Raw genomic sequence first — 57,671 nt, forward strand, 5'->3', positions numbered from 1 at the left:
AATTCCTGCTGGGGATGCTTACGTCCACCTTGAGGCGGAACGGATGCAACCGTGCCTTCAATCAGTTTCAGCAGCGCCTGCTGAACACCTTCACCTGACACATCACGTGTAATAGAAGGGTTATCAGACTTACGGGAAATCTTGTCGATTTCATCAATGTAGACAATACCGCGCTGGGCTTTCTCTACATCATAATCGCACTTCTGCAACAGCTTCTGAATGATGTTTTCAACGTCCTCACCCACGTAACCGGCTTCGGTCAGGGTGGTGGCATCGGCCATGGTAAACGGCACATCCAGTAAACGGGCCAGGGTTTCCGCCAGTAACGTTTTACCGCTACCAGTAGGGCCAATTAGCAGGATATTACTCTTACCCAGCTCAACACCCTCGTGCACATCACCATTGCGCAGGCGCTTGTAGTGGTTATACACCGCTACCGACAGCACTTTCTTTGCGTGTTCCTGACCAATGACATAATCATCAAGGTGTGTATGAATTTCTTGTGGTTTAGGAAGTGCATCCTGCTTTTGCTTTGGTGCAATTTCCTTAATCTCTTCACGAATAATGTCGTTGCATAATTCAACACACTCATCGCAAATAAAAACGGACGGTCCCGCAATCAGCTTTCTGACTTCATGTTGGCTTTTGCCACAAAAGGAACAGTACAAAAGCTTATTATCACCGTCACCGTTCTGCTTGTCACTCATTACTCTTTGCCTCTGCCTTTCCTGAACAAACGAAAGTCGTGCGGGTACACGAGTTCAGGATTACTATAACTATACTACTTAGTGGCGGCTGCGTCAGATCGATTTGTTAAAATCTGATCGATTAGGCCATAATCCCTGGCTTCTGCTGCACTCAGGAAGTTATCCCGGTCTGTATCCCTTGCAACTTTTTCGTAATCCTGGCCAGTATGTTCGGCCATCAGACGATTCATTTTCTCTTTAATAGAAAGAATTTCTTTCGCGTGAATTTCAAAATCCGACGCCTGTCCCTGGAATCCGCCCAGCGGCTGGTGAATCATTACCCGTGAGTTAGGTAAGCAGAAACGCTTCCCTTTGGTACCGCCTGATAACAGGAAAGCGCCCATGCTGGCCGCCTGACCAATACAAACCGTGCTTACGTCAGGCTTAATGAAATTCATGGTGTCGTAAATCGCCATGCCTGCCGTCACAGAACCACCCGGAGAGTTGATATAAAGATAAATATCTTTTTCCGGATTCTCAGCTTCAAGGAAAAGCATTTGCGCGACGATGAGGTTCGCCATGTGGTCTTCAACCTGACCCACTAAGAAAATCACATTTTCTTTTAGCAGACGGGAATAAATGTCGTAGGAACGTTCACCTTTAGACGTCTGCTCGACGACCATAGGCACCAATGCATCTTGTGGTTCAAATGGGTTTATCATATCTACCTTGATTTCTTAGCGTTAAAAACAAAAATGCCCGGAAGGTTCCGAGCATTTAAGCAGTTGCTGACAGGTTAAGTCAATCAGAGGGTAATAAATTACGCCTGTTTGTTCATAACCTCGTCAAAAGCTTTGGTCACTTCCTGAGTTTTAGCATTTTCTAATACCCAGTCGATGGCCTGCTCTTCCAGTGCAACATTGCGCATCTGGTTCATCAGTTCTTCGTTAGCTTTATAATAGTCCACAACTTCCTGAGGATCTTCATAAGCTGACGCTGATGTTTCAATTAATTGCATTACTTTTTCGTCGTCTGCTTTCAGTTCGTTCTGCTTGATGATTTCACCCAGCAGTAAACCGATGCGTACGCGACGGATTGCATTGTCAGTGAACAGTTCTGCAGGCAGTTCTGGCATGTTCTGGCCACCAGCTTGCTGACTGAAACGTTGTTTTGCCTGTTCACGCAGTGCATTTACTTCCTGATCGATCAGTGCTTTTGGCACGTCGAATTCATTCTTTTCGATCAGCTTAGAAATAACATCTTCTTTTACGGTTGTTTTCAGCGTTTGAGTCAGTTCGCGTTCCATGTTTTTACGCACTTCCGCTTTCAGGGCGTCAACGCCGCCTTCTTCAACACCGAACAGCTTAGCAAATTCGTCGTCAACGTCCGGCAATTGCTTACCTTCTACTTTCTTAACGGTAACGTCAAATACTGCAGCTTTACCTTTCAGGTTCTCTGCATGGTAGTCTTCAGGGAAAGTCACTTCTACAGTCACTTCCTCGTCTTTCTTAGCACCTACCAGCGGCTCTTCGAAGCCCGGGATCATGCGACCCTGGCCAAGCTCAAGGGTAAAGTCTTCTGCTTTACCGCCTTCAAATTCTTCGCCGTCAATTTTACCAACAAAATCGATAACTACACGGTCGTCTTTCTTCGCTTTACGCTTAACTTCTTTCCACGTAGCGTGTTGCTTTTGCAGCGTCTCCATCATGTTATCGAGGTCAGCGTCGGAAATTTCAACCACTGGCTTCTCAATTTCGATGTCTGCAACGCCCTGAACTTCAACTTCAGGATACACTTCAAATGCCGCAACGAACTCTAAATCCTGGCCATTTTCATCTTTAACCAGTTCAAAAGAAGGCATGCCGGCAGGGTTAATTTTTTCCTGAACGATTGCCTGATAGAAGTTCTGTTGCATTACGTCACCAGCAACTTCCTGACGCACAGCAGCACCAAAACGTTTCTGGATTACGCTTACTGGTACTTTACCAGGACGGAAACCGTTGATGCGTTGCGTTTTTGATAATTGTTGAAGACGCGCTTTAACCGCAGAATCAACAGAATCTGCTGGAACGGTAATAGTAAGACGGCGTTCTAAACCCTGGGTCGTCTCGACTGAAACTTGCATTATGTTACCTCAACTGTGCGTCTTAAAGTGACGCTTTGTTTGAATCCCCTTCCCGTCCTTGCCATATATCGGCGCGTTGCACCGGGTTTAGAGGGAGTGTTATTCAACAGTGTTAAACCATTGTTTAAACACATTGGTTAAAAAAAGACGCGGTAGTATACAAGCAGGTTTTTACAGAGTCGAGAGGGATTAGCAACAAATAACAGGAAAAACCGGAGATAACGGGACATTTATCATCAGGTGATGACAATTAGGGATATTATTGGGAATAAATAGTGGTCGGTGAGACAGGATTTGAACCTGCGACCCCTTGGACCCAAACCAAGTGCGCTACCAAACTGCGCCACTCACCGAACTGAGTATTTCGAAGACGTGAGAAATGCTTCAAAAGACACCGGCATAACCGGCTAAAGATATGTTGCACTCACATTCCCTGAGGAAAAAGTGGGGTGGACGATGGGACTTGAACCCACGACAACCGGAATCACAATCCGGGGCTCTACCAACTGAGCTACGCCCACCACAGAGAGTGCAATTACAAACTTCTTAAGTCTACCCGAATACTGACATCTTGTCAGTATTTCCTGCGAACTCACCGATGGCGCGTCCGGCAGGATTCGAACCTGCGACCCACGGCTTAGAAGGCCGTTGCTCTATCCAGCTGAGCTACGGACGCCCGACGAATCGAAGCTTGCAATAGTGGTCGGTGAGACAGGATTTGAACCTGCGACCCCTTGGACCCAAACCAAGTGCGCTACCAAACTGCGCCACTCACCGACTGTGTAAGGCAGTTAATGTTCCCTGCCGTTACGGGGTGCGAATACTATAGCCAACATCCCATCCCGTCAAACACTTTTTTCAATAAAAATTCTGACCGCTCAGATTACGCGCAATCGTCTGTTTTTTTGACCAATCCGCTGATCTTTTAAGCGCATTTTCACTTTGGCAAGGTGTTGTAAGTTGTGAAACAATATAAGGGTTAACGTAATGAAATGAGAAGAACACATTCATGAGTGCCCACCTGATTGATGGCAAAGTCATTGCCAAACAAGTTCGCCAGGACGTAGCAAGCTACGTTGAATCTTTAAAAGAAGCCGGAAAGCGTTGTCCCGGCCTGGCCGTTGTACTGGTAGGCAGTGATGCTGCCTCACAAGTATATGTGTCTAATAAACGTAAAGCCTGTGAAGAAGTCGGGTTTGTTTCCCGTTCTTTTGATTTACCGGCGAGCACCAGTGAAGAAGAATTACTGGCTGTGGTAGATCAACTCAATCAGGATCCTGAAATCGACGGTATTCTTGTGCAATTGCCGCTGCCTGCCGGTCTCAATGCTGAACGTGTACTGGAACGTATTGAGCCGCACAAAGATGTTGACGGCTTCCACCCTTACAATATTGGTCGCCTGGCGCAACGTATCCCTGCTCTGCGTCCTTGTACGCCGAAAGGTATTATGACCATGATTGCTGCCACAAAACGTCCTGTAAAAGGCCTGGACGCGGTTATTGTGGGTGCCAGTAATATCGTTGGACGTCCTATGAGTCTGGAATTACTGCTTGCCGGCTGCACAGTGACAACCTGCCACAAGTTTACACAGGATTTAAAAGCCCACGTCAGCCGTGCAGACTTGCTGGTTGTGGCTGTGGGTAAACCCAACTTCATTCCCGGTGACTGGATTAAACCCGGTGCGATTGTGATTGATGTGGGTATCAACCGGGTGAATGACGGTTCTCTGGTTGGCGATGTTGATTTCGAAAACGCGAAGACCCGTGCGGGTTGGATCACGCCGGTACCGGGCGGCGTAGGCCCTATGACTGTTGCCAGCCTGATTGAAAACACGCTGGAAGCGTACGTTAAGTACCATTCATGACAGACAATCAGAGGGTGGCTGCCGCCACCCGCGACTGGGTAGAAAAAGTAGTGATAGGCTACAACTTTTGCCCTTTCGCCAAACCCGTTTTCACACCGGACCTGATCCGCTACGAAGTGGATGATTCCGGTAATCCTGCAGACATCCTTGAAACCGTTTATCAGGCCTGCCAGACGTTGCGTGAGTCACCGGAAATAGCTACGACACTGGTTATTTTCTATCGCTGTGGCAATGATTTCGACGATTATCTCGACATTCTCGGCATGGCGGAGCGCCTTCTCGACGCATCCGGTTTCAGCGGCGAGTTTCAGCTGGCAAGCTTTCATCCTGATTATCTTTTCGAAGGAGAAGATCCGGATGATGCCAGCCATTACACGAACCGGAGTCCCTGGCCGGTGCTGCACATTATCCGTGAAAAGGATATTGAAGAGGCCATGAAGAACAAGGACGAATCATCCGCAATTTACGAGCGTAATATGCGTAAAGCGGCAAGCCTTGGCAGCCAGCATCTTGCACAGTTGCTGGCATCACTGCGTCAGGGTCAGGACTGAAGCGTCCGGAATTTCAGATAGCGGATGTCAAATTTTCCAGCCCGGGCAGAAAAGCACGGGCCTGATATTCGGAAAGCTCAAATACCCATTCGGATATCCAGCGTGGTGAGTCCGGGGTATCAATCCACAATTGAAAACGTCCGCGCGGGTCCGGTGCTGAAAGATAAGCCATGACTTCACTGCCATCTTCCAGAGAAAAGATAACCTGACTGATCAGTGATACCTCACTCCACTTATGCTGCAGGAAGGGTTTGACTCCATCAAAGTCAAAGCGCAGCATCTTATCAACTGTCTGACCTACTATGGTTGGATATCTCAGTGCGGCAGTAGCCTCATCATAGCCTGCAATCTGCCAGCCGTCAGCGGTCTCTCCTTCACGGTTTAACGTCAGCAGGGGCTGCCCTTCAATTTCAACATCCACAGCACTGATATCTGAACTGTTAAAAGCGAAAATCTCACGGCTTAACCAGTCGCTGCGCTTTTCCGGTAGCGGCAAAGTTTTGTTTACAAGCAGGCTGGTAGACGCTTCAGGCTGCCGCACATATGTACCGCGGTTACCGCTGGCCGACCTTCCCACGAGCAACGAAAAAGCTTCCTTTTCTCCGCCAATCTCAATCAGTAAAGAGCGGGCATCATTATCTCTGACACTTTCAACGCCCAGACGGTGATAGAATTCCGGCTGTGATGTTTTAGGCTCCAGCACTTCCAGACTGTTCAGGGCATTAGCAAATTTCGCCAGCTTTTTCATGTCCACCGGAAAAGTCATAATGGTATCCAGGTGAGTTGCAATCCACCTGTCAGTATCTTTCACGGCGGCAAATACCACCCCTTCGTGAGTTTCAATTTTGATCCGCTGAATATCTTTTGCCGCTGTCGCCAGCTCGCTTTGCAATTCATGTTCTGCGGATGCTTCCCGGGTAGTGCGGTCGGAATGACTTTGTAACCAGCCGGCAACACCGGCACTGACGGCGACTAGCCCCGATAAAATAAGAACGCGTAAATTCATGACTGAGTTTCTGTCCGGTATGCTTTTCCTGCTCTGCGTTTGAAGATAAACGCCAGTAACCATAACAAGCCCGTCAGCACAGCAGGTGCCAGGGCTATATTCACTATTTTCAGTTTATCGCCAAGACGGTCTATCTCGCGGTCAAGCTGATAGCGCACTTCGCGAAGTTCACGGCGAATTTCAACTCTGCGGGCAATGTACTTATCTATTGCCTCCTGCTGCTGACCGGTAAAGACAATGGTACCGCCCTGCCCCTGTTGTCCCTGAAGCTCACGTAATTTCTGCTCCGTCTGGATCAGCTCTTCCTGCAACTGTTCTTCCTGCTCGCGGTATTTACCTTCCGCCGCCGTCTCCAGGGCCTTTACCCTTTCAAAGGGGCGCACATAGGTGCCACGGGAGCGGATACTGATAAGCGCATCGCTGCCGGTGAGGTTTTCAATTGCATTGACAATAAAGTCACCGTTATTCGCAAACGGCGTAAATACCGTATCTCCGAAGAACGCCGTTTGTTGCACCCAGTAACGGTCTGAAAGCATATCTGCGTCTGCCACCAGCACCAGATTCAGATTGTCAGTCTGCCCTTCATAGGTCGCCGCTTTAGCCGGATCTTTCGGTGCACTGAAATATGAGCGGGCTTTACCACGGTAACGGGCGGCAACGGTGTAGGTTTCTGTGTTTCCGCCGAATCCGCGGTGCAACGCCACCGGGTTAAGGGTCTGGGCATAGTTATCTGCATTGGTCAGCCCTGAGTTAACGGAAGAACGTATTAGCGTATGCATAGACAAGCCGGCTTTTTTCACCGTTTCCAGGGCACCGAAGGATGCGCCGTTTACTGAGTCCAGATTGGCAGTGATCACATCATTACGATCAAGCTGAGCTGCAGTGAGCCCGAGAATGCCAAAATGCTTCACTATCGCGCCGTTTTCATTTCGCAGATCAAAAGCCAGCTGAGCATCAAGGACAATATTGGTTAAGTCCGCCTTGATTCCCCAGGCCTTCAGCAACGGAAACGAAGACGAATTGGCACCCACTTGTTGCAACGAAAAAAGCGCATTTCCTTCGTAATGTGGGTCAATAAAGGCCAGGATCCGGCCATTGTGCATGGCAAACTGATCAATGGCATACAGCAGGCCGTCTGACAGCGCTTGCGGATGCGCCAGCAACACCACATCGGTATCTTCCGGTAATCCATCAGCAGTACTGTTCACAATACGAATGTTATACAGCTGCGCCAGTTGCTGATAAAACACCATGGGACCGCTGTATCGCCCGGTCAGAGGATCTTGTCCGCCGGCAACCGGTAAATCAGTGACCAGCGCCAGCGTCAGCGTATCCGGATTACTCAGGCGATAAATCAGTTTACTGATTTCATATTCAAGAAACTGCTCGTTCTTAGGGTCAAAGAACGGGATGGTGAACTGATCATCCAGTAAATTCGTGCCGGCAAGACCAAAGTAAATCTGTTCTCCCACATTACCCAGGGCCGCTCCTGTGAGACCGAACTGACTGGCTTTATCTTCGTTTTCCGAAAAAGGTACAGGGTCAACGATTTGCAGTTGAACTTTACCGCCGGACGCCTGTGCATATTCACGCAACAAACTTTCAACTCTGGCGGCATAGTTACGCATTTTTGTCATACCCGTCGTCGCGGAATCGGAGTAGAAGAAGTACAACGTGACCGGCTCATCCAGACTGGTGAGCACATTACGGGTTCCCTCTGACAACGAGAACACCTTGTCTTCTGTCAAATCAATGCGATATTTGCTTAACAATTGATTGTTAATGAAAACCAGCAATACAAACAGCACTGCCAGCAGGCCAAGACTTAATACAGATAACCATTTTTTCTTCATCATGATCACCCGGCTTTGTTCTGTTCAGTGATCACGGCGTTTGCGGTCAGCCACACAAAGATAACCAGCAGAAAATACACCACATCATTCGCAGCCAACACACCTTTTGACATAGCTTCAAAATGTGTGAGGAAACTGAAAGAAGCAACGGTATCCACCACGAAATTAGGTGCCCAGTTTTTAAAAACATCGACCACGATTTCCGAACCGCTGACCAGAAAGAGAAAACACACCAGCACAGACATAACAAAGGCGATAACCTGATTATGGGTTAACGCAGACATACACTGACTGATGGCAAGAAAAGCGCCGGCCATCAACCAGCTGCCGGTATAAGCGGCAACGATGATTCCGTTATCCGGTGAGCCGAGATAATTAACGGTTAACCACAAGGGCGTGGTCATCAGCAGAGCCAGTCCGAGAATTCCCCAGCAGGCCAGAAATTTACCGGCTACAGCCTGCGTTTCTGACACCGGCAATGTCATTAATAATTCAATGGTGCCGGATTTCCTTTCTTCAGCCCAGCTACGCATGGCAATGGCTGGTACAAGGAACAAATAAAGCCAGGGATGAAAATTAAAAAATGGCAGTAAATCAGCCTGTCCTCTGGCGTAAAAATCTCCCATAAAGAAGGTGAATACGCTGCTCAGCACCAGGAACATTACCAGATAAACATACGCCACCGGTGTAGCAAAAAAGCTGCCGAACTCCCGTCGTGCAATGGTTAAACTTCTCATTACTGCACACGCTCCCCGGTAGTAATTTCACGGAATACATCGTCAAGGCGACCGGTTTCAATGGTAAATTTGTCCACCGGCAACCGGTAATGACTGACATGTTCGGTCACCGGCGTCATCAGCAACTTGCCATCTTCAGGGAACAGCGTGACATCGCCGGTTTCGCGGTTAACCACCATTTCATCTACACCATCAATTTCCGCCAGCCCGGAAATATCGGCTGCATAACTAAAATGCAGTGTGATGGCCTGGTGATAGCGGGAACGGTACTGCAGTTCCGGCGGTGTTCCGTCGAACAACAGTTTGCCCTGAGAAATGATCATAGCGCGGTTACACACAGCGCTGACTTCTTCCAGGATGTGGGTGGAAATGATAACAATTTTGTCTTTCGACAACGCCTTGATAAGTTCCCTTACCTGATGTTTCTGATTCGGATCCAGTCCGTCTGTGGGTTCATCCAGAATAAGAATGTCCGGATCATGCATGATAGCCTGGGCCAGGCCAATGCGATGACGGAATCCTTTTGACAATTTATCAATCTGCCTGTTCAGCACGTCTCCCAGCTCCACCTGCTCTATGACATGTTTGAGACGCTTCTGACGATGCTTACCTTTCAGTCCCCGTACACCGGCCACAAAATGTAAAAACTGAAATACTGTCATCTCACCATAAAGCGGTGCACCTTCAGGCAGATAGCCAATACGCTCCTGCAATGCTTTCGCTTTGCCGGGCATATCCGCACCGTCTATTTTTATTTTACCTGACGAAGGGTCCAGAAAACCGGTAAGCATTTTCATGGTAGTGGACTTACCGGCGCCATTTGGCCCCAGAAATCCCACAATCTCTCCGGCCTTTATGGCGAAGGACAGGTTATCGACAGCGACAAGCTGATTGAACCGTCGGGTCAGATTTTCTACAACTATCATAGCGTTCCGTCTGCTACTGCTGGTAATAAAGGAAAAAGCGGTGGTAAATCGTATCCGGCACCCGCGAAGGGAAACACTTTGCTGTGTCTTCATCTCAGGTCGCCGTTCCGGTGCCGTAGTTTGACATATTCAGCAACACCATTCACTGCCTGATTGCTAAACCCGGGAAAAAAGAAACCCCGTTGCTCGCAACGGGGTTAAAGGAACTGGGATCCAGGGAGACCGCAAGCTGCCCAGTCAGGCTTGTGGTGGTAAACAACGGAGCATACCTTAGCGGTAATTTATGAGATAATTATGACAATCAACCATTTATTTCAGGTAACCAGGTCGTGAGCTTTCCTGAATCTGCCACTATTGAACCTGTTGGCATTATTCACACACCGTTCAGGCAAAAATTTGCTATTCCCCGCCAGCCGAACTTAGCCGGTGCTAAAGGTCAGATTGTCATGCAGACTGACTATGCCAACCCGCAGGCCTTTAAAGGCATAGAGGCGTTCAGTCATGTCTGGTTATTGTTCTATTTCCATGAAACCGCTGCCAGAGGCTGGAAACCCGCCGTCAAAGCGCCACGGCTGGGCGGTAATGCCACACTGGGCGTATTTGCCAGTCGCAGTACGCACCGGCCAAACAGCATTGGCATGTCAGTGGTTAAAAATGAAGGTCTTTCAGTGGATGGCGACCGTGTTGTGCTGAATGTGTCCGGCGTTGATTTACTTGATGGCACACCGGTCATTGATATTAAGCCGTATATTCCTTACGCCGACGCCGTGAATAAGGCAGACGATACGCTCACCTCAAGCTCCCCCATTCCCCGCCGCAATGTCATTTTTACTGCAGAAGCAGACAGACAATGCCACGCGCTTTCTGCCAGGTGGCCGGATATCATCCCGCTGACGCAGGATATACTCAGCCAGGATCCCCGCCCCGCTTACCGGCACAAACTGGATGATGATGACAAAGTCTATAAAGTGAGTCTGTACGACGTGGATATCAGCTGGCAAATTATCAATGGTGACGTGGTGGTTTTATCACTCACGCCACTACCTGCCGGATAACAGAAAACTTAACCGGAAAAACGACTTTTGCGGCCTTTTCTATACTGCTAGAATGGCGCCGTTTTTATTTTTCTCTATAGGATGAACCACCGTAATGCGCACGAGCCAATATTTGTTGTCCACGCAAAAAGAAACACCTGCCGATGCTGAAGTTATCAGTCATCAGCTCATGCTGCGGGCAGGCATGATCCGCAAACTGGCTGCCGGTTTGTATACCTGGTTGCCGAGTGGTCTGCGTGTGCTGAACAAAATCGCAGATGTGGTGCGTGATGAAATGAATAAGGCCGGTGCAGTGGAAGTGTTGATGCCGGTGGTTCAGCCTGCTGACTTGTGGGAAGAATCCGGTCGCTGGGAAGAATATGGTCCCGAGCTGCTGCGCATCAAAGATCGCCATCAGCGCGACTTTGTTTTAGGCCCGACTCACGAAGAAGTGATTACCGCACTGGTGCGTAACGAAATCAGCAGTTACAAACAATTACCGCTGAACCTTTATCAAATCCAGACAAAATTCCGGGACGAAGTTCGTCCCCGTTTCGGCATTATGCGCGGCCGTGAATTCACCATGAAGGATGCATACAGCTTCCATATGGATGAAGCGTCGCTGCAGGAAACTTACGATAAAATGTATCAGGCTTACAGCAATATCTTTACCCGCCTGGGTCTGGATTTCCGTGCTGTTATTGCCGACTCAGGTTCAATTGGTGGCGCGGTCTCTCACGAGTTCCACGTGCTGGCAGAGTCCGGTGAAGATGATATCGCGTTTTCGACAGAATCTGACTATGCAGCCAATGTGGAAATGGCACAGGCTGTTGCACCCGCAACGAAAGCCGTGCCGTCAGGTGCTGAGGCAGAAGTTATCGACAAGCCAAAGGGGATCAGTGCAGAAAACTTCCTGAAAGAACAAAATACCGCATTAAAAGTCGTGCTGGTTAAAGGGCAGACTGAAGAAGATGCTCCGGAAAAGTGGGTGGCGCTGGTCTTACGTGACGAACACACTTTAAACGATATCAAAGCAGAGAAACTGCCACAGATTGCATCACCGCTGGTCATTGCCACTGAAGAACAGGCTAAAGACATTTTTGGTTGCTTCCCGTTGTACGCGAATCCGCTGGCATCAGGTTTAGACGTTATTGTTGACCACAGCGCAGCGGCAGCAGCAGACTTTGTTTGCGGCGCAGGTGAAAATGGCAAATTCATCATTAATGGAAACTGGACCGGTGATATTGAAAGCGCTGATATCCGTGATGTGGTTGCCGGCGATCCTTCACCCTGCGGAAAAGGCACAATCGAAATCAAACGTGGTATCGAAGTCGGTCACATTTTCCAGTTAGGCGATAAATATTCTAATGCCATGAACTGTGGTGTACTGGGTGAAACCGGTAAGCATCAAATTCTGACTATGGGTTGCTATGGCATTGGTGTGTCACGCATTGTGGCAGCAGCCATTGAGCAGAACCATGACGAAAACGGTATCATCTGGCCTGACCCGGTTGCACCGTTTAAAGTGGCGCTTATCCCGATGAATATGCATAAGTCTCAGCGCATCAAAGACGTTGCAGAGTCGTTGTACGAAACATTGACTGCTGCCGGCATTGAAGTGTTATTTGACGACCGCAAAGAACGCCCGGGCGTCATGTTTAACGATATGGAACTGGTAGGTATTCCCCACAGCATCGTTGTGGGCGAGCGCAATCTGGATAACCGGCAGGTAGAATATAAAAATCGCCGCACCGGCGAAAAAACCTTACTCTCTATAGATAACGCCGGTGAATTTATTGCCGGTCTGTAAAACAGACAGAGATTAACACGGAAATTGCCGGGCTGCTGACGGCCCGGCGGCAATGCTGCAGGAGAAGGCATGCGAGTTACCTTTTATGGTGTCAGAGGGTCTATTCCCACGCCGGGCGCAGATTTCGTGCGTTATGGTGGTAATACGGCCTGTGTTCATGTTCAGTTGTCAGACGGCACAGATATCATTCTGGATGCCGGCACTGGGATCAGGGCGCTGGGAAACGAGCTCATAAAGAAAACAACGCCTGTTCATATCCTGCTTACTCATAATCACTGGGACCATATTCAAGGCTTCCCCTTCTTCGCCCCGATTTACCAGAAAGATCGCGAAATTAAAATCATTCCCGGCATGACTACTCTGCCCGAGCACGACCGGATCCTTACCCAGATGCAAGGCTCCGTGTTTCCCGTACCGGCCAGTGCGCTGGCTTCTGATGTGACGGTAACCCCCGTTCCGGAAGAGATTGACAGCTGGCGGTTAGGCAATGCGACAATTTCCCGGCTGCCTATGAACCACCCGGGAAAAGGCAGTGCTTATACAATTACTGAAAACGGTAAAAAGTTAACCTATCTCACTGATAACGAACTCTACCCTCCCTATAAAAAAGAAACGGATTTTCTCAGTTTCGTGGACTTTGCCCGCGATGCTGACCTGGTTATCCACGATGCACAGTATATGCTGTCAGATATGCCGGCAAAATCTGGCTGGGGACACTCTGTCGCTGAGGAAGCGGTGAAACTGGCTATGGCATCTAACGTTAAACAACTGGCATTGTACAGCCACGACCCGGACCGTACTGACGATGACATTGATAAGGTGGTTGCTCACTGTCAGGAATACATTGAAATTGCGGAGTCGCCATTAGGTTTATTTGCGGCGGCAGAAGGCCAGACCCTCGATCTGTAAAGGATTATGCGATGAAAATTTGCCGTTACTCAGCTGTGCCCGCTCTGTTACTGACAGCAGTGTTATGCAAAGTTGCGTATGCGCAGGAGGAAGCGGATAAATCATCCACCGATGCGCAGAAAGATGCCCCAAGTATGCTCAGTTCACGTTTTGAGGCCGATCACCGGGCACTGGATAATTACTTTGCCATCACACAGTACCAGACCAACTATCTGTTACCTGTTACCTATGTGACCAACCCGAACTCCGCCGGTAATCAGGATCTCACTCCTGAAAATGTTGATAACAGCGAAGCCAAGTTTCAGTTAAGTGTAAAACTGCCCCTGTATCTGCGGGGCGACACGGCCGATGGTATGTATTTCGGTTTCACCCTGACGTCCTTCTGGCAACTGTATAACAGCGAGGTATCAAAACCCTTCCGGGAAACCAATTATCAGCCTGAAGTGTTTTATCAGCAGGAAGCCGACATTACCCTGCTGGGATACGACTTTAACGCCTTTCAGGTAGGTTTTAATCATATGTCGAACGGACAGAGTGGCGAGCGCTCCCGCAGCTGGAACAGAATTTTTGCCTCGGTACTGTTCAGTGATTTTGATGACGTGTATTACCTGAAAACCTGGTATCGCATCCCCGAAGACACCAAAGTGGACGAAAACGATCCTGCCGGCGACGATAACCCGGATATCAATGATTATTACGGCCGCATGGAATTGGGTTACGGCACCCGTCTTGGCAACTTCAAGGTGCTGGCCCTGTTACGCAATAACCTGAATTTAGGACATAACAGAGGCAGTATTCAGCTGAACCTGACTTATCCCCTTTCAGACCGGTACGAATTGCTGCTGCAATACTTTAACGGTTACGGCGACTCCCTGATTGACTACAACCGTAGCCAGGAACGCATAGGTCTGGGCTTCCAGTTAACTTTCCTGTAGGTGATTTTACCGGATGACACCTGCCGCTCTGAACAGTTGCAGGTGTACATCTACCAGCGCAGCGATATCACGCTGATAGCCACCACCAATCACACAAGCTACCGGCAGCCCTTTTTGCTTACACATATCCAGCACCATTTTGTCTCTGGCCAGAACACCCGGTGTGGTGATATGCAGGTGCCCTAAATCATCATTGATGTGTACGTCGACGCCGGCATCGTAAATAATGAAGTCCGGTGAACACTGTCGAAACGCTAAGTGCAGCGTTTCATCAAGCGTCGTCAGGTACTCATCGTCCCCGGTGCCTTTCGCCAGCCCGATATCAATGTCTGAAGTTTGTTTGCGGTGAGGAAAGTTCTTCTCACCGTGCACTGATACGGTAAACACCGAGTCGTCATGCTCAGCCAGTTTGGCTGTACCGTCCCCCTGATGTACATCAAGATCGATGATCATCACCGTATCGCAATCATCACGGACCTGTACCCTCTTCGCTGCCAGATACAAATCGTTAAATAAGCAAAATCCCGAACCGAAATCTGCAAAAGCGTGGTGGTAACCACCGGTAAGATTAAGTGCCAGTCCGTGTTCCTGTGCCAGTGCGGCTGTCAGACAGGTCCCGCTGACAGCGGTGAGGGAACGGCGGATTAATTGCTCTGACCAGGGGAAACCTATTCTGCGCATGGCCTGGTGATCAAGGGTGCCCCCGCAAAGTGCGCTGACATAGTCTTGCTGGTAAATTGCCGTCAGATCAGCGGCTGTCAGCGCTTCAGGGGTTGTGAAATGGCCGGGGGGCACGCCGCAGGCTACCAGCGCATCATGGATCCCCTGATATTTTTCGATGGGAAAGCGGTGTCTGACCGGCAGGTCAAGCTGACTGTAAACAGGATGAAAAACTAACGGAGGATAGGGCAAATTCATAAGCGGCTGACTGCGTTTTCTTATACGTTAACATGAGCCGGCCGCTTTGTTGTAGTCCGGTTAATGGGTCAGTGACATCACCACCTGCTTCACATTTCCTTCCATTTCTCTCACGGCATCGGAAATGTCGTTTCTGCGTGACAGGGCATGATACTTTTCTGACGATGTCACAGAGTTATTGATAACCTGTTCAACCTGTTTAAGCACCGCTTCCTGTTCATCGGCGGCTTCATTCAGTACAACGACAACGCTGGCGGTTTCCTGTATATCTTTCACCACCAGATTCAGAGTTTCCAGCGCCGCGGCCGCTTCTCTTGCATTCACATCTGCCAGTGATTTTCCGGATTGCATAGCCACTACCGCACCCTGCGCTTCAGACTCAAAGCTTGAAAGAATGCCGTTGATTTCCCGCGTTGACTGCTGGGTTTTGGCTGCCAGAGCCCGCACTTCGTCGGCAACCACGGCAAATCCTCTGCCATGCTCCCCTGCTCTGGCGGCTTCAATAGCCGCATTCAGAGCCAGCAAGTTGGTCTGGTCGGCAATTTCATTGATGACATTAACGACTTTGAGGATGTTATTGCTGCGGGATTGCAGGGCATCAACAATGTCACTGGACTGATTTACTGTCTCGGCAAGTTGCCTGAAGCCGTCATTAGCTTTTGAAAAGGTGGCGTAACAGGCAGCAACATTGGTTTCAGAGCTGTTAGTGGCGACGGCCACCTGGTCGGTGATGGCAACCAGACTCTGTACAATTTCTTTTAGTTTATCGGTGCTGCTGTCCAGCGACTGACTGGTCTGGTGCTGTTCTTCTGCGCCGGCCAGAATAGCCTGACTCACATCACTCAGCGTAATAACAGCGTGAGCAACCTGAGACTCAGCCTGTTTGAGTTGTTCAACAGAGCCCCGCAACTTGTCCTGTAACGAGCGTGCAGAATCCGCCAGCGAGCCCAGTTCGTGCCCGCTGCGGTAATCAAGCTTGTAGTCATACCGGCTTTTTGCCAGAGCAGCAATGCAGGCCGCGATTTGCTTAACCGGTTTAATGACCTGTTTACGTAAACGTTGAACTACATACCAGGTAGTCAGTGCCGATAACACCAGTGCAGCGATCAGGATCATCCACAATGTGCGGCGGGTATCCGTTCTCAGGTTTTCAAAAGCATTGAAAGACTGCTCAGCGATGTTTGCTGCCACCGCTTCAAGTAATTCAGCAGGTTTGCGGTCAATGCCTTTCACGTAGGCGTCTGCCACTTTAGCATCGTAACCCGCTGCCACAAACGCGTCGAAACCTTCACGGTACTTTTCTGCCATATGATTATGGGCATCCAGAAATTCACCGATAGTGCTTCTGGCTTCCGCGCTTATCGCCTGATTCGTTAATAACTTGCGGAACCCCTCCTGTACGTCAGCTTCCCGTTGCTGAAACCGCTGCCAGTACTTTTCCCTGTTGTCATCGTCATAACCACGCAGCAAGGTGTTTTTCCATTCCTGTACCTGCGTTTTAAAGGTATTCAGGATAGCTGTTACATCACGCTCTGACTGAACCAGACTGTTTTCCAGTTCATCAAAATGGTTGAGTAAGGCAAAAGATTTGTACAATGATGCAGAGTTAAGCATCACTAAGATAATAAGAGCTGCCATCACGGGAGTCATGACAAGCCGGCTGATACTGGAATATTTCAACATGGGAACCTGGTAAAACGCTTTTCGGGTAAATGCAATACTGAATCATTTAGACGAAAGTATTAGATGATGTTTTTATGACAGCAACATGACAGCAGGTTGCGAATGTCAGTTGAGGGAGTATGAAAAAGGGAAAGTCAGTATGTGCATTTATACGGAAGGTAGCGGCGAACCGGAACAATTCGCCGCCGGAAGTAATTGAATCTCAGGTTTATTCGGTTTCGAACGGTGCCAGTGCCAGTTTGCCGATGGCTGAACCACTTTCAAGGATCTGGTGGGCTCTGAACAGATTAGCGGCATTGACGGGGCCCAAATGCTGGCCGAGTGTGGTTTGAAGCTCCCCCGCAGTAAGCATTTTGCTCACATCGCTGAGGATTTCATGTTGGTTAAGAATGTCACTGGTATTGAACAGAGAGCGGGTGTACATGAACTCCCAGTGAAGCGAAATACTCTTGCGCTTTAACAGACCGATATCCAGAGGACCCGGATCGTCAATCAGACCGAACTTGCTTTGCGGCTTCATTAAATCAGCCAGCGCGGCAATATGTGTCTGCGTATGCGTGAGGCTGGCGACATAGTCAACACCCTCTAATGACAATGCCTCGTACTGCGGAGCCAGAGGTTGTGAATGGTCGAGTACATGATGTGCGCCCATTTTACTCACCCATTCCTTCGTTTCCGGTCTGGATGCCGTGGCAACAACAGTCAGACCGGTAAGTTTACGGGCAAGCTGAATTAGAATGGAACCCACACCGCCGGCAGCACCGGTGACAAGCAGCACTTTATCTTTACTTTCTTCACCCGGGGCAACTTCAAGACGATCGAACAACAGCTCCCACGCCGTCAGTGAAGTCAGTGGCATGGCCGCAGATTCAACATCAGATAGCCCTTCGGGTGCCAGCGCAACAATACGCTCATCTACCAGCTGATATTCCGCATTGGTACCGCTACGGGAAATATCACCGGCATAAAATACCTTATCGCCTTTTTTGAACAACGACGCATCGCTGCCTGTGGATTCAACGATACCCACCGCGTCCCATCCGAGGATTTTTACCTCATCAGCCGGAGGAGACACACTACGACGAATTTTGGTGTCTACCGGATTCACTGAAACGGCAAGCACTCTCACCAGCAGATCTCTTCCTGCCGGCACAGGAGTTGCCATATTGATTGCCTGAATTGCGTTTTCAGTCAGCGTTTCAGACGCCTGCTTATAACCATATGCGCGCATGTTTTATCCCTTTGTTCAGCAAACTGCTCTACATGAATGTGCCACACGATAACGCTTCCTGACACGCAGACGCCAGAGGAAAATCGTCGCAGTTGCTCAATAACGGGATAACATGACTCTTAATTAAAGTTAACAAATTGTTAATTCACAAATGATAAAAACAGATTGAAGTAATCGGTTTATCCAATTTTCTCTTATCACAAATCTGAATCATATTCTTATGGCCTGAAGTGTGACCAGAAACTATTCAATAAGGATAAACACATGAAAATGAAACTCTTACCCGCTGTCGCAGCTATCGCCATGGCATTATCGCCAAATGCGTACTCTGCCACTATGGATCAAAATGCGAAAGTAGTGGGCGAAGCCCCGAAGGGCAACAAATTCTGGTGGCCGGAACAACTGGACCTGTCCCAGTTACGTGCCCACGGTGTTGCATCAAACCCTTACGGCGAAAACTTTAATTACGCAAAAGCGTTTGAATCACTGGATTTAAATGCCGTTAAAGCTGATATCCGTGAAGTACTTACCTCTTCACAACCCTGGTGGCCTGCAGACTATGGTCATTACGGTCCGTTCTTTATCCGTATGGCATGGCACGCAGCCGGTACTTACCGGACTGTTGACGGACGCGGCGGTGCCGGTGGTGGTCAGCAACGTTTCGACCCGCTGAACAGCTGGCCGGATAACGCTAACCTGGATAAAGCACGTCGTTTACTTTGGCCAATCAAACAGAAATACGGCCGTAACATTTCCTGGGGTGATTTAATGGCCCTTACCGGTAACGTGGCACTGGAAGATATGGGCTTTAAAACCTATGGTTTCGCCGGCGGACGTGTGGACGACTGGGAACCGGATCATGTTTACTGGGGCCCGGAAGAAGAAATGCTTACCGATCAGCGCCGGGACGAGAAAGGTAACCTGAAAGGTCCTCTGGCTGCGGTAGAAATGGGTCTGATTTACGTCAATCCGGTTGGACCTCACGGCAAGCCTGATCCCATTGCTGCTGCCCATGACATCCGTATGTCTTTCGGCCGCATGGCTATGAATGATGAAGAAATCGTAGCGCTTATCGCGGGTGGTCACACTTTTGGTAAAGCTCACGGAGCCAAAAAAGCAGACTGTCTGGGTAAAGAACCTGCTGCCGGTGATCTGGAAGACCAGGGCTTTGGCTGGAAAAACAGCTGTGGCAAAGGTAATGCAGAAGACACGATGACCAGCGGACTGGAAGGTGCCTGGACGGTGACGCCGACGCAGTGGACAACAAATTATCTGGATAACCTGTTTGGTTTCGAATGGAAACAAACAAAGAGCCCTGCCGGCGCTATTCAGTGGATCCCTACTGCAGAATCCGCGGCGAACATGGTTCCTGACGCCCACGTTCAGGGTAAACGTCACGCTCCTATCATGTTTACCACTGACCTTGCGCTGAAAGAAGATCCTGAGTTCCGTAAGATTGCCAAACGCTTCCAGCAGAATCCGGAAGACTTTGAACTGGCCTTCGGTAAAGCCTGGTTCAAACTGAACCACCGTGATCTTGGACCGAAAGCCCGTTATCTGGGTGCTGAAATCCCGGCTGACGACCTTATCTGGCAGGATCCGATTCCTCAAGTTGATCATAAGCTGGTTTCAGACAAACAAGCTAAGCAACTGAAGAAGGACATTCTGAAGTCAGGTCTGTCTGTACAGGAATTAGTACGTGTCGCCTGGGCCGCTGCAGCCAGCTACCGTGATACGGACATGCGCGGTGGTGTAAACGGTGCCCGTATTGCTCTTGCTCCGCAAAAGGACTGGGCAATTAATAATCCGGCAGAAGTACAAAAAGTGCTGGGCAAGCTGAAAGACATTCAGACCGGTTTCAATAAGAAATCGAAGAAGGTCAAAATTTCTCTGGCCGACATGATTGTACTGGCAGGTGCTGCAGGTGTTGAACAGGCAGCGAAGGACGCCGGTGTTGACGTGACCGTTCCGTTCATTCCGGGTCGTATGGATGCCACACAGGAAATGACAGATGTTGAGTCGTTCGCGGTGTTGGAGCCGACTGCTGATGCTTTCCGTAACTACTGGGCTGAAAGTAACTACCGCTCACCGGCTGTGATGATGGTCGATAAGGCAGACATGCTGTCACTGAGTGTGCCTGAAATGACAGTTCTGCTGGGTGGAATGCGTGCCATGAACGCGAACGCTGACGATTCAGCCCATGGTGTACTGACAGGCAACCCCGGTCAGCTGACAAACGATTTCTTCGTTAATCTGCTGGATATGTCTACAGAGTGGAAAAAGTCAGAAGATGATGCAGCCATTTATGTAGGTACAGATCGTACTTCAGGCGAACAGAAATGGACTGCCACACCGGTTGACCTGATCTTCGGTTCTAACACTGAATTACGGGCCATTGCCGAAGTGTACGGCTCTGAAGATGCGAAAGAGAAGTTTGTTACCGACTTCGTAGATGCATGGGTAAAAGTAATGCGCAACGATCGCTTTGATCTGAAACGCAGCTAATTCCCGCCCTCTATATACCCCGTTAAACCATGCCCCCGCTTAAGGGGGCATTTTTATTTCCCCCGCTTATGAATGAACCTGTCAGCAGGTCTTTTCGTAAAACCTCCGGCAATCTGCACAATCAGGCAAGCATTAAAGAGCATCAGGCATGCACACCCCTGGTGTTTTTACTTAAAATTTCCGTTATCAGGATATGCCTGAGCATGTAACGACAAATGAGGCTATAGTTATGAAAACAATTGGATATGCGGCTCACTCGTCAGACGCCCACATGGTTCCTTATCATTTCGAAAGACGGAATCTGCGCGACAATGACGTAGCCATCGAAATTCTTTATAGCGGCGTTTGCCACTCTGATCTTCACACCGTAAACGGCGACTGGGGCGACCAGCCTTATCCGTTAGTACCGGGACACGAAATCGTCGGTAAAGTCATAGAAGTTGGCGCAGACGTTAAAAACTACAAAGTGGGCCAGCACGTAGCTGTAGGCTGTATGGTCGACAGCTGTCAGTCCTGCGACCAGTGTGACCACGGTGAAGAGCAATTTTGTCGCAATGGTATGACGCCCACTTACGGCGCACCGGACCGCATCAGCGGTGAAATTACTCAGGGCGGTTACTCAAAGCACATTGTTGTGCGCGAAGAATTCGTTCTGAATGTACCTGAATCATTAGATCTGGCCCGTACTGCACCTATTCTTTGTGCTGGTATCACCACTTTTTCTCCTCTGCGTACCTGGGGCGTTAAAGAAGGCAGCCGCGTAGGCGTAATTGGCCTGGGTGGTCTGGGTCATATGGCGGTTAAACTGGCAGTGGCCATGGGCGCAGAAGTAACCGTTCTCAGCCGTTCAAATTCTAAGGAAGAGCAGGCAAAAGCGCTGGGCGCGAGTGGAATTCTGGCTTCTACTGACGAGAGCGCAATGCAGGAAGCTGGTTCATCATTTGATTTAATCATCGACACGGTGCCGGTTAAGCATGATGTAGATGTTTACATGCCACTTCTCGACATTGACGGTACGCTGGCTATTGTTGGTCAGGTTGGCCCCATGGAAGATTTTATGACCATGCCGTTAGTAATGGGCCGCCGCCGCGTAGCAGGCTCTCTGATTGGCGGTATCAGGGAAACTCAGGAAGTACTGGATTTCTGTGCTGAGCACAACATTCACCCTGAATGTGTGATGATTAAAGCTGATGAAGTGAATGATGCATTCGCAAGCCTGGCAAAAGGTGACGTAGCCCACCGTTATGTGATTGATATGGCGAGTCTGGAAGTGTAAACCTTCGGACAGTCAAAAATAACAAAGCCCGCAAAATGCGGGCTTTTCTGTTTAGCTACGCTTTCTTCGGGTAAAGAAGCCAGCCATAGCCAGAGTAATCAATATCAGAGTGCCGGGTTCAGAAACACTTACCGGACCTGTCGCTCCATTTAACAAGTAGTTAATACTATTGGAGAGGAGAATATTACCATCAGATACATCATAGGTATCGAACAAGCCACTTAACAGTAATGAATTGCCACTATTTCCCTCGACAACTGCACAACCTGAACCCAACGTCCCCAGACATTGAGATGATGAGGATGCTATCCAGCTACTGGAAAAAATACCCCAGCCCGGGTTTGCCAGCATAAGCGGTGAAGACAGACCCGCAAAAATGGGGTGTGAGTCAATCGCAATATTTGTCCCGTTTGTACCTGAACGACCTGAAGCTCCCAATAATGCAGATAAACCTGAATTATCAAGCCAGGTTGTACCTAATATAGAGCCGCCGTTACCCAGATAAGTATCAAGACCTGAGATACTGCTGAAAATATCGTTATTCTGTTCGCCAAGGATTACCAGATCCCAGCTTTGTGAAGCAAGCTGAGTATTGAAGTCTGTCACCGACGTTACAGTTGTCGTTTGAACGTCCAAACCAGATAATGTTAGTGCGCCAGGTACAGACGATGTGGCAATAGTGTCATCTTCAAAATAAAGAACAGACGCAATTGATACTGATGTATGACCTAAAATCAAAGCAATTAATAATAGTGATTTTTGTATATTTAGTTTCATTTTCCACTTCCTGTATTTATCAAAACCTCACTTTTGCCTAACAAGATTTGAGCCAAAAAAATAACCCTTAAATTTCAGTCAGATAGACAATTGTTAATATTTAGTTGCAAAATAAACTGACAGTTAAAAATGCGATAATTGATAATTTAGAGACGAGAGCCCTAAACTTAAGAACAAAAAAGCCCTGCATTTGCAGGGCTATACAATTATTTGAACGCTGTCATTAAAACTAATGAGAGAACTTACTCCCACTCAATCGTAGCAGGCGGCTTACCGGAGATATCGTAAACCACGCGGGAAATACCGTCGATTTCGTTGATGATACGGTTAGACACCTTACCTAAGAAATCGTATGGCAGATGCGCCCAGTGTGCAGTCATGAAGTCGATGGTTTCAACCGCACGCAGAGATACAACCCAGTCGTATTTACGGGCATCACCCATTACGCCAACAGAACGAACCGGCAGGAATACGGTGAATGCCTGACTGACTTTGTGGTACAGATCTGCGTTATGCAGCTCTTCAATGAAGATGGCATCAGCACGACGCAGCAGGTCGCAGTATTCTTTCTTGATTTCGCCCAGTACACGTACGCCCAGACCAGGGCCAGGGAACGGATGACGGTACAACATGTCGTATGGCAGGCCGAGCTCAAGACCAATCTTGCGCACTTCGTCTTTGAACAGCTCGCGTAATGGCTCGACCAGACCCATCTTCATGTCTTCAGGCAGACCGCCTACGTTGTGGTGTGATTTGATAACGTGGGCTTTACCGGTAGCAGAACCGGCCGATTCAATAACGTCAGGGTAAATTGTGCCCTGTGCCAACCATTTCGCATTAGTCAGCTTGGATGCTTCCTCATCGAATACCGCAACGAACTCGTTACCGATAATCTTACGTTTTTTCTCTGGATCCGCTTCGCCTTCGAGACGGGCGAGGAAGCGGTCTTCCGCATCCACCTTAATGATGTTCAGACCAAAGTGATCGCCGAACATGTCCATTACCTGCTGGCCTTCGTTTAAACGCAGCAGACCGTTATCTACGAATACACAGGTCAGCTTGTCGCCGATAGCACGGTGAATAAGCATAGCAACCACAGATGAATCCACACCGCCTGACAGGCCGAGGATTACTTCGTCATCACCCACTTTTTCTTTAATACGGGCAATGGCGTCTTCGATGATGGCGCCGGGTGTCCACAGCTTCTCACAGCCACAGATGTCCATGACGAAGTGAGTCAGCAAACGCTGACCCTGACGGGTATGAGTCACTTCCGGGTGGAACTGCACGCCGTAGAATCGTTTTTCTTCGTTGTACATCGCCGCATGCGGACAAGATGGTGTCTGCGCGATGGTTTCGAAACCTTCCGGAATCGTCGCCACTTTATCGCCGTGACTCATCCATACGTCCAGCAGTGCGTTGCCGTTTTCGCCGATGTGGTCTTCAATCTGTGCCAGCAGATCGGTGGCTTTTAATACTTCAACCTGCGCATAACCGAACTCACGCTTGTTAGAGCCCTGTACGCTACCGCCAAGCTGTTCCGCCATGGTCTGCATGCCGTAACATACGCCAAGCACCGGTACACCGGCTTCAAATACGTACTCAGGGGCACGGGGCGAGTTTAGTTCAGTGACCGACTCCGGGCCGCCCGACAGAATGATACCGTCCGGGTTGAATCCGCGAATTTGCTCTTCGGTCACGTCCCAGGCCCACAGCTCACAGTAAACACCGATTTCACGTACGCGACGTGCAATCAGTTGCGTGTACTGGGAACCGAAGTCCAGAATAAGTATGCGCTGGCTATGAATATTGGTGGTCATGTTTTTACCCGTTAAATAAAACAGAAAGGCTGGTAGAGATACCAGCCTGACAAAATACTAGTTTAGCGGCGATTAGCCCAAACGGTAGTTTGGCGCTTCTTTGGTGATGCTCACATCGTGTACGTGAGACTCGCCCATGCCCGCTGACGTTACGCGCACAAACTGTGCTTTGGTGTTCAGCGTAGGAATATCTTCACAGCCAGTCAGACCCATGGCTGAGCGCAGGCCGCCCATTTGCTGATGGATGATGGTCGCAATTGGGCCTTTATATGCTACGCGGCCTTCGATACCTTCCGGTACCAGCTTCTCAGCATTATCTGATGCCTGGAAGTAACGGTCAGAAGAACCGTGACGCTGATTCATCGCACCCAGCGAGCCCATTCCACGGTAAGACTTGTAGTAACGGCCCTGATACAGTTCAACTTCGCCCGGCGCCTCTTCAGTACCGGCCAGCATACTACCCACCATTACGCAGCTTGCACCGGCTGCCAGTGCTTTAGCGATGTCACCGGAGAAACGGATACCGCCGTCAGCAATTACAGGAATACCTGTACCTTCAAGGGCATCAACCGCATCAGCGATGGCAGTGATTTGAGGTACACCACAACCGGTTACGATACGGGTAGTACAGATAGAACCCGGGCCAATACCCACTTTCACGCCATCAACACCGGCTTCTGCCAGTGCTTTCGCACCTGCCGCTGTTGCCACGTTACCGGCAATGATTTGCAAGTCAGGATACGCACCACGAATACGGGCAACCTGATCGATTACGCCCTGTGAGTGACCGTGTGAAGTATCGATAAGCAGTACGTCAACGCCTGCCTCAACCAGACCGGCAATACGCTCGTCAGTACCGGCACCTACGCCAACAGCCGCTCCAACGCGCAGACGACCCAGTGAGTCTTTACAGGCGTTTGGCTTGCTTTCCGCTTTCTGGAAATCTTTAACGGTAATAAGACCGGTCAGTTTGAAGGCATCGTCAACAACCAGAATTTTTTCGATACGGTTAGCATGCATCAGATCCAGTACTTCTTTAGAGTCTGCACCTTCTTTTACCGTTACCAGCTTGTCTTTCGGGGTCATAACCTGACTAACCGGTAAATCAAGACGGTTCTGGAAGCGCATATCGCGGCCAGTCACGATACCGATAAGGTTGTTATCTTTATCAGTAACCGGGAAACCGGAGTAGCCCAGTTTCTTACTCATCGCGAGTACTTCGCCGATAGCCGTGGTCTGTTCTACGGTTACAGGGTCTGAAACCACACCGCTTTCGTATTTTTTCACTTCACGTACGTGATTTGCCTGCTCTGCCGGCTCCATGTTTTTGTGAATAAAGCCGATGCCGCCTTCCTGGGCAAGGGCAATCGCCAGACGCGCTTCCGTAACAGTATCCATAGATGCAGATACCATAGGGATATTCAGCGACACGCCGCGAGTCAGTTTAGTATGGAGGTTTGCTGTATGAGGAAGGACAGTAGAGTGCCCCGGTACCAGCAGTACATCATCAAAAGTAAGAGCTTCTTGAATGATTCTGAGCATGCAATAACACCTGAATAAGTGGAGAGTTAATTGCGGCGCAATTGTAGTGTTTTTTCTAAATCAGGTAAACTCTAATTGTCCTAAACCTGATGATTTTTTATTTATGCTGTTTAATTCCCCTTCTACATCCCGTCAAATTCTCACTGTGACCAAGCTGAACAGGCTGGCAAGGACCGTATTGGAAGGCGAAATCGGCCTTGTCTGGTTGTCTGCAGAAATCTCTAATTTCGTCGCCGCCTCCTCGGGACACTGGTATTTCACCCTCAAAGATAACAAAGCCCAGGTACGGGCGGCCATGTTCAAGGGGTCAAACCGCTATGTAAAACAGCGCCCGAAGGAAGGCGACAAAGTGTTAGTGCGCGCTTCTGTGGGCTTGTATGAGCCACGGGGCGACTATCAACTGGTTATTGAACATCTTGAAGCTGACGGTGACGGCGCGCTGAAACAAGCCTTTGAGGCCCTCAAACTGAAATTACAGCGCGACGGCTTGTTTGATGCCGATGCCAAGCGCCCTGTCCCTCAGGTAATTAATAAAATCGGTGTGGTCACCTCTTCCGCTGGTGCCGCTTTGCACGATGTACTTACGGTATTGAAACGCCGCAGCCCGGCAACAGAAGTCATCGTGTATCCAACGCTTGTGCAGGGCGAACAGGCCCCTGCGCAAATTATCCATGCGCTGGAAACCGCGTACCATCGCGATGAGGTCGATGTCATACTGCTCACCCGTGGTGGCGGTTCGCTGGAAGACTTATGGTGCTTTAATGATGAAGCGCTGGCCCATTGTATTTCTGCATCGCCGGTGCCGGTGGTGAGTGCGGTGGGTCACGAAGTGGATGTAACCATTGCCGACTTTGTGGCAGACGTGCGCGCCCCTACTCCGTCTGCAGGTGCTGAGCTGTTAAGCCGGGATCAGAGCGAACGTCTGGCATTTGTGCAACAAAAAGCGGCAGCACTTAAACGTGCCTGGCAACAACAGTTCAGACAACAGCAACACCAGCTCGCCGTATTACAGCAGCGCCTGAAAGCGGTGCATCCGGAACGACGTTTACAAAGTCAGTCACAGTCTCTGGATCGCGCAGCACTGGCCCTGAGTCATGCTATGGAGTCACGGATCGCAGGTTATGCCACCAGGCTGAATAACTTGCTGCGCAGGCTGGACAGACAAAACCCCGCAAATCGGGTGGTCCGCCTGCAAGACCGTTGCAGTCAGCTCGACAGCGCGCTAAAAAAATCGGTTCAGCGCCTGCTTGAAAGTAAAAACAGGCAATTGCAGGGTCAGGCACAATTACTGAATTCAGTGAGCCCGCTGCAAACACTCACACGCGGCTACAGCATCACTTTTGCTGACGATAAGCCGGTGCTGTCAGCGACGGAAGTCAGTGAGGGAGATGAAATCACCACCCGCCTTGCCAGTGGCGAAATTATCAGTAAGGTGACCACCGCGAAGAAAAGTCTGTGAAAAGACACTTGAGCACGGGCCGGGGTTAGGTCACACTAGCCCTCCCCTAATCCTTCCCGATATCAGGAATCTTTGTGAATAAGGTTTGCAGTCTGTTGCCACTGGTTTTGATAACCGGTTGTCAGCAAGTGCCAGAAAAACCCGCGCCCGCGCCTTCGTTTTTACCCAAATATCATGTTGCGGCTCCCGTAGCACTGTTTTCCACCTGGCCGGGCGATACCATGAGTGCACGCTGTCAACAGGTCAATACCACTGACCGTTGTATTGAAGATGCTATTGCCGGGAATGAATTTGCCGCTATTCTCAAAGAAAAGAACTGGTTTGATGATGTACTGACAGAGTCAGATGCCGCTGACTATGAAATCCTCATAGCATCGTTATCAGCACAGGTTGCTGATAACGATAGTGATGGCGTCTCACTTCACTCAGCGACAGCAGGCTTATGGCCGGCAAACACCACGCCGCATTATTTTACTGAATTCACCGTGCAATGGCGTGGTGTGGAAATAGACTCTCAACGATTTGAAACTTACTCGAAAACGGAAAAGCCTGTCACTGAACTTGCATCAGAAATACTGGACACCTGGTGGCTGGCGTCGCTGCGAAAATCTGTTTTCTCTGCTGAATACCTTTTCACCGCGCTGGGTGCCAGCGACTACAATTCAGAGTTGGTCCTGCCTCAATCCATCGGCGAATTTATCCTTCAGGATACCCAGCATTATCCTGATCCGTTTAAAGGCATTATCAGCCGTTACAGCCACCCTGAATTTGATGACGCACTGATAGATATTACTGTCGGACCGGTGCTGATGGACTTATCCATGCCGGAATCCCAAAGGCTGCAGGCAGCACTGGAAGAAAATCTGAAAGAAGCGACACAGATGTCGGCTGCACAGGGACTCACGCTGATCACAGACAGTCCGGTATCAGCTTTCACGATAAATTCGGCTTCACAACGCTTTAATGGTTACCGTATGGCCGTGCATGCAGAAAATGAAATCGGTGAGCCATTATTCGCGACGACTTATGTTTTTGAAATGAAAGATAAGCTGGTGACATTATCCACCACATTTCCACCCAGAATAGCTGATAATCTGGTGTCAGCGGCGCTACCGGCAATTGAAGTACCGGGTGAGTCCGCGCTGATGAAAACCATCAGAGGTATGTCATCAGCGCAATAAGGACGGGGCTTACTTCTTGCTTTTGTGGAATGCCATCATACGCTTACGTTTGCGCTGCTGCGCCAGCGTAAGCTGATTCTTCTTACCTTCAAACGGGTTCGCCCCTTCACGGAACTCTATTTTAATAGGCGTTCCCATCACTTTCAGTGACTTACGGTAATAGTTCATCAGATAACGTTTATAAGACCCCGGCAGATCGTCGACCTGGTTGCCGTGGATCACGATAACCGGCGGGTTATAACCACCGGCGTGGGCGTATTTCATTTTCACACGGCGACCACGAACCATTGGAGGCTGGTGCTCTGCCTGAGCCATTTCCATGATTTGAGTAAGCATAGCCGTACCCACACGCTGGGTAGCACTGTCGTACGCCTCAATCACTGACTCAAACAAATTACCCACACCGGAGCCGTGCAGAGCCGATATAAAATGCAAACGGGCAAAGTCAATAAACCCGAGACGGCGATCAAGCTCCCGCTTGATATCATCTTTAATGTCTGTGCTCAGACCGTCCCATTTATTCACTGCGACCACCAGTGAACGGCCGGAATTCAGAATGTAACCCAGTAAGCTGAGATCCTGATCCGCAATCCCTTCACGGGCATCAATCACCATTAATACAACGTTGGCTTCTTCAATAGCCTGCAGTGTTTTAACAATAGAGAATTTTTCTACTGCATCAGCAACGCGCTTGCGGCGGCGCACACCGGCTGTATCAATAAGGATATACTCCCGCCCGTCACGCTCAAGAGGAATGTAAACACTGTCACGGGTGGTACCCGGCATATCGAACACAACCACACGATCTTCACCGAGAATACGGTTGGTCAGCGTGGATTTACCCACATTGGGTTTGCCTACAATCGCCAGTTTAATCGGGAGGTTCTTCAGCCTTTCTAACTGCTGCTCAGCGTCCAGTTCTTCATGAACCTCTTTTGGCTGCACCTGCATGTCCGGAAATTCTTCCGCCAGAGGTGTCAGCGCCTGTTCCAGTAACAGAGAAACGCCACGGCCGTGAGCGGCAGCAATCTGGTGGATGGTGCCAAGACCAAGAGTATAGAAATCAGCGCTTTCACTGTCGCCGTCGATGCCGTCGACTTTGTTGGCAACCACAAACAGCTTCTTGTTCACTTTACGTAAGTGTTCTGCAATGCCGATATCCGCAGGTAACAAGCCTGCACGGGCATCAACGAGGAACAGAACCACGTCAGCTTCATCAATAGCACGCAGCGACTGATGCGCCATTTCTGCATCAATCCCTTCTTCATCGCCGGTGATACCGCCGGTATCTACAACAATGAATTGCTTTTGCTCCCAGGTCGCCTGCCCGTATTTCCGGTCGCGGGTCAAACCGGGAAAGTCTGCAACCAGTGCATCACGGGTGTTGGTTAATCGGTTAAACAATGTAGATTTACCCACATTCGGGCGACCCACGAGGGCAACAACAGGCAACATGCTTGAAGTCCTAAAATAAACTGGTTTAAAAATGCAGTAGCCGCGGAACTCGCGGCTACTGAATGAACCGGGCGATTATACCCTATATTAGCAGGCGCCGTCAGCTAAACCGGAACGGCGCGAAAAAGAGATTGGATGGCGTAATACTTAAGGGACTGAAAACGAAGCAACATCACCTTCACGGGTAACGGCAATGACCGCGTTACCGGTATAAACAGGGGCTGCGAATACTGATTCATCTTCATCGTCGCCGCCCAGGTCGTACCGGGCGACAATTTTTCCGTCTTCTTTGTTGATCCAGTGCAGCAAGCCCCACTTGTCACCCACAACCAGATAGTCGCCGGCTGGCTCAGCTGCCGTCAGTACGCGCTTTTTCAAGCCGCTCTGCGACCACAGTTCAACACCGTTACGGCGGTCCAGTGCATACACGTGAGAGTTGTTATCGACTACGTACAGGGTATTACCGTCCATCGTCACATTACGGTAGGAGGCATATTCACGCTTCCAGATAACCCGCCCTGAACGTAACTCAACCGCTGCCAGTGTACCGTTGTAAGAAATAGCGTAAATAGTGCCGCCATACATTAAAGGCGCAGAATCCACATCAACGATACGCTCAAGTTCAGTCGCACCGCTGGGCGCAGTGATCGGTGTTTCCCAGGCAATCAGTCCGGAATCCAGAATGTTCACCTGAATCTTACCTGTAGGCGTACCCAGAATCACACCACCGTTACTGACAGCGGGAGTAGAAATGCCGCGAAGGGTCAATGGCGGTACATCACCAACCTGTTCCCAGACCTGCTCGCCGGTCTCAACGTCCAGCGCATAAAGAATACCTGAGCCTGTGTTAACGATAACCAGATTGTCGCCGGTAACCGGTGAAGCAAGAATTTCACCATTAACGGTTTGCGTCCAGTTTACCTCACCGGTTTCAGCATTCAGTGACATCAGTACGCCATCTTCAGTACCAACAAAAACACGGCTTCCGTCAACAGACAACCCACCGATCTTGGCAGATGCACCGCTTTTCCAAAGATTGCTTACAGACGAGAACATGCCCTCATCTTTGAAGATAGCAAAGTTCTGTTCCCAAAGTGTTTCACCACTTTCAGGATCCAGTGCCGCTACCGTGCCATGACGGTCGGCAACATATAATTTCTCATTGGCATACACAGGGCGCAGGTGTGAGAAATAGCTGTCGATTCCCTCACCCACTTCTGCTTCCCAGTTCACTGTGGGTACAAACTGTGCGTCCAGTGGCGCGAGTCTGCGGATTTCTAACTCTTCGTCATCGACAAACCAGTCTGAAATAGTTGTACATCCTGACAGCGATACTGACAGCGCCAGCGCCAGTCCCGCAGCCCGTGTAATCCGGCCTGTACGGCCACACGTTTTCGTTAACAAATCCGATACCTCTGTTATAGTTATTCGCTTGCCAGAACTGGCAGATTGTCCAGCTTCATTTCCAGCAGAACATTACCGCTGGCGGCTTCTAACGCTTCAGTGTAAGCCATGCGTGCCGCATCATATTTTTCCTGCGCCACATAGACATCGCCTTCGATTTCTTTCACGTTGCCATCAAACGCACTGTCATTAACCGCTTTAAGCGTAGACAGCGCGGCATCGTCATTACCCTGTTCCAGTTGAATACGGGCAAGACGCAGTGAAGCAATGGTTGCCAGGTGCGCATCTGCTGCCTGGTCCTTTACTGCTGTGAGTGCTTTCACAGCCGCATCGTAATCGTTGTTGCTTACGGCTTGCTGCGCAGCGACCAGACCACCGATAGTGGCATATCCACTACTTTCTGTTTTGCCCAGAAAACTGTCCAGTTTGCCGGCGTTGCCATCAGCTTCAATAGATTCAACTGCCACCTGATAGTCCGCAGAGGCCTGTTCTTTTGCTGTGCGCTGGGCATCAGAATAATAACGCCAGCCCCACAGGCCACCCAGACCTAATACAGCACCAATCACAATGGCCGCGCCATTGTCTTTCCAAAACTTTTTAATCGCTTCGACTTGTTGTTCTTCTGTGGCGAAATGTTCCATGTACTTAACCTCTAAATCGACTTCTTCCTGCCGGCTGCCCGCCGGCAGCACTTAATCCACTAACTCTGACAACATACCGGCCAGTTCAGCCAGTGCTACCGTCTTTTGTTCACCGTCAGAACGCAGCGGTTTCACTGTCGCTACTTTATTCTCAGCTTCTTCGCTGCCAAGTAACACAGCATAACCTGCGCCGGTCTTATCAGCACGCTTCAACTGCTTCTTAAAGTTGCCGCCACCGCAATGCATCATTACCCGCATGGAAGGACAACTGTCCCGCAGCAGCTCAGCCACTTCAAGGGCATAGGCGTCAGCCCCCATTGAGGTAACATACACATCGGCTGCAATATTATCCTGTTCAGTGGCCTGCAAGGTAGTTAACAGCAATACCAGCCGCTCCATACCCATAGCAAAACCCACTGCAGGCGTGGCTTTGCCACCCAACTGCTCAACCAGACCGTCATAACGGCCACCGGCACATACTGTGCCCTGAGCGCCCAGACTGTCTGTCACCCATTCAAAAACAGTGCGGTTGTAGTAGTCGAGCCCGCGTACCAGTCGTGGATTAACCTCGTATTGGATGCCCGCCTGCGATAATCGTTCACATAAATTTGAAAAATGTGTTTTGGATTCTTCGTCCAGGTGATCAAGCAGTGATGGTGCATCCTGAATCGCCGCCTGCACATCGGGATTTTTACTGTCCAGCACACGCAGAGGGTTGGTTTCAAGACGGCGGAGAGAGTCTTCATCGAGCTGGTCAGCTCGTGCCCGCAGATATTCAGTCAACGCTTCACGGTACAGACGACGGGCCTCATTAGAGCCCAGCGAGTTAATTTGCAGGGTCACCTGATCACTGATGCCAAATGCTTTCCAGATGCGGGCACTCAGCAAGATCACTTCAACATCGATATCCGGTCCGTCGAGACCATAAGTCTCTATACCAAACTGGTGAAACTGACGGTAACGGCCCTTTTGCGGACGCTCGTGACGGAACATGGGTCCCATGTACCACAGACGTTGCTGCTGGTTATATAGCAAACCATGTTCATTACCGGCGCGAACTGTGCTCGCCGTGCCTTCGGGACGCAGTGTCAGGCTGTCGCCGTTTCTGTCTTCGAAGGTATACATTTCTTTTTCAACGATATCAGTCACTTCACCGATAGAGCGTTTAAATAAATCGGTACTCTCTACAATAGGAGTACGGATTTCCTGATAACCGTAACTGGCTACCACCTGACGCAGGGTGGACTCCACTCGCTGCCACGTACCGGACACTTCCGGCAGGCAGTCGTTCATTCCACGGATTGCCTGAATTGTCTTAGCCACCTGAAATTCTCATTTACCTGAAACTTAAAAGCCCCGCATTATAGGGGCTTTAGTATTAAACAACAATGTTACTTCCCTGACGGCGGAGCGGCGCATTTGTTATCTCATTGTGCCGCATTTCGCCCTATAGGTTTTACGATTCTTTTACCGAGACCGGAATCTTGTTTGCTTCATCCAGACGGGACGCTTTTGCACGGATACGACGCTCGAGCTGATCCACCAGGTCATCGTTAGCCAGACGCTCACGCTGACGTTTACCGTCTTCGTAGAAACCGCTCATATTACGCGCGCCGGTCAGACCTAAATCAGACACCTCAGCCTCGCCGGGTCCGTTAACAACGCAACCGATTATGGACACATCCATGGGCGTTAAAATATCTTCCACACGCTGTTCCAGTGCGTTCACCGTACCGATGACATCAAACTCCTGACGGGAGCAACTCGGACAGGCAATAAAATTGATGCCTCTTGAGCGTATACGCAGCGACTTAAGGATATCAAAACCGACTTTGATTTCTTCAACCGGGTCAGCGGCCAGAGAAACACGCAGGGTATCTCCGATCCCTTCAGCTAGTAACATACCCAGCCCTACTGCACTTTTTACGGCACCGGCACGTTGTCCGCCGGCTTCTGTAATACCCAGATGCAGCGGCTGATCAATTTGCTGAGCCAGCAAGCGGTATGCACCGACTGCCAGGAATACATCGGAGGCTTTCACACTGACCTTAAACTGGTCGAAGTTAAGCTTGTCCAGAATATCAACGTGGCGCATGGCAGACTCAACCAGCGCTTCGGGAGTAGGCTCGCCATACTTTTCCTGCAGGTCACGCTCCAGTGAACCACCATTCACACCAATACGGATAGGAATATTTTTGTCTCTGGCGCAGTCCACCACAGATTTAACCCGTTCCATGTTGCCGATGTTGCCGGGATTAATACGCAGGCAATCTACACCGTATTCCGCCACTTTCAGGGCAATGCGGTAATCAAAATGGATATCTGCCACCAAAGGCACTGAGACTTGTGCACGGATAGCTTTAAATGCTTCTGCCGCTTCCATCGTAGGTACAGAGACCCGCACGATTTCACCGCCCACCGCGACGATACGTTTGATTTGAGCCACAGTAGCATCGACATCCGTTGTCGGCGTATTTGTCATAGACTGTACAGCAATGGGTGCGCCATCACCGACGGGTACGCTTCCCACATTAATGCGCGTAGATTTACGACGTTTGACGGGGCTTTCAGTAAACATGATTAGTCCTGCATTGGTAACGTGAAGCGGGCGATTCTGCCAACCTGAAACGCGGAAATATCAACGGCTTCATCGTCATAGGTAATACTCACACCATCAGGTGCACCTAAAGTTACTTTAAACGGCGGCTGGCCACTCACAGGCATCACCCGTCCGGAGGCTTTCACACCATAAGCGATAGCTTCGCCAGTGGCATCTTCGATATTAATCCAGCAATCTTCGGCGAAGGTAAGTACCAGCTCCACAGTGGCCGCGCCGGTAATATCAGTTGTTTCTGCATTGTCACCGGATGCGGAGGCATCATCAACGCCGGTCATGTCGCCGCTGCTTTGCTCCGGTGCGCTTTCTGTGACATCTGATACGTCAGCTTCAGGTTGGTCGCCTTCAGGCTGAATGTCAGGCTGCAAAGGCGCTGTATCCTCAGGGTTCGTGTCCGCAGCAGCAGCTTCAATTGCGGAGTCTGAAGCTTCCTCAGCGACTGAAAGTGACGGCTGTGCAGATTCGCTCACAGCAGGGTCTGCTGCTTGCGGCGATGCTGAGCGGGTTGTTGCAGCTTCTTTTTCAGCGGAGGGTTCAGAGAACGTCAAACCGTCAGACTGCTGATACCACCAGGCAACCAGCGCCATCACCAGTAACAGCAACATGATCCAGGTGACCATCATCCAGCGATCGTCATGGGCTTGCTTTGCTACACGCTTTGAAAAACTCTGTAAACGTGCCGGCGGTCTGGTGACGGTGTGCAGCCGGTTAAAACTGTCGATGACCGGCGCTTCCTGAATGCCCAGTTGTCTGGCATACATGCGGACATAGCCTTTCTGGAACGTTGCCGACATTGCCTCGTCCAGATGATCATTTTCGATATCCACGACATTTTTCAGTTTCAGAAACAGTTTGTCAGCCATTTGTTGCTGACTCAATCCGGCTTTCTCCCGCGCATCCCGCAACATTTCGCCGGGAGTGGGAGCCGTGTTCTGTTCATCAACCGGGTTTTCGTTTGTGCTCATTGAATACCTTGTGGGTGTTATTTTTCGGGCGAAAGACGTAAATGCATACCTACCTCGATATCACCGGGATCGGCGAGTTTATTCCAGGCCTGTAAGCGCGACATTTTAATGTTGTATTTCAGTGAAATGCGATACAAATTTTCGCCCGGCTTCACTTCATGATAGCGGGTTTGCGGGTCTTCCAGTACCGGTAAATCAGGTTGCGGTTCATTCTGTACAGCAGCAGCTGCATTTTGTACCGGAGCAGGCTCTTTGCTGACCGGAGCGCTTTCAGGGCTGACCACCTTTTGTGCTTTAGCCTGAACTTCTGCCTTCGGTTTTACCCGGCGCACTATTTGCGCAGAGGCATTGGCTTTGCGGATAATACTTTCCCGGTAGGCTTTTGCTTCCTCACTCTGAGGATACATAGTGACCAGCATTTCGCCGTATCCCTGCGCGGTCTCAGCATCGCCTTTCCCTTCAGCAATAGCGATAGCCAGCGTTACAGATTCGGGGCTGACACGGGAAACACGCTCGTAACGACGCATAACAGATTCAGCCTCGTCCCATTGTCCGGTTTCAACGTAAAGCTGAGTCAGCATGAAGAGGCTTTTGGAACGGCCGGGCTGATGGTTCAGCGCATTTGTGAGATAGCCGATGGCTTCTTCACGCTTGCCCTGGTCAGCGGCACAGATAGCCATATTTTCATAGGTTTGCGCTGAATTTGCGTATTGCAGGTTATTCAGTGCTTTGCTGTAAAAGTCATTAGCTTTGTCATATTTTTTCTGCTGACAAAGAAAAGCACCGTAGCTGTTGGCAATTTCGGCATTGCGGGGCGCCAGATCCAGAGCATTCTCGTAAGACTGTTCAGCTCTGCCCCACTCTTCCACGGTCTGGTAATAGTATGCCAGCGAATAATGCGCGTCAGCATACCTGGGAGCGAATTCCAGCGCTTTGTCCAGGTTCACTTTGGCTTGCTGGTAATTGCCGTTTTTAAGGTAAGTCAGGCCCAGAGAAATTCGGGTCTTTGCGGCCTGTTCCATATCAAAATCATCGCCAGAATACCCCTTTTGCTGGTTCTGGCTTACACATCCTGTCAGTGCAATAACGAGAGCAAGTACGCCTAATCGCATGAAGCTCCTACCTCTTAATTAATTCCTTACTGCGCCATTTTTACTGAAATCGCTTCACCTTTCATCTGTTTCTTTAACATTCGTTTCGTACGGTCGACCACATCGCCTACTAACTGACCACATGCAGCATCAATATCGTCGCCACGGGTTTTCCGCACAACCACTGTCAGGCCGTAGCCCATCAGCACTTTGGCAAAGCGGTCAATACGGGAATTACTTGAGCACAGGTAAGGTGAACCCGGATACGGATTAAACGGGATAAGGTTAATTTTGCACGGTGTTTCTTTCAGCACTTTTGCCAGCTGGTGTGCCTGGTCGGTACTGTCATTTATGTTCGACAGCATAACGTATTCTACGGTTACCTTGCCCTGATTCGCGCGGGACTTACTGAGATAACGGCGTACACCGGCAAGAAACGTCTCAATATTGTATTTCTTATTGATAGGAACGATTTCATTGCGAAGTTCATCTGTCGGGGCGTGCAGAGAAATAGCCAGCGCTACGTCAATCTGATCGCCCAGCATATCCAGCGCAGGAACAACGCCTGATGTACTCAGCGTAACACGGCGTTTTGACAGACCAAAACCAAAGTCATCCAGCATTAAATCCATAGCAGGTACGACATTCTTAAGATTCAGCAATGGCTCACCCATGCCCATCATTACCACATTGGTAATGGGTCGCTTAGATGTATCTTTCGACAGGCCCAGGAAGGTTGCCACACGCCATACCTGACCGATAATTTCGCTGACAGACAGATTACGGTTGAAGCCTTGCTGCGCCGTGGAACAGAAAGTACATTCCAGCGCACAGCCAACTTGCGAAGAAACGCAAAGGGTGGCCCGTTCTGCTTCAGGGATCCACACTGACTCGACTTCCTGTCCGCCTTCCAGCGCCAGAGCAAACTTAATTGTGCCGTCGCTGGCTTCCTGGTAGTAAGCAATTTCAGGCGCAACAACTTCTGCATTTTCCAGCAATTTAGCCCGCAGGTTTTTATTAAGATTACTCATCTCATTAAAATCGCTGACACCTTGCTGATAAATCCATTTCATCACCTGGTCAGCACGGAAAGGCTTCTCGCCAATGTCAGCGAAAAATTCCCGCAAAGCTGCGCGGTTCAGATTTAAAAGGTTTGTCTTTGCCATAAGTCGTCGATGACCCCGAATTCTGTCTTAATCATATTCATAACGTGCAGCAGTCCGGCCCCGTAAAATACACAGATACATGCCGTGCGGGGTGCGAATAAATGTCTTCCGTGAGAGCTTGCCGGTGACGGCGGAAGAAACCGCCTGAAAGGGCCCGCAGGAACGGGCGGTAACAGTGAAAATTCGCTTTACCGGCACTGCATTGACTGCACAAATTTTAGCCGCGCATTCTATCATAGGGAAACCGGCTTAGAAAGCGGTGAAATCTGAGTTTTCACGATAAACATGCAGTTCAGCGGGACTGCTAATATTGTCCGCTCACGCCGGTGTTGCTAGAGTAGGAATGAAGCCGGTTTTCAAAGGAACCTGTGTTCCTCAATGAAGCCTCTCACCGGTTACAACAATAACCCGGAAAACAAACCGGGACATCAATGGAGAACCTAATGCGAAAGTCACTAATGGCAACAGCGATAGCTGCCGCACTGGCACTGACCGCCTGCAGCCCTGCCAAAGAAGAATCCCACTCTGCCACAGCATCTGCTGAGGAGAAAACTGTGCAAGCTGAAAACGTACTGTTAAAGCCCAGTACGCTGGACTATCAGGCGCCGGATTTCGATAAAATCGAGACTGCGAATTATGAACCCGCTTTTGAACTTGGCATGGAAGAGCATACTGCTGAGATAGATGCCATTGCAGGTAATGAAGCTCCGGCCACGTTTGAAAATACCATCCTGGCAATGGAAAAAAGCGGTGAGTTGCTGACCCGCGTTGCTACCATTTTCTTTAATTTATCCAGTATCATTTCTGATAAAGAAATTCAGCGTATTGAAGCTGAAATGTCTCCGCGCCTCACTGCGCACAGTGACAGCATTCATCTGAACAGCGAGCTGTTTGAACGGGTAAAAACCGTTTATGAGAATAAAGACAGCCTGAACAAAGAAGATAAGCGTCTGACGGAAAAAACCTACGAGCAGTTTGTCCGCGCCGGAGCCAACCTGACTGAAGAACTAAAAGCGAAGGTACGTGGCATTAATGAGCAGATCACAAAGCTGCAAACTCAGTTCTCGCAGAATATTCTGGCATCTTTTAAAAACGACACCATTATCGTTACTGATGAATCTGAACTGGCCGGTCTTTCTGACAGCGACAAAGCGAGCCTGAAGTCAGCGGCAGAAGGGGCGGATAAAGAAGGCTATATGATCAGCCTGGTTAACACCACCCGCCAACCCATTCTGACTAGCCTGGAAAACCGTGAGCTGCGTAAGAAAATCTGGGAAAAATCAGCGACCCGTGCGATGGATGTCAATGGCCCGATTATTCTGGAACTGACACACCTGCGTGCTGAGAAAGCAGCCTTACTTGGTTACCCTAACTGGGCCTCCTATGCCATTGAAAACCAGATGGCGAAGAAACCTGAAAATGTCTTTAAAATCCTGGACGACCTGGCACCGCAGGCAGTGGAAAAAGCCAAAGAAGAAGCGGCTGCCATTGAAGAAGTCATGCATGCTGATGGCGTAACAGGTGATGTACAGCCGTGGGACTGGGCGTATTATGCTGAGAAAGTCCGTAAGGCAAAATACGATCTGGACGACAGTGAAGTTAAACCTTACTTCGAACTGAACTCCGTGCTGGAAAACGGCCTGTTCTTTGCGATGGAAAAGCTGTACGGCATTACCTTTAAAGAGCGTACTGATTTACCTGTGTATGTCGATGATGCCCGTCTTTTTGAAGTCTTCAATGAAGATGGTTCTAACATCGGTTTATTCTATTTCGACCCTTACGCCCGTGAAGGCAAGAGCGGTGGTGCATGGATGAGTGAATTCGTTACTCAGTCGTTCATGAATGGTACTAAGCCTGTTGTCTACAACGAGCTTAATATTGTTAAGCCGGCGCCGGGTGAACCCACTTTACTGTCATTCGACGAAACCACTACCCTGTTCCATGAATTCGGTCACGCAGATCACGGTCTGTTCTCGCTGGTAAAATATCCCAGCCTGGCCGGCACGAACACGGCCCGCGACTTCGTTGAATTCCCGTCTCAGTTTAATGAAGACTGGGCTATCGATCCTGCAGTACTGGCAAACTACGCCAAACATTACAAAACCGGGGAACCCATTCCTCAGGCTCTGCTGGATAAAGTAATGAAAGCTGTCAGCTTCAACCAGGGCTTCAACACAGTGGAATATCTGGCTGCCGCTCTGCTGGATATGGAATGGCACATGATTGGCGCGGATGAGGAAGTCAAAGATGTGGCTGCTTTTGAAAAAGCAGCTCTGGAGAAGCACGGCATTGATTATGCGCCGGTGCCTCCCCGCTACAAATCCGCCTATTTCAGTCACACCTTCGCCGGTGGTTATTCAGCCGGTTATTATGCATACCTGTGGACAGAAGTGCTTGCAGCAGATGCCTTTGCCCACATGGCAGAAAATGGTGGCCTGACCCGTGAAAACGGCGATCTGTTCCGCAAAGAAATTCTGTCTAAAGGCAACAGTGAAGATTTGATGGAGAACTACGTTGAGTTCCGTGGTCAGGAACCTACAGTAGATGCGCTGATGAAACGTCGCGGCTTAACCGACTAAGCAAGGGCATGAAACAGGCACAGCGATAACTTTGTTGTGCCTGCTTTTCAGACACTGCATTGCAGACACAAAAAAGGAGAGCCGGGGCTCTCCTTTTTTACGCAATCGCTAAAAATTAACGGGTGCGCGGGCAGATTTCTTCGTCAGAGAAGAAGTATGCAATTTCACGAGCAGCAGATTCCGGTGCATCAGAACCGTGTACCGCGTTTTCGTCGATAGACGCAGCGTAATCAGAACGCAGAGTACCCGCAGCTGCATCAGCCGGGTTAGTCGCACCCATGATTTCACGGTTTTTAACAACCGCATTTTCGCCTTCAAGTACCTGAACCATTACCGGACCAGAAGTCATGAAGTCTACCAGCGCGCCGAAGAAAGGACGCTCTTTGTGTTCTGCGTAGAAACCTTCAGCCTGTTCTTTGCTCAGGTGCAGCATTTTAGATGCTACGATGCGCAGACCAGCAGTTTCAAAACGGTTGTAAATTGCACCGATTACGTTTTTAGCTACCGCATCAGGCTTGATAATAGAAAATGTACGCTCAAGAGCCATTCTTCTGTCTCCAATGAATCATTAAAATTTTGGCCGCGAATTATAGGCAATTCCAGACCAGTTGACCAGAGGGAATCGTCAATCACTTCCCTGCCATTTGACGCAGCCGGAAAGTGTAGTCATACAGTGATGACGATTTTATGACAATACGCTCAGAAAATCAGTTAACTGAACGTTTGGCCAGTGCCTGAATTTTCGCAACAATAGCTCTTAAGCCGTTTCCCCGTGTGGGGGTAATATGACGTTCAAGATCAAGCTCTGCAAAGTACGCATCAACATCAAAATCCAGGATCTGACGGGGCGTTTTGTTATTGTACGCCGCCATGACCAGGGCCAGTAATCCCTGAACAATCACTGCATCACTGTCTACAGAAAATTTAACCAGACCATTTTCAACCCGTGACTCAAGCCACACGCTGCTCTGGCAGCCTTTAACCAGTTTATCCGGCGTTTTCTCATCGTCCGGCAACCCGGGGATAGATTTACCCAGATCGATAATGTACTGATAACGTTGTTCCCAGTCATCAAAAAACGCCAGATCATCAATAATTTCCTGGCTACCGGGGAGTGACATTGTCATGTTGAAAACCTTTTCTTAGAAAAACAAACCGGCTTCGAGCTGTGCTTCTTCGCTCATTTTATCGCGGGACCAGGGAGGATCAAACACCAGTTCAACGTGCACTGAGTCAACGTGGGGCACCATACCGATGCGATATTCCACGTCGCCTACCAGTACCGGTCCCATGCCGCAGCCGGGGGCAGTCAGGGTCATGTCTACAGCAACAGATTTTTTATCCTGGTCCACAGACACTTTATATATCAGCCCCAGAGACACCAGATTAATCGGGATTTCCGGATCATAGACCGTTTCCAGCGCGTCCCACACCTGTTGCTCATCGATATTGCCGTCTGCCGGTGCATCAAAATTCAGTACCATCGGTTTACGGCCAATGGCATCAGCATCAGTCCCGTCGATACGATACATATTACCACGCCAGGTGATGGTGTAGTTGCCACCCAGTTCCTGAGTGATAGAGACGAACTCCCCGCCGGGAATGGTAGAAATTTGCCCGGCCGGAACTAGGCGTGCTTTGCAGTCACGTTCCGTGACTACCATTTTTTGTGCTTTAGCCAAAACGTATTAACCGATATTGAAGCTTTCGCCGCAGCCACATTCGTCCACGACATTAGGATTGTTGTACTTGATTACGCCATTGATCCCTTCCTGAACGTAATCAATTTCGGTATTTCTGACAAACTTCACCGCATCTTTCGCTACCGCCACCGTAAGGGCATCGCTGGCAGAAACCAGTTCGTCATCTGCTTCAGGGGCATCGGCCAGATCCAGCACATAAGCGTAACCGGTGCAGCCGCTTACCTTGGTAGACAAGCGGATAACGCTGCCTGGTCTGGATGCGACTTTTTTCTCAAAGTGCTTTACCGCACTGTCGGTCAGAGAAATAACGGTAGTAGAGGGTACAAACGTTTCTACGGACATGTTGCCTCCTTATCAAGCAAGCATCATATGAGCCTTGCGAAGCGCACTGAACAAAACGTCCACTTCATCAAGGGTGTTATAAATAGAAAATGACGCGCGGGCCGTGCCGGGAATATTAAACTTCTTCATCAGCGGCTGCGCACAGTTATCACCGGTGCGTATAGCAACGCCCTGCTGATCAAGAATGTAACCCACATCAGCCGGGTGAATGCCGTCAAGAATAAAGCTCATTACACCCATTTTAGCCGGTGCAGTACCAACAATTCGCATGCCTCCAAAGGCGTCAGCCTGCTCATGAGCACTGGCCAGCAATGCCTTTTCATGGGCCTGTACTGCATGGGTATCCAACGCTGAGAACCAGTTAACCGCAGCGGCAAGACCTACAGCACCGGCAATGTTCGGCGTTCCGGCTTCAAGACGGTTAGGCAGTTCGCCCCAGGTCGCATCCTCATAGGTCACATCGGCAATCATTTCACCGCCGGTCAGCCATACCGGCCAGTCCTGCAATACGTTTGCCCGTCCCCACAGCACACCGGTGCCGGTAGGGCCAAATAACTTGTGGCCGGAAAACGCATAGAAGTCGCAGCCAATATCCTGCACATCAACACCGCCATGAGCAATGCCCTGAGCGCCGTCGACTAACACCAGCGCCCCATGCTCTTTCGCTTTCGCCGTGAGCAGTTTCACCGGATTCAGCGTACCCAACGCATTAGATACATGGGGAAAAGCTACCAGGCGGGTATTGGTGTTCAGCAGCGCAGTAAAGGCGTCTGTATCCAGCTCACCGGAATCAAAGATGGGCGCAACTTTTAATATGGCACCGGACACTTTACAGGCTTGCTGCCAGGTCACGAGGTTCGCGTGGTGTTCCATTTCAGTTACCATAACTTCATCACCGGCTTTCAGCAACTGACCCAGGCCTTTCGCAACCAGATTAATGGCTTCGGTAGTACCGGCTGTCCAGATCACTTCTTTACGGTCATTCGCGTTAATAAACGCGGCCACATCGTCACGGGCTTTTTCAAAGCGTCGTGTGGCTTCATCGGATAGCGCATGAGCACCACGATGCACGTTGGCATTCGTGGTGGTGTAGAAATCCATAATGGCATCCAGCACTGCCTGTGGCTTCTGTGTGGTTGCTGCATTATCCAGATAGACCAGCGGTTTGCCGTTCACCTTGCGGCTGAGGATCGGAAATTGCGCCCTCAGGGCCTGCACGTCCAGACTCATTTTACCTCCATAGAGGCAAAACGTTCGCTGAGCTTAGGCAGCAACCAGTCAGCAATGACTTCTTTCGGAATTTGGGTAACCAGTTCCTGAATAAAGCCGAAATTCAGCATGACCAGCGCCTTACTGCGGGGAATACCGCGGCTCAGCATGTAATACAGTGCCGTATCATCGATTTCTGCAACCGTAGCGCCGTGAGCACATTTCACGTCATCCGCATAAATTTCAAGCTCAGGCTTGGTGTTAATCAGCGAACGGCGCGAAAGTAACAGGTTACGGTTATTAAGCTCTGCCAGCGTTTTCTGGGCATCGCGGTGTATATGGATACGACCGTTAAATACAGCGCGGGCACCGTCACCTACGATACCGCGGGCATTTTCTTCTGATGTACCATTCGGAACGGCGTGCTCCAGGGTGGTATGCAGGTCGAACAGTTCACCTTCTGCCAGCAGATAAATGGCGTTCATTTTCGCATTAGCGTGCTCACCGGCATGCCAAACGTCGATATCAAGACGGCTTAATTCGCTGCCATAGCCAACCAGTGTGCTGTTCAGGCTGGCTTCTTCACCGAGCTTAAAGTGACTGCCACCGATTTGTTTCGCTTTACCGGTAAACAGGGCAAAACGATAATGTTCCAGCTGCGCATGATCTGCAATGCTATATTCAGCAAATGCCGTCGTCAGGCTGTCAGCCGTGCCTTCACCGTGTTCAATAACAGTCAACCTGGCCGCTTCACCCAAACGCACCAGTACGCGGGTATGGGCATCGCCTGCCTGAGTGCTGAGGTTCAAAACCCGCACAACCGGTTTGATTTTTGCCCCTGCAGCGACATCGATGAACACACCTTGTTTAGACACGGCGTCATTTACCAGGCCGAAGGTGTGACGGGCAGGTTTAATCTTTGCAAAAATACTTTTGATAGCCGCCTGTTCGTCGTCACCGGCTTTTTTCAGTGACTTGATTTTCAGGCCTTTAGGCAATGACAGTTCACTGATGTCAGTCACCAGCTTGCCGTCAGCGAATACCAGATCGATAGTATCCAGCTTATCAATCTGCGGCACAGCAGGTTCTTCTGTCACCTTCGCTTTGATTGCTTTACGTTTCTCAACGCTGGTCAGCGGAGTAAAACGCCATTGCTCGGTACGCTTACCCGGCCAGCCCTGCTCCTGCAGAGCTGCCAGTGATTTTTTGCGCTGAGAAGAAAGGAAGTCAGAAACATCCTGAGCGTTGTCAATGACTTGTTCCAGCCATTGGCTCATGCTTCACTCTCCTCGTATTTTTTACCTAAGAAAGCGTAACCGTTTTTCTCAACTTCCAGCGCCAGCGACGCATCGCCGCTCTTGACGATTTTACCGTCGGCCAGAATGTGTACGAAGTCCGGCTTGATGTAGTCCAGCAGACGCTGATAGTGGGTTACCACGATGAAACTGCGCTTGTCGTCGCGCTGGCTGTTTACGCCGTCAGCGACAACCTGCAACGCGTCAACGTCCAGACCGGAGTCTGATTCATCAAGAATACACAGCGACGGCTCAAGCAGAATCATTTGCATGATTTCGTTACGCTTTTTCTCACCACCGGAGAAGCCTTCGTTTACGCCACGCTTAAGGAAATCCAGCGGCAGTTGAACCTGCTTGCAGGCTTCTTTGGCTTTCTTGAGGAATTCTGCTGCAGTCAGTGGCTCTTCACCACGCTGTTCGCGCATGGCATTCACCGATTCCTTCATGAATTCCATGTTAGAAACACCCGGAATTTCTACCGGATACTGGAATGCCAGGAACAGACCTTCACGGGCACGCTCTTCTACGTCTAAATCCAGTAAGTCTTTACCGTTCAGTTCTACCGTACCGTCAGACACTTCGTAGCCGTCACGGCCAGACAGTACATAGCCCAGCGTGGATTTACCCGCACCGTTAGGGCCCATGATAGCGTGTACTTCACCCGGACCAATTTCCAGATCCAGACCTTTAATGATGGTCTTTTCTTCGACGCTGGCATGTAGATTAGAAATTTTTAGCATTATTACCCCACTGAACCTTCAAGACTAATTTCGAGCAGCTTGCCAGCTTCAACGGCAAATTCCATTGGTAGCTCTTTGAATACTTCTTTACAGAAACCGTTAACGATCATCGACACGGCTTTTTCCGCGTCCAGACCACGTTGCTGGCATAAGAATAACTGCTCATCGCTCACTTTCGACGTTGTCGCTTCGTGCTCTACGATGGCGGTAGGGTTTCTGCTTTCAATATACGGGAATGTGTGTGCACCGCACTGATCGCCGATTAACAGCGAGTCACATTCGGTAAAGTTACGGGCACCGTCTGCACGGGGGCCCATCTGCACCAGACCACGGTACGCATTATTGCTCTTACCTGCGGAGATCCCTTTCGAGATAATGGTGGAGCGGGTATTTTTACCCAGGTGAATCATTTTCGTACCGGTATCGGCCTGCTGGCGTCCACGGGTCAGCGCTACAGAGTAGAATTCGCCCACGCTGTTATCACCTTTAAGTACACAGGAAGGATACTTCCAGGTAACTGAAGAACCGGTCTCAACCTGAGTCCAGGAAATCTTGGCATTGGTGTGACAAATACCGCGTTTGGTTACGAAGTTATAAATACCGCCTTTACCGTCTTCGTCACCCGGATACCAGTTCTGTACCGTTGAGTACTTAATTTGTGCGTCATCCATGGCGACCAGCTCAACAACCGCTGCGTGCAGCTGGTTCTCGTCGCGCTGAGGTGCAGTACAGCCTTCCAGATACGATACGTAACTGCCTTCTTCGGCAACAATCAGCGTACGCTCAAACTGACCGGTGTTCATCTCGTTAATGCGGAAATAGGTCGACAACTCCATCGGGCAACGAACGCCTTTTGGAATAAATACGAATGAACCATCGGTGAACACCGCACCATTCAGTGCAGCATAGAAGTTATCTGTACGCGGCACCACAGAGCCAAGGTATTTCTTAATGAGCTCAGGATATTTGTGAACAGCTTCAGAAATCGGGCAAAAGATAACACCGGCCTCTTCCAGCTTTTCACGGAATGTGGTCACAACGGACACAGAATCGAATACCGCATCGACAGCAACACCCGCCAGCATTTCCTGCTCGTGCAGAGGAATACCCAGTTTCTCGTAGGTACGCAGCAGTTCAGGGTCAACCTCGTCAAGCGACTTAGGTTTGTCCTTCATACTCTTCGGTGCGGAATAGTAAGAAATAGCCTGGAAGTCCACTTTAGGATACTCCACATGGGCCCACTCCGGTTCTTCCATTTGCAGCCATGCGTTGTAGGCTTTTAAACGCCATTCAAGCATCCACTCCGGCTCACCTTTCATTTCTGAAATGCGTCGGATAACGGATTCGTCCAGTCCACTTTCGAAGGTTTCCGATTCGATTTCAGAATAGAAACCGGCATCGTACTTACGCGATAGTGCCTGATCGATCTGTTCACTCATTATTGGATCTCACCTGTTTGCCTGAAATTGCGGGTCCATTTCATTACAAAGCCATGTCGGTCTTGCTTTGCATCACTGAAAACAAAACATTGTTTGTCAGCCGGACCAGCGCGATAAATCGGTTAAATTGTATAATACCTGAGTAAACCACTCAAGAATTGCTCCGGGCGCTATACGCTGACAGACCGCTGATGCCGCGCCGGAAAAAGCGTGCGCATCATGCCCGAAACAGGCCGTCAGTTCAATGTTTACGCGGTTGTGATATGGCCAACCGCCCGGTCGTTTGTGCTTGCTACTGCGCGCTGCGAAGTGTGGTAACTACACTGCTTACCTTGCTGATCACGTATTCAATGTCAGCCTGTGTGGTATAACGTCCAACCGTAAAGCGGATCCCGCTGTGTGCCAGTTCCGCACTCATGCCCAGTGCAGCCAGTACATAAGACGGCTCAAGGCTGGCAGATGTACATGCAGAACCTGATGATACGGCAATATCATTCAGTGCCATCATTAAGCTTTCGCCATCTACGCCACCAAAGCTGACATTCAGATTTCCCGGCAAGCGCTGTTCTGCGTGACCATTAAGATATACGTTGTCTAACTGGCTGATGCCTTGCCAGAGCTGGTCACGTAAACCACGTATCCGCTGACTTTCCTCAGCCATTCCGGCCTCAGCCAGGGCAAAGGCTTCACCCATTCCAACTATCTGGTGAACAGGCAGCGTGCCGGAACGCATGCCCCGCTCATGGCCTCCTCCATGAATTTGAGCAGAGATTTTCGCTTTAGGGCGACGACGCACGTACAACGCGCCAATACCTTTCGGACCATAAATTTTGTGTGCTGACACTGACAACAAATCAATATCGAGTTCACTGAGATCCAGCGGCAGCTTTCCGGCAGATTGTGCAGCATCCACATGAAACAGAATGTCTCTTTCGCGACATAACTTACCGATGGCTGCAATATCCTGAATCACACCGATTTCATTGTTCGCATGCATCACGCTTACCAGAACGGTATCATCCCGCATAGCGCCGGCAATCTGTTCAGAGGTAATGAGACCATCGCTGTCCACAGCCAGTACCGTAACTTCAAAGCCTCTTTCAGCCAGTGCATCACAGGTATCCAGCACGGCTTTATGTTCAGTGTTAACGGTAATGATATGCTTACCCTTGCTAAAGTTAGCTTCAGCAGCACCTTTTATCGCCAGGTTGTTGGACTCAGTGGCTCCTGAGGTAAAAACAATTTCTCTGGGATCGCAGTTGAATACATCGGCAATCTGATTACGGGCGATATCTACCGCTTCTTCAGCAACCCAGCCGTAGCGATACGTACGGGAGGCCGGATTTCCAAAGTTTCCGTCCATGGTTAAGCACGCCATCATTTTCTCTGCCACACGGGGATCGACCGGTGTGGTGGCGGCATAGTCTAAATAAACGGGTTGTGTACGGGCTTGAGTCATGACAACTGAATGCTAACCTTGATGTCTTCCAGAGGTTTAATAATGGATGTTTGCTTATCCTGGCGCCCGGCCACTTCCTGCACTTCACGCTGAGACATCAGTTCACCCAACGTAATGGAATCCAGAAACACGCTGATACGGTCGCTCAGATCCTGCCAGAGGCTGTGAGTCAGGCAACGTTCACCGCCCTGACAATCAGCCTGTCCCTGACAGCGGGTAGCATCAACGGATTCATCAACGGCGCGGATGACCTCACCCACAGCAATTCGCATGGCATCGCGGCCCAGCAAATAACCGCCGCCCGGACCGCGTACACTGTCGACCAGCTTCTCTTTACGAAGTCTGGAGAACAGTTGCTCTAAATATGATAATGAAATTTCCTGACGCTCGGAAATGTCAGCCAGCGGCACAGGACCGCGGGTTGAATGCAACGCAACATCCAGCATAGCTGTAACGGCGTAGCGCCCTTTTGACGTTAATTTCATGACTCTCTCCCAGCCTTTTTCAGGCGGGAATTGTTACATTCCCGACTAAAATGGTCAAGTATTTAACCTGGTAAATTAGTCAGGTATTATTTATCAGCTTAATCAGATTTTCGGGTCAAAATCGTCCTGCACTTCGCCCTGTTGAGGCACCACAGGGTCAATCCCCGTATCAGCGAAGTCTTCAGCTTTAATGGCATGCAGATTGTCAGTACACACATCACCGCCCATTGCGCGGATAACGCCGCAAAGTTCTTCCACCTTATTGTCCATCTGGTGAATATGCTCAAGCATAACGCCCATGGCATTGGCAACCGGGTCAGGATTGTCTGTAGAAACGGCGTAAGCATCGAAACCGTATTTCTCGGCAATCTGGTGACGACGGGTAATTTGCGGATCATCTGATGCAGTTTTTTGGGTTTTAACGATGCGTCCGGGAATACCCACCACCGTTGCTCCGGCCGGTGTATCCTTGACAACAACCGAGTTAGAGCCGATTTTTGCCCCTTCAGCAATCACGATGGGGCCAAGCACTTTCGCACCGGCACCGACGACCACGTTTTTCTCCAGGGTAGGATGACGTTTTCCGGCCTTCCAGCTTGTACCACCCAGCGTTACACCATGATACAAAGTGACGTCATCACCAATAACCGCCGTTTCACCAATGACAACCCCCATGCCATGGTCGATGAATACTCGTCTGCCAAGTGTGGCGCCCGGGTGAATTTCGATACCCGTTAACCAGCGGCTGAACGTAGACAACGTGCGCGCCAGCCATTTTAAGTCGTGTTTCCACAGTTTATGACTGATCCTGTGCAGCCAGATAGCATGCAGGCCGGGGTAATTGGTCAGTACTTCAAAGGTATTCCTTGCCGCAGGGTCACGGTGAAAGACGCCTTTTATATCTTCTTTTATTCGCGGAAACACGGTACGACCCTCACTTTACGGCTTTGTCGATGGACGACAAAATGCCGCGCAGAATGTTCAGTTCCTGACTTTCCGGACGGGCACGGTTGAACAGACGGCGTAATTTGGTCATCACCATGCCCGGATGGTTCTTAACAATAAAGTTTGTACCGGTAAGGGTTTGTTCGAGGTGCTGGTAAAAACGTTCCAGATCTTCGTTTAACGGGTAGTCATTTTCAGTGGGAGGGAACGCATCTTTCTCCAGCCACGCCATGCGCACTTCATAGCATAATGTCTGTACTGCGGCGGCAAGATTCAGTGAGCTGTATTCCGGATTGGCGGGAATGCACACATGGAAATGGCATTGCTGCAGCTCTTCATTCGTCAGACCGTTATTTTCACGGCCAAATACCAGTGCCACCGGATAATCCGGTACTTCTTCAATCAGTTTACGACCGCAGCTGCGGGGTTCCAGCATTGGCCAGGAGTGAGTTCTTGAACGTGCAGAAGTCCCTACGACCAGTCCGCAGTCAGCAACCGCTTCCTGAAGCGTGGCAACAGTTTTCGCATTTGCCAGCACATCACCGGCGCCGGCCGCTAATGCACTGGCGTGGCCATCCGGCGCACTCACAGGATCAACCAGATACAGGTTACTCAGGCCCATGGTTTTCATCGCCCTTGCGGTTGAACCAATATTGCCTGTGTGGGATGTATTAACCAGTACTATCCGGATGTTGTCGAGCATGCGTGTTACCTTCACCTATTTTGCGGGTGGCGGATAATAGCACAATAGCTTTCTGGATGGCTATTTACCCCGCCCTGCCGGGGCCGTTTTTTCGCCGCCGGCCATTGCATATTTTAGCGGCTCTGTTAAACTTCGCGCGCTTTCAACGTGTATGGTCAATTTCCGTACAACGTTTACTATGATCTTTTACAATTGGTGGTTTACTTATGCATCCTATGCTGAATATTGCGGTGCGCGCTGCGCGTGTTGCCGGAACAATCATTGTGCGCGGTTTTGAGAATCGTGCTGACCTGACGAAAGAAGTGAAAGGCGCCAATGACTACGTAACGCAAATCGACAAAGAAGCCGAAAAGGCGATTATCAACAAAATTCAGCAGTCTTACCCGGATCACAGCTTTCTGGGTGAAGAAAGTGGCGAAACCCACGGTAAGGATTCAGATTTTCAGTGGGTTATTGATCCACTGGACGGAACCACCAACTTTGTAAAAGGTATCCCCCATTTCTGTGTTTCCATTGCTCTTCTGCACAAAGGTCGCCTTGACCAGGCTGTTGTTTTTGATCCTATCCGCAGTGAAATTTTCACCGCCAGCCGTGGTCAGGGTGCTCAGTTGAACGGCTACCGTATCCGTGTAACCAAACCCCGCGACCTGACTGAAACTGTACTGGCTACTGCCCTGCCGTTTAAAAACAAAGCACAGTTTGGTGAGTATGCCCTCGGCCTGAACAAAATCTTCCACGAATGTGGCGATATCCGCCGCGCTGGCAGTGCTGCGCTGGATCTGGCTTACGTTGCAGCCGGCCGTGTAGACGGTTACTGGGAACGTGGTATTAAGGCATGGGACATCGCAGCAGGTGAACTGCTGGTGCGTGAAGCAGGCGGCCTGGTAACTGATTTTAAAGGTAACAACGACCCTCTTTACAAAGGTGAAATCGTAGCCGGCAGCCCGAAAGTGGTTCAGGGCCTCGTAAAGCATCTGAAGTAAGAAGCATCTGAAGAAAGGTGCACACTTCCACGGAAGTTAAAACGCATTCAAAGGCCAGCGCAAACCCGCTGGCCTTTTTGTAATTGCTGCCCTGAAAAGGTGCTGTAAATTTCAACGACTGTTCACAATCCACCCTATACAAACCGTCATTTGATACCGGCAAACGGGTCATAAAAAAAGGCCGCTGACAAAGCGACCTTCTTCAACATCGTACTCCCGTATTTGTTTACGGAAGCGGGTCCATATCGGCACCTTCTTTCTCTACCTGCGGCGGCATCAGGTCTTCTTTACTGATCCCCAGTGCCAGCGCAACAGAGCTGGCAATATAGATTGAAGAGTACGTACCTACCGCAACACCAAACAGCAGCGCTGTTGCGAAACCGTGAATAAGCGCACCGCCTTTATAGAAAAGCGCAACCAGTACCAGCACCGTGGTCAGTGAAGTAATGATGGTACGATTCAAGGTTTGCGACAGAGAGATATTTACAATCTCTGTAGGCTCACCCTTACGGATTTTGCGGAAGTTTTCACGGATACGGTCGCACACAACGATGGTATCGTTCAGCGAGTAACCGATAACCGCCAGCACAGCGGCCAGTACTGTCAGATCAAATTCGATTTGCAGTACAGAAAACAAACCCAGGGTAAGAATAACGTCGTGTACCAGCGCGGCCACAGAACCCAGCGCAAAGCGCCATTCGAACCGCATGGCAACGTACACAAGAATACACAGCAGTGCCACCAGCATGGCGAGACCGCCCTGCTCTGTCAGTTCATCACCCACCTGCGGACCAACGAACTCAATACGACGCATGTCTACGGTTTCACCGTCAGCACGCAGTGCAGCAAGTACCTGGTCGCCAATGGCAGAGGCTTTTACACCATCCCGGGGCGCGATACGTATAAGCACATCCTGACTGCTTCCGAAGTTTTGTACAACGGCATCAGCAAAATCTGCTCCGGCCAGCTCAGAACGGATCTTCTCAAGGTCAGCGGATTCTTCATAACCCACTTCAATGAGTGTTCCGCCTGTGAAGTCCAGTCCCCAGTTCAGACTGTTCATGCCCAGCGACACCAGTGAGCCGAGAATAAGCACAGTTGACAGGATCATGGTTGCTACACGCAACCGCATAAAGTTAACCGTATGGTTCAAAGATAAAAATTGCATAGTAACGGTTCCTTATATCGGCAGCGAAGTGACGCGGCGGCCGCCCCAGATTGCATTGGTGATAACACGGGTCACCAGAATAGCGGTGAACATGGATGTCGCAATACCAATCATCAGCGTGATGGAGAAGCCTTTAATCGGACCTGTACCCACAGCAAACAGGATCATACCGGCAATAAAGGTAGTCACGTTTGCATCCAGGATGGTAGAAAACGCACTGTCATAGCCCATATGAATGGCTTGCTGAGGACTGCGTCCGTCACGAAGTTCTTCGCGAATACGCTCGAAAATCAGTACGTTGGCGTCTACCGCCATACCAACGGTCAATACAATACCCGCCATACCCGGTAAGGTCAGGGTCGCGCCGGGGATCATAGACATCACACCGATGATGATTACCAGGTTGCTCACCAGAGCCACATTGGCAATCAGGCCAAACGCTTTGTAGTAAACAATCATGAAAATCAGAACCGCTGCCAGACCCCAAACGATGGCCTGCATACCCATTGCGATGTTTTCTGCTCCCAGACTTGGGCCAACGGTACGTTCTTCAACAATTTGAATGGGGGCAATCAATGCTCCGGCACGAAGCAGTAAAGACAGGTCACGGGCTTCTTTCGGAGAATCCAGACCGGTAATACGGAAGCTGCTGCCCAACTGCGCACGAATCGTTGCGATACTGATCACTTCTTCATGCTTTTCGAAAATCAGTTTACCGGCGTCATTACGTTCACCGGTCGACTTGTACTCGATGAAAACCGTCGCCATGGGCTTGCCGATATTGCTGCGGGTAGAACGGGACATCTTGTTACCACCCTCGGAATCCAGCGAGATGTTTACCTGCGGGATACCGTATTCATCAACGCCGCTGTTTGCGTCAGTAATGTGGTTACCGGTAAGCATGATGCGTTTTTCAAGCAACTGAGGACGGCCGCTCTGGTCGTTAATCAGTTGAGACCCGGCCGGCACACGGCCATTAACAGCATCAGCAACGTCGTGGTCTAAGTCCACCATGCGGAATTCCAGCGTTGCAGTGGCATTCAAAATTTCTTTTGCCCGTGCGGTATCCTGAATACCCGGTAACTGCACCACAATCCGGTCTGCGCCCTGTTTCTGAACAACAGGCTCAGCAACACCTAACTGGTTTACACGGTTACGGATGATGGTGATGTTTTGTTTTACTGCGTTATCACGGATTTCAGATAATTTGGCCTCAGAGAAAGCGGCGCGTAATTTCATGCCTTCCACTTCTTCAAAGCTCAGGTCACGATTCTGGTTGCGCAGGAAGAACTCTGCTTTTTCCAGCGTCTCCTGATCACGGAACGTGATATCCAGATAATCATCATGCTGAGACACGGTACGGTAGCGCAGACCTTCTTCACGCAGAGAGGTTCTGAAACCGTTTTCTGCATCTTCCAGAGATTTCTTGATTGCCTCGCTCATATCCACTTCCATCAGAAAGTGAACACCGCCACGCAAATCCAGACCCAGCTTCATGGGAGAACCACCCAGGTTTTCCAGCCATTCCGGCGTATCCGGCGCCAGGTTCATAGCGACGTAATAATCCGTACCCAGTTCTTTTTCGAGTAATTCACGGGCGCGAAGCTGAGCATCACTGCTGTTCAGGCGAACCAGGATTTGCTCGTTTTCGAATTCGGTTTTCTTAACACTGATATTGTTGGCTTTCAGTGCATCCTGAACGCGGGTAACCAGTTGTTCATCAACTTTGGCATCGCGTCCGGCAGAAATCTGCACGGCGTTATCTTCACCGTAAATGTTGGGAAGTGCATATAATGCACAGAGGCCAATAATAAAAATGACCACCAGCACTTTCCAGATCGAGTTTTTATTTAACACAGGAACTTCCTTTTACCAGAGAGCCGGGAAAATCCCGGCTCTGGCAGCATAGCTTAAATCGATTTCATCGTGCCTTTTGGCAGCACTGCAGAAACAGAGGTTTTCTGGATAACGATATTGGTTTCATCGTTTAACGCAATTTCAATAAAGTCTTTTTCTTCAGATACCTTAGTGATGCGTCCTACCAGGCCACCCTGGGTGAGAATTTCATCCCCTTTGCCCAGTGAAGAGACCAGATTTTTATGCTCTTTAACACGCTTGGCTTGCGGGCGGTAAAGCAGGAAGTAGAAGATAAGACCGAATACACCCAGCATAATGAGCATTTCGAAACCGCCACCCTGTGGTTGACCACCGGCGGATTGCGCGTAAGCGTTAGAAATAAACAAGCTCATAATTTCCTCATTTTTTAAATGTTGTTGTTATAGTGCCGGAACCGGCAAACCTTTTTGTGCGTAAAATTCTTTTACGAATCCGTCTAAATCATCTGCGTCAATGGCATCACGCAAACCTTGCATGACACGCTGGTAATACCGCAGGTTGTGAATCGTATTCAGACGGGCGCCCAGGATCTCATTACATTTGTCCAAATGATGGAGATATGAGCGTGAATAGTTTTTACAAGTGTAACAATCGCAGTTTTCGTCCAGTGGTGACGTATCGTTGCGATGTTTGGCGTTGCGGATTTTTACCACACCTTCAGTGACAAACAGATGACCGTTGCGGGCGTTCCGTGTTGGCATTACGCAGTCAAACATATCAATGCCGCGACGAACGGACTCCACTAAATCTTCCGGTTTACCCACCCCCATCAGATAACGGGGCTTGTCCTGCGGAATTTTAGGTGCCGTGTGTTCAATAATGCGGATCATGTCCTCTTTGGGCTCACCCACAGACAAACCGCCAATGGCGTAACCATCAAAGCCAATCTCTTCAAGGCCGGCCAGCGATACGTCACGAAGACCTTCATACATACCGCCCTGCACAATACCAAACAATGCCGACGGATTATCGCCGTGGGCTTCTTTACTGCGTTTGGCCCAGCGCAAAGAAAGCTCCATAGAGATCCGCGCTTCCTGTTCCGTTGCCGGATAAGGAGTACATTCATCAAAGATCATGACGATATCAGAGCCGAGATCCCGCTGCACTTCCATGGATTTTTCAGGTGTCAGCAAGATTTTTTCACCATTGATCGGTGAACGGAAGGTCACGCCTTCTTCGGTGATCTTGCGCAAGTCGCCAAGACTGAACACCTGGAAACCACCGGAGTCGGTAAGGATTGGCTTATCCCAGTGCATAAAATCATGAAGATCACCGTGTTGCTTTATGATACCGGTGCCCGGACGCAACATCAGATGGAAAGTATTGCCCAGGCAAATGTGCGCGCCGCTGTCCTTCAGCTCTTCAGGGGTCATCCCTTTTACGGTACCGTAGGTGCCTACAGGCATAAAAGCCGGTGTTTCTACCACGCCTCTGTCGAATACCAGACGGCCGCGTCTGGCTTTGCCATCGGTTTTAAGTAGTTCAAATTGCATTAAAAACTGTATCCCGAAATCACCAGCGGGCGATACGCAGCTGGCGTAAATAAAAAATTTGGCGGCGATTATACCAGTTTCAGCGTACAGATCATGCTCTGCAGCGCGGTAACCCTGAAATTAAACGCAACCCTGCTCTTTATACCGGCTGGCTTTGCGCTTTTTCAATGAACATGCTGTCGCCGTAACTGAAGAAACGGTATTCATTTGCAATGGCATCCTGATAGGCTTTCATGACATGTTCTCTGCCGGCAAATGCACTGATCAACATCATCAGTGTGGACTCCGGCAAATGAAAGTTCGTGAACATGGCATCCACGACTTTAAAATTGAATCCCGGGTAGATGAAAATATCAGTATCATCAAAGAAAGGCCGGATCAGATCATCACCGGCGGCTTTTGCAGCCGACTCCAGCGAACGCACCGAAGTGGTACCCACGGCAATAACCCGTTTACCTGCAGCTTTAGTGGCCACTACGGCGTCTGTCACATTCTGCGGCACTTCGGCATACTCCGAGTGCATAACGTGTTCCTGAATATTGTCAACACGCACCGGCTGAAATGTGCCGGCCCCGACGTGCAGAGTAACAAACGCCAGATTCACACCTTTAGCCCGCAGGGCGGTCAGCATGTCGTCGTCAAAATGTAATCCGGCTGTCGGTGCAGCCACTGCGCCGGGCTTCTGATTATAAACAGTCTGGTAACGCTCTTTATCACTGCTTTCATCAGCACGGTCTATGTAAGGAGGCAGCGGCATATGGCCATATTGCTCAAGTTGAGAAAGTACTGAAGCCGCATCATCAAAATGAATGAGAAATAGCGCGCCTTCCCTGCCCGTCACGGTGACGTGCACCTTTTCTTCCAGCAACAACTGAGTACCGGGTTTGGGCGCCTTACTGGCACGCACGTGGGCCAGTACCTGATTATTATCTAAGATCCGCTCCACCAGCACTTCCACCTGGCCGCCGGAGGCTTTTTTACCTCTCAGCCGCGCAGGAATTACCCGGGTATTATTGAATACCAGCAAGTCACCTTCATCTACCAGAGACAGCATCTCAGCGAACT

Annotated in this window: 50 protein-coding genes and 4 tRNA genes (2 of these 54 running past the window's edge); 12 read left to right on the top strand and 42 right to left on the bottom strand. The window is 49.8% G+C overall.

The window, feature by feature from the left end:
- The 7 genes from clpX to DS731_RS14405 form a co-directional block, all read right to left on the bottom strand.
- Nucleotides 1-707, bottom strand: partial view of an ATP-dependent protease ATP-binding subunit ClpX gene (clpX, locus tag DS731_RS14375; protein WP_119501985.1) — the 5' portion only. 568 nt of this gene lie to the left of the window's left edge; the window shows 707 of its 1,275 coding nt (coding positions 1-707); the start codon lies at nucleotides 705-707; its stop codon lies beyond the left edge, outside the window.
- 74 nt (nucleotides 708-781) lie between these two features.
- A complete protein-coding gene (gene clpP / locus DS731_RS14380; protein ID WP_119501986.1) occupies nucleotides 782-1,408 on the bottom strand; it encodes an ATP-dependent Clp endopeptidase proteolytic subunit ClpP in 627 nt (208 codons plus the stop codon).
- A gap of 98 nt (nucleotides 1,409-1,506) precedes the next feature.
- The gene (gene tig, locus DS731_RS14385; protein WP_119501987.1) at nucleotides 1,507-2,811 is read right to left on the bottom strand and encodes a trigger factor; all 1,305 of its coding nucleotides are present in this window, start codon (nucleotides 2,809-2,811) and stop codon (nucleotides 1,507-1,509) included.
- Nucleotides 2,812-3,087: 276 nt separating this feature from the next.
- Nucleotides 3,088-3,164: transfer RNA gene (locus DS731_RS14390), tRNA-Pro, on the bottom strand.
- Nucleotides 3,165-3,256: 92 nt separating this feature from the next.
- Nucleotides 3,257-3,332 (bottom strand) — tRNA-His (locus DS731_RS14395).
- A 78-nt stretch (nucleotides 3,333-3,410) separates the two neighbouring features.
- Nucleotides 3,411-3,487 (bottom strand) — tRNA-Arg (locus tag DS731_RS14400).
- A 24-nt stretch (nucleotides 3,488-3,511) separates the two neighbouring features.
- A tRNA-Pro gene (locus DS731_RS14405) sits at nucleotides 3,512-3,588 on the bottom strand.
- A 232-nt stretch (nucleotides 3,589-3,820) separates the two neighbouring features.
- Between DS731_RS14405 and folD the strand changes: the two genes are divergently transcribed.
- A complete protein-coding gene (folD, locus tag DS731_RS14410; RefSeq protein ID WP_119501988.1) occupies nucleotides 3,821-4,675 on the top strand; it encodes a bifunctional methylenetetrahydrofolate dehydrogenase/methenyltetrahydrofolate cyclohydrolase FolD in 855 nt (284 codons plus the stop codon).
- Nucleotides 4,672-5,226, top strand: a complete 555-nt coding sequence (locus tag DS731_RS14415) for a DUF1415 domain-containing protein (protein WP_119501989.1) — start codon at nucleotides 4,672-4,674, stop codon at nucleotides 5,224-5,226. Before folD ends, DS731_RS14415 begins: the two co-directional genes overlap by 4 nt.
- Before the next feature lie 13 nt (nucleotides 5,227-5,239).
- On the opposite strand, the gene DS731_RS14420 is transcribed toward DS731_RS14415, so the two are convergent.
- From DS731_RS14420 to DS731_RS14435, 4 genes are read right to left on the bottom strand one after another with little or no spacing between them, the layout of a single operon-like run.
- Nucleotides 5,240-6,232 carry a DUF4340 domain-containing protein gene (locus DS731_RS14420; RefSeq protein ID WP_161599161.1) on the bottom strand — a complete coding sequence of 331 codons (993 nt, stop codon included), beginning with the start codon at nucleotides 6,230-6,232 and terminating at the stop codon, nucleotides 5,240-5,242.
- On the bottom strand, nucleotides 6,229-8,088 hold the full coding sequence (locus DS731_RS14425) for a GldG family protein (protein WP_232373375.1): 1,860 nt from the start codon (nucleotides 8,086-8,088) through the stop codon (nucleotides 6,229-6,231). Before DS731_RS14425 ends, DS731_RS14420 begins: the two co-directional genes overlap by 4 nt.
- Nucleotides 8,089-8,090: 2 nt before the next feature.
- Complete coding sequence (locus DS731_RS14430; RefSeq protein ID WP_119501991.1) at nucleotides 8,091-8,822, bottom strand: ABC transporter permease; 732 nt, start codon at nucleotides 8,820-8,822, stop codon at nucleotides 8,091-8,093.
- On the bottom strand, nucleotides 8,822-9,748 hold the full coding sequence (locus tag DS731_RS14435) for an ABC transporter ATP-binding protein (RefSeq protein WP_119501992.1): 927 nt from the start codon (nucleotides 9,746-9,748) through the stop codon (nucleotides 8,822-8,824). Before DS731_RS14435 ends, DS731_RS14430 begins: the two co-directional genes overlap by 1 nt.
- Before the next feature lie 329 nt (nucleotides 9,749-10,077).
- Here DS731_RS14435 and tsaA point away from each other — a divergent pair, with 329 nt between their 5' ends.
- The 4 genes from tsaA (at nucleotide 10,078) to DS731_RS14455 (ending at nucleotide 14,436) form a co-directional block, all read left to right on the top strand.
- The gene (gene tsaA / locus DS731_RS14440) at nucleotides 10,078-10,803 is read left to right on the top strand and encodes a tRNA (N6-threonylcarbamoyladenosine(37)-N6)-methyltransferase TrmO (RefSeq protein ID WP_119501993.1); all 726 of its coding nucleotides are present in this window, start codon (nucleotides 10,078-10,080) and stop codon (nucleotides 10,801-10,803) included.
- 94 nt (nucleotides 10,804-10,897) lie between these two features.
- A complete protein-coding gene (locus tag DS731_RS14445; RefSeq protein WP_119501994.1) occupies nucleotides 10,898-12,592 on the top strand; it encodes a proline--tRNA ligase in 1,695 nt (564 codons plus the stop codon).
- A gap of 69 nt (nucleotides 12,593-12,661) precedes the next feature.
- Nucleotides 12,662-13,501, top strand: a complete 840-nt coding sequence (locus DS731_RS14450; RefSeq protein WP_119501995.1) for an MBL fold metallo-hydrolase — start codon at nucleotides 12,662-12,664, stop codon at nucleotides 13,499-13,501.
- Nucleotides 13,502-13,512: 11 nt separating this feature from the next.
- Complete coding sequence (locus DS731_RS14455) at nucleotides 13,513-14,436, top strand: phospholipase A (RefSeq protein WP_119501996.1); 924 nt, start codon at nucleotides 13,513-13,515, stop codon at nucleotides 14,434-14,436.
- Nucleotides 14,437-14,442: 6 nt separating this feature from the next.
- On the opposite strand, the gene DS731_RS14460 is transcribed toward DS731_RS14455, so the two are convergent.
- The 3 genes from DS731_RS14460 to DS731_RS14470 all read right to left on the bottom strand — a co-directional run bounded on the left by DS731_RS14460 (nucleotide 14,443) and on the right by DS731_RS14470 (nucleotide 18,268).
- A complete protein-coding gene (locus DS731_RS14460; RefSeq protein WP_119501997.1) occupies nucleotides 14,443-15,354 on the bottom strand; it encodes a histone deacetylase family protein in 912 nt (303 codons plus the stop codon).
- 60 nt (nucleotides 15,355-15,414) lie between these two features.
- A complete protein-coding gene (locus tag DS731_RS14465) occupies nucleotides 15,415-17,037 on the bottom strand; it encodes a methyl-accepting chemotaxis protein (RefSeq protein ID WP_119501998.1) in 1,623 nt (540 codons plus the stop codon).
- A gap of 208 nt (nucleotides 17,038-17,245) precedes the next feature.
- The gene (locus DS731_RS14470) at nucleotides 17,246-18,268 is read right to left on the bottom strand and encodes a zinc-binding alcohol dehydrogenase family protein (protein ID WP_119501999.1); all 1,023 of its coding nucleotides are present in this window, start codon (nucleotides 18,266-18,268) and stop codon (nucleotides 17,246-17,248) included.
- A 264-nt stretch (nucleotides 18,269-18,532) separates the two neighbouring features.
- Between DS731_RS14470 and katG the strand changes: the two genes are divergently transcribed.
- Nucleotides 18,533-20,773 carry a catalase/peroxidase HPI gene (katG, locus tag DS731_RS14475; protein ID WP_119502000.1) on the top strand — a complete coding sequence of 747 codons (2,241 nt, stop codon included), beginning with the start codon at nucleotides 18,533-18,535 and terminating at the stop codon, nucleotides 20,771-20,773.
- A 229-nt stretch (nucleotides 20,774-21,002) separates the two neighbouring features.
- Nucleotides 21,003-22,049, top strand: a complete 1,047-nt coding sequence (locus DS731_RS14480; protein WP_119502001.1) for an NAD(P)-dependent alcohol dehydrogenase — start codon at nucleotides 21,003-21,005, stop codon at nucleotides 22,047-22,049.
- Nucleotides 22,050-22,100: 51 nt separating this feature from the next.
- Here the strand turns inward: DS731_RS14480 and DS731_RS14485 are convergent, their stop codons facing one another.
- The 3 genes from DS731_RS14485 to guaB all read right to left on the bottom strand — a co-directional run bounded on the left by DS731_RS14485 (nucleotide 22,101) and on the right by guaB (nucleotide 26,188).
- Nucleotides 22,101-22,826, bottom strand: coding sequence for a PEP-CTERM sorting domain-containing protein (locus DS731_RS14485; RefSeq protein WP_119502002.1), 726 nt, complete (start codon nucleotides 22,824-22,826; stop codon nucleotides 22,101-22,103).
- A gap of 242 nt (nucleotides 22,827-23,068) precedes the next feature.
- Nucleotides 23,069-24,646, bottom strand: a complete 1,578-nt coding sequence (gene guaA / locus DS731_RS14490; protein WP_119502003.1) for a glutamine-hydrolyzing GMP synthase — start codon at nucleotides 24,644-24,646, stop codon at nucleotides 23,069-23,071.
- 72 nt (nucleotides 24,647-24,718) lie between these two features.
- Nucleotides 24,719-26,188 (bottom strand): IMP dehydrogenase, encoded by a 1,470-nt coding sequence (gene guaB, locus DS731_RS14495; RefSeq protein WP_119502004.1) that lies wholly within the window; start codon nucleotides 26,186-26,188, stop codon nucleotides 24,719-24,721.
- Between the two features lie 103 nt (nucleotides 26,189-26,291).
- Here guaB and xseA point away from each other — a divergent pair, with 103 nt between their 5' ends.
- A complete protein-coding gene (xseA, locus tag DS731_RS14500; RefSeq protein ID WP_119503433.1) occupies nucleotides 26,292-27,647 on the top strand; it encodes an exodeoxyribonuclease VII large subunit in 1,356 nt (451 codons plus the stop codon).
- A 74-nt stretch (nucleotides 27,648-27,721) separates the two neighbouring features.
- On the top strand, nucleotides 27,722-28,828 hold the full coding sequence (locus tag DS731_RS14505; RefSeq protein ID WP_119502005.1) for a hypothetical protein: 1,107 nt from the start codon (nucleotides 27,722-27,724) through the stop codon (nucleotides 28,826-28,828).
- Between the two features lie 9 nt (nucleotides 28,829-28,837).
- On the opposite strand, the gene der is transcribed toward DS731_RS14505, so the two are convergent.
- The 8 genes from der to DS731_RS14545 form a co-directional block, all read right to left on the bottom strand.
- Nucleotides 28,838-30,283 carry a ribosome biogenesis GTPase Der gene (gene der, locus DS731_RS14510; protein WP_119502006.1) on the bottom strand — a complete coding sequence of 482 codons (1,446 nt, stop codon included), beginning with the start codon at nucleotides 30,281-30,283 and terminating at the stop codon, nucleotides 28,838-28,840.
- A 147-nt stretch (nucleotides 30,284-30,430) separates the two neighbouring features.
- Nucleotides 30,431-31,687, bottom strand: coding sequence for an outer membrane protein assembly factor BamB (gene bamB / locus DS731_RS14515; RefSeq protein WP_119502007.1), 1,257 nt, complete (start codon nucleotides 31,685-31,687; stop codon nucleotides 30,431-30,433).
- 20 nt (nucleotides 31,688-31,707) lie between these two features.
- On the bottom strand, nucleotides 31,708-32,328 hold the full coding sequence (locus tag DS731_RS14520; protein ID WP_119503434.1) for a YfgM family protein: 621 nt from the start codon (nucleotides 32,326-32,328) through the stop codon (nucleotides 31,708-31,710).
- A 51-nt stretch (nucleotides 32,329-32,379) separates the two neighbouring features.
- A complete protein-coding gene (hisS, locus tag DS731_RS14525; RefSeq protein ID WP_119502008.1) occupies nucleotides 32,380-33,651 on the bottom strand; it encodes a histidine--tRNA ligase in 1,272 nt (423 codons plus the stop codon).
- A gap of 133 nt (nucleotides 33,652-33,784) precedes the next feature.
- Entirely contained in the window at nucleotides 33,785-34,906 is a 1,122-nt protein-coding gene (gene ispG / locus DS731_RS14530; RefSeq protein ID WP_119502009.1) for a flavodoxin-dependent (E)-4-hydroxy-3-methylbut-2-enyl-diphosphate synthase, read from the bottom strand.
- 2 nt (nucleotides 34,907-34,908) lie between these two features.
- The gene (locus tag DS731_RS14535; RefSeq protein WP_119502010.1) at nucleotides 34,909-35,910 is read right to left on the bottom strand and encodes a RodZ domain-containing protein; all 1,002 of its coding nucleotides are present in this window, start codon (nucleotides 35,908-35,910) and stop codon (nucleotides 34,909-34,911) included.
- A 17-nt stretch (nucleotides 35,911-35,927) separates the two neighbouring features.
- Nucleotides 35,928-37,022: a type IV pilus biogenesis/stability protein PilW gene (gene pilW / locus DS731_RS14540; protein WP_119502011.1), complete on the bottom strand. Its 1,095-nt coding sequence runs from the start codon at nucleotides 37,020-37,022 to the stop codon at nucleotides 35,928-35,930.
- A 26-nt stretch (nucleotides 37,023-37,048) separates the two neighbouring features.
- Complete coding sequence (locus tag DS731_RS14545) at nucleotides 37,049-38,167, bottom strand: bifunctional tRNA (adenosine(37)-C2)-methyltransferase TrmG/ribosomal RNA large subunit methyltransferase RlmN (protein WP_119502012.1); 1,119 nt, start codon at nucleotides 38,165-38,167, stop codon at nucleotides 37,049-37,051.
- 443 nt (nucleotides 38,168-38,610) lie between these two features.
- On the opposite strand from DS731_RS14545, the gene DS731_RS14550 reads away from it, so the two are divergent.
- Nucleotides 38,611-40,746, top strand: coding sequence for a M3 family metallopeptidase (locus tag DS731_RS14550; RefSeq protein ID WP_119502014.1), 2,136 nt, complete (start codon nucleotides 38,611-38,613; stop codon nucleotides 40,744-40,746).
- A gap of 115 nt (nucleotides 40,747-40,861) precedes the next feature.
- Here the strand turns inward: DS731_RS14550 and ndk are convergent, their stop codons facing one another.
- The 12 genes from ndk to trmJ all read right to left on the bottom strand — a co-directional run bounded on the left by ndk (nucleotide 40,862) and on the right by trmJ (nucleotide 51,066).
- A complete protein-coding gene (gene ndk / locus DS731_RS14555) occupies nucleotides 40,862-41,293 on the bottom strand; it encodes a nucleoside-diphosphate kinase (protein WP_070125710.1) in 432 nt (143 codons plus the stop codon).
- A 160-nt stretch (nucleotides 41,294-41,453) separates the two neighbouring features.
- Complete coding sequence (locus DS731_RS14560; RefSeq protein ID WP_119503435.1) at nucleotides 41,454-41,867, bottom strand: SufE family protein; 414 nt, start codon at nucleotides 41,865-41,867, stop codon at nucleotides 41,454-41,456.
- 21 nt (nucleotides 41,868-41,888) lie between these two features.
- Nucleotides 41,889-42,410: a putative Fe-S cluster assembly protein SufT gene (gene sufT / locus DS731_RS14565; protein WP_119502015.1), complete on the bottom strand. Its 522-nt coding sequence runs from the start codon at nucleotides 42,408-42,410 to the stop codon at nucleotides 41,889-41,891.
- 24 nt (nucleotides 42,411-42,434) lie between these two features.
- A complete protein-coding gene (locus tag DS731_RS14570) occupies nucleotides 42,435-42,791 on the bottom strand; it encodes a HesB/IscA family protein (RefSeq protein WP_119502016.1) in 357 nt (118 codons plus the stop codon).
- A 12-nt stretch (nucleotides 42,792-42,803) separates the two neighbouring features.
- Nucleotides 42,804-44,021, bottom strand: a complete 1,218-nt coding sequence (locus tag DS731_RS14575; protein WP_119502017.1) for an aminotransferase class V-fold PLP-dependent enzyme — start codon at nucleotides 44,019-44,021, stop codon at nucleotides 42,804-42,806.
- Complete coding sequence (gene sufD / locus DS731_RS14580; RefSeq protein WP_119502018.1) at nucleotides 44,018-45,277, bottom strand: Fe-S cluster assembly protein SufD; 1,260 nt, start codon at nucleotides 45,275-45,277, stop codon at nucleotides 44,018-44,020. Before sufD ends, DS731_RS14575 begins: the two co-directional genes overlap by 4 nt.
- Entirely contained in the window at nucleotides 45,274-46,035 is a 762-nt protein-coding gene (sufC, locus tag DS731_RS14585) for a Fe-S cluster assembly ATPase SufC (protein ID WP_119502019.1), read from the bottom strand. Before sufC ends, sufD begins: the two co-directional genes overlap by 4 nt.
- Nucleotides 46,036-46,037: 2 nt before the next feature.
- On the bottom strand, nucleotides 46,038-47,474 hold the full coding sequence (gene sufB, locus DS731_RS14590; RefSeq protein WP_119502020.1) for a Fe-S cluster assembly protein SufB: 1,437 nt from the start codon (nucleotides 47,472-47,474) through the stop codon (nucleotides 46,038-46,040).
- Between the two features lie 292 nt (nucleotides 47,475-47,766).
- On the bottom strand, nucleotides 47,767-48,933 hold the full coding sequence (locus DS731_RS14595) for an IscS subfamily cysteine desulfurase (protein WP_119502021.1): 1,167 nt from the start codon (nucleotides 48,931-48,933) through the stop codon (nucleotides 47,767-47,769).
- Nucleotides 48,930-49,418 carry a Fe-S cluster assembly transcriptional regulator IscR gene (gene iscR, locus DS731_RS14600; protein WP_119502022.1) on the bottom strand — a complete coding sequence of 163 codons (489 nt, stop codon included), beginning with the start codon at nucleotides 49,416-49,418 and terminating at the stop codon, nucleotides 48,930-48,932. The genes DS731_RS14595 and iscR overlap by 4 nt, the downstream gene beginning before the upstream one ends.
- Before the next feature lie 102 nt (nucleotides 49,419-49,520).
- Nucleotides 49,521-50,342, bottom strand: a complete 822-nt coding sequence (cysE, locus tag DS731_RS14605) for a serine O-acetyltransferase (RefSeq protein WP_119502023.1) — start codon at nucleotides 50,340-50,342, stop codon at nucleotides 49,521-49,523.
- Between the two features lie 10 nt (nucleotides 50,343-50,352).
- A complete protein-coding gene (trmJ, locus tag DS731_RS14610; RefSeq protein ID WP_119502024.1) occupies nucleotides 50,353-51,066 on the bottom strand; it encodes a tRNA (cytosine(32)/uridine(32)-2'-O)-methyltransferase TrmJ in 714 nt (237 codons plus the stop codon).
- A 206-nt stretch (nucleotides 51,067-51,272) separates the two neighbouring features.
- Between trmJ and suhB the strand changes: the two genes are divergently transcribed.
- A complete protein-coding gene (suhB, locus tag DS731_RS14615; protein ID WP_119502025.1) occupies nucleotides 51,273-52,049 on the top strand; it encodes an inositol-1-monophosphatase in 777 nt (258 codons plus the stop codon).
- Between the two features lie 226 nt (nucleotides 52,050-52,275).
- On the opposite strand, the gene secF is transcribed toward suhB, so the two are convergent.
- The 5 genes from secF to queA all read right to left on the bottom strand — a co-directional run.
- The gene (gene secF / locus DS731_RS14620) at nucleotides 52,276-53,217 is read right to left on the bottom strand and encodes a protein translocase subunit SecF (protein ID WP_119502026.1); all 942 of its coding nucleotides are present in this window, start codon (nucleotides 53,215-53,217) and stop codon (nucleotides 52,276-52,278) included.
- Nucleotides 53,218-53,229: 12 nt separating this feature from the next.
- The gene (gene secD, locus DS731_RS14625) at nucleotides 53,230-55,074 is read right to left on the bottom strand and encodes a protein translocase subunit SecD (protein ID WP_119502027.1); all 1,845 of its coding nucleotides are present in this window, start codon (nucleotides 55,072-55,074) and stop codon (nucleotides 53,230-53,232) included.
- A 53-nt stretch (nucleotides 55,075-55,127) separates the two neighbouring features.
- Nucleotides 55,128-55,466 carry a preprotein translocase subunit YajC gene (gene yajC / locus DS731_RS14630; protein ID WP_119502028.1) on the bottom strand — a complete coding sequence of 113 codons (339 nt, stop codon included), beginning with the start codon at nucleotides 55,464-55,466 and terminating at the stop codon, nucleotides 55,128-55,130.
- 27 nt (nucleotides 55,467-55,493) lie between these two features.
- Complete coding sequence (tgt, locus tag DS731_RS14635) at nucleotides 55,494-56,606, bottom strand: tRNA guanosine(34) transglycosylase Tgt (RefSeq protein ID WP_119502029.1); 1,113 nt, start codon at nucleotides 56,604-56,606, stop codon at nucleotides 55,494-55,496.
- 139 nt (nucleotides 56,607-56,745) lie between these two features.
- Nucleotides 56,746-57,671: the 3' portion of a tRNA preQ1(34) S-adenosylmethionine ribosyltransferase-isomerase QueA gene (gene queA, locus DS731_RS14640; RefSeq protein ID WP_119502030.1), read on the bottom strand. The gene runs 124 nt beyond the window's last position; the window shows 926 of its 1,050 coding nt (coding positions 125-1,050); its start codon lies beyond the right edge, outside the window — the gene reads right to left on this strand; the stop codon is at nucleotides 56,746-56,748.

Source organism: Alteromonas sp. RKMC-009, from assembly GCF_003584565.2.
Taxonomy (GTDB): Bacteria; Pseudomonadota; Gammaproteobacteria; order Enterobacterales; family Alteromonadaceae; genus Alteromonas.

Bases quoted from the DNA above. Each gene is read 5' to 3' on its own strand.
- clpP (WP_119501986.1), bottom strand. From the start codon at position 1,408: ATGATAAACCCATTTGAACCACAAGATGCATTGGTGCCTATGGTCGTC.
- tig (WP_119501987.1), bottom strand. From the start codon at position 2,811: ATGCAAGTTTCAGTCGAGACGACCCAGGGTTTAGAACGCCGTCTTACT.
- folD (WP_119501988.1), top strand. From the start codon at position 3,821: ATGAGTGCCCACCTGATTGATGGCAAAGTCATTGCCAAACAAGTTCGC.
- DS731_RS14415 (WP_119501989.1), top strand. From the start codon at position 4,672: ATGACAGACAATCAGAGGGTGGCTGCCGCCACCCGCGACTGGGTAGAA.
- DS731_RS14420 (WP_161599161.1), bottom strand. From the start codon at position 6,232: ATGAATTTACGCGTTCTTATTTTATCGGGGCTAGTCGCCGTCAGTGCC.
- DS731_RS14425 (WP_232373375.1), bottom strand. From the start codon at position 8,088: ATGATGAAGAAAAAATGGTTATCTGTATTAAGTCTTGGCCTGCTGGCA.
- DS731_RS14430 (WP_119501991.1), bottom strand. From the start codon at position 8,822: ATGAGAAGTTTAACCATTGCACGACGGGAGTTCGGCAGCTTTTTTGCT.
- DS731_RS14435 (WP_119501992.1), bottom strand. From the start codon at position 9,748: ATGATAGTTGTAGAAAATCTGACCCGACGGTTCAATCAGCTTGTCGCT.
- DS731_RS14445 (WP_119501994.1), top strand. From the start codon at position 10,898: ATGCGCACGAGCCAATATTTGTTGTCCACGCAAAAAGAAACACCTGCC.
- DS731_RS14450 (WP_119501995.1), top strand. From the start codon at position 12,662: ATGCGAGTTACCTTTTATGGTGTCAGAGGGTCTATTCCCACGCCGGGC.
- DS731_RS14455 (WP_119501996.1), top strand. From the start codon at position 13,513: ATGAAAATTTGCCGTTACTCAGCTGTGCCCGCTCTGTTACTGACAGCA.
- DS731_RS14460 (WP_119501997.1), bottom strand. From the start codon at position 15,354: ATGAATTTGCCCTATCCTCCGTTAGTTTTTCATCCTGTTTACAGTCAG.
- DS731_RS14465 (WP_119501998.1), bottom strand. From the start codon at position 17,037: ATGTTGAAATATTCCAGTATCAGCCGGCTTGTCATGACTCCCGTGATG.
- DS731_RS14470 (WP_119501999.1), bottom strand. From the start codon at position 18,268: ATGCGCGCATATGGTTATAAGCAGGCGTCTGAAACGCTGACTGAAAAC.
- katG (WP_119502000.1), top strand. From the start codon at position 18,533: ATGAAAATGAAACTCTTACCCGCTGTCGCAGCTATCGCCATGGCATTA.
- DS731_RS14480 (WP_119502001.1), top strand. From the start codon at position 21,003: ATGAAAACAATTGGATATGCGGCTCACTCGTCAGACGCCCACATGGTT.
- DS731_RS14485 (WP_119502002.1), bottom strand. From the start codon at position 22,826: ATGAAACTAAATATACAAAAATCACTATTATTAATTGCTTTGATTTTA.
- guaA (WP_119502003.1), bottom strand. From the start codon at position 24,646: ATGACCACCAATATTCATAGCCAGCGCATACTTATTCTGGACTTCGGT.
- guaB (WP_119502004.1), bottom strand. From the start codon at position 26,188: ATGCTCAGAATCATTCAAGAAGCTCTTACTTTTGATGATGTACTGCTG.
- xseA (WP_119503433.1), top strand. From the start codon at position 26,292: ATGCTGTTTAATTCCCCTTCTACATCCCGTCAAATTCTCACTGTGACC.
- der (WP_119502006.1), bottom strand. From the start codon at position 30,283: ATGTTGCCTGTTGTTGCCCTCGTGGGTCGCCCGAATGTGGGTAAATCT.
- DS731_RS14520 (WP_119503434.1), bottom strand. From the start codon at position 32,328: ATGGAACATTTCGCCACAGAAGAACAACAAGTCGAAGCGATTAAAAAG.
- ispG (WP_119502009.1), bottom strand. From the start codon at position 34,906: ATGTTTACTGAAAGCCCCGTCAAACGTCGTAAATCTACGCGCATTAAT.
- DS731_RS14535 (WP_119502010.1), bottom strand. From the start codon at position 35,910: ATGAGCACAAACGAAAACCCGGTTGATGAACAGAACACGGCTCCCACT.
- pilW (WP_119502011.1), bottom strand. From the start codon at position 37,022: ATGCGATTAGGCGTACTTGCTCTCGTTATTGCACTGACAGGATGTGTA.
- DS731_RS14545 (WP_119502012.1), bottom strand. From the start codon at position 38,167: ATGGCAAAGACAAACCTTTTAAATCTGAACCGCGCAGCTTTGCGGGAA.
- DS731_RS14550 (WP_119502014.1), top strand. From the start codon at position 38,611: ATGCGAAAGTCACTAATGGCAACAGCGATAGCTGCCGCACTGGCACTG.
- ndk (WP_070125710.1), bottom strand. From the start codon at position 41,293: ATGGCTCTTGAGCGTACATTTTCTATTATCAAGCCTGATGCGGTAGCT.
- DS731_RS14560 (WP_119503435.1), bottom strand. From the start codon at position 41,867: ATGTCACTCCCCGGTAGCCAGGAAATTATTGATGATCTGGCGTTTTTT.
- sufT (WP_119502015.1), bottom strand. From the start codon at position 42,410: ATGGTAGTCACGGAACGTGACTGCAAAGCACGCCTAGTTCCGGCCGGG.
- DS731_RS14570 (WP_119502016.1), bottom strand. From the start codon at position 42,791: ATGTCCGTAGAAACGTTTGTACCCTCTACTACCGTTATTTCTCTGACC.
- DS731_RS14575 (WP_119502017.1), bottom strand. From the start codon at position 44,021: ATGAGTCTGGACGTGCAGGCCCTGAGGGCGCAATTTCCGATCCTCAGC.
- sufD (WP_119502018.1), bottom strand. From the start codon at position 45,277: ATGAGCCAATGGCTGGAACAAGTCATTGACAACGCTCAGGATGTTTCT.
- sufC (WP_119502019.1), bottom strand. From the start codon at position 46,035: ATGCTAAAAATTTCTAATCTACATGCCAGCGTCGAAGAAAAGACCATC.
- sufB (WP_119502020.1), bottom strand. From the start codon at position 47,474: ATGAGTGAACAGATCGATCAGGCACTATCGCGTAAGTACGATGCCGGT.
- DS731_RS14595 (WP_119502021.1), bottom strand. From the start codon at position 48,933: ATGACTCAAGCCCGTACACAACCCGTTTATTTAGACTATGCCGCCACC.
- iscR (WP_119502022.1), bottom strand. From the start codon at position 49,418: ATGAAATTAACGTCAAAAGGGCGCTACGCCGTTACAGCTATGCTGGAT.
- trmJ (WP_119502024.1), bottom strand. From the start codon at position 51,066: ATGCTCGACAACATCCGGATAGTACTGGTTAATACATCCCACACAGGC.
- suhB (WP_119502025.1), top strand. From the start codon at position 51,273: ATGCATCCTATGCTGAATATTGCGGTGCGCGCTGCGCGTGTTGCCGGA.
- secF (WP_119502026.1), bottom strand. From the start codon at position 53,217: ATGCAATTTTTATCTTTGAACCATACGGTTAACTTTATGCGGTTGCGT.
- yajC (WP_119502028.1), bottom strand. From the start codon at position 55,466: ATGAGCTTGTTTATTTCTAACGCTTACGCGCAATCCGCCGGTGGTCAA.
- tgt (WP_119502029.1), bottom strand. From the start codon at position 56,606: ATGCAATTTGAACTACTTAAAACCGATGGCAAAGCCAGACGCGGCCGT.